The following is a 55,662-nucleotide window of genomic DNA, read 5'->3' as shown; positions in this document are numbered from 1 at the left end:
CTTGGTCTGGGCTTCCGTCGTGCGCCGGCCGCCTTCGATCGCAGAGCTTGCGAGCGGCGAGCGGTAATTCGGATTGTCCGAATTCGCGTCGGCTTCCGAAACGAGACGAGCACGCGTCTCCTCCGGCGATTCAAGCCATTGCGGATTGTCCTTGTTGGCGACCGTCTGCTGCGGCGCAACGAGGGTCTCTTTCTGCGCCTGCGCGGGCAGCACCAGCGTCGGGCGTGGCGTGTACTTGACGCCCTTGTTCTTCGGGTCCGGACCGGTCAACGACACGGACTGGCCGAGATCGTCGGTCAACTGTTCCATGGCGGTCTTGTCGGTGCCGTAGGTCGGGCTGCTGGCGCAACCGGACACCAGGGAACATCCCGCCACTACAACAGACAGGCAGGCGCCCATACGGAACCAATGCGTTGCTAACATGAAAACCCTTCCAGCCCTGCCGGTGCAATCGTCGCCCAACCGGACAACCGTCCCCCTGACGCAAAAATCCGGCCATTTTCAGGCAGCTTTTACCGGATGAACCGCGAAAACGCAATTCATCCGGCAATATTCTTCACTTAAGCGCCGCAAGTTCGCGAAGGGCAGCGGCGTCGCGGGCCGAAACATCTGGATATTCCGGATCGGAACCGACATCCCTGGTGATGCGCCAGGAGCGGGCGCATTTCTCGCCCTCTGCAAGCTTCGGGACGACGCTGACCTCCGGCACCTCGGCAAGGCGGAATGCATCCATCGGTCCTTCGCCGGCCTTGATCTCGATTGCCGAGGTGATGCAGACTTCGGTGAAGTCCTGGCCTTCCAGCGCCTTCAGCAGTTCCGGATCGGCGATATGAACGACAGGAGCCGCTTCCAGCGAGGAGCCGATGCGCTTGTCCTTGCGCTCGATTTCCAGGGCGCCGGTCACGACCGAACGCACGGTACGAATCTTCTTCCACTTCTCGGCCAGGACGTCGTTGCGCCATTCCTTTGCGACCGGAGCAAACTGCTCCAGATGCACGGAAACGGCGGACGGGTTGCGCGACAGCCAGGCCTCCTCGGTGGTGAAGGGCAACATCGGGGCGAGCCAGGTCACCATGCAATCGAAGATCTGACGGATGACATGCAGGCTGGCGCGCCGGCGCAGACTCGACGGCGCGTCGCAATAGAGCGCATCCTTGCGGACATCGAAATAGAAGGCCGACAGCTCTACATTGGCGAAATCGATCAGCGCGCGGGCGATCTTCTTGAAGTCGAAGGCATCGTAGTTCTCGCGCACCAGCTCGTCGAGCTCGGCCAGCCGGTGCAGCATCAGCTGCTCCAGCTCCGGCAGATCGGCAAACGCGATCTCCTCGCCCTTGTCGTGGGCGAGTGTGCCGAGCATCCAGCGGATGGTGTTGCGCAGCTTGCGATAGGCATCGACATTGGTCTGGATGATCGTCTTGCCGACGCGCAGGTCGTCGGCATAATCCGAGGTCATCACCCAGAGGCGCAGGATATCGGCACCGGCATCCTTCATCACTTCCTGCGGTGCTGTGACGTTGCCCTTCGACTTCGACATCTTCTCGCCCTTCTCGTCCATGGTGAAACCATGGGTGAGGACGGCGTTGTAAGGCGCACGGCCGCGGGTAGCCGCCGATTCCAGCAGCGACGAATGGAACCAGCCGCGATGCTGGTCGGAACCTTCGAGATAAAGATCGGCCGGCCACTTCAGGTCCGGGCGGTCTTCGAGCGTGAAGGTGTGCGTCGAGCCAGAGTCGAACCAGACGTCGAGGATATCCATGACCTGGGTCCAGCGGGAATGGTCGTGGTCATTGCCGAGGAAACGCTCCTTGGCGCCTTCGGCAAACCAGGCGTCGGCGCCCTCATGTTCGAAGGCTTCGAGGATGCGGCCGTTGACGGCTTCGTCGACCAGGACCTCGCCCTCATCGTCGGCAAAGACGGCGATCGGCACGCCCCAGGCGCGCTGGCGCGAGAGCACCCAGTCCGGGCGGCCCTCGATCATGGCGCGCAGGCGGTTCTGGCCGGCGGCAGGCACGAAGCGCGTCTCGTCGATCGCACTCAGCGCGCGCGAACGCAGCGTCGTGCCGTCGGCAAGGGTCTTGTCCATATAGACGAACCATTGCGGCGTGTTGCGGAAGATGACCGGCTTCTTCGAGCGCCAGGAATGCGGATACTGGTGCTTCAGCCGGCCGCGGGCAAAGAGCGCGCCACGGGCGATCAGCTCCCTGATGACACGGTCGTTGGCATCGCCCTTCTTGCCGTTGTCGTCGATGACGCGGGCGCCCTCGAAGCCGGGGGCGTCGGCGGTATAGAAGCCGCCGTCGTCGACCGGGAACGGGATTTTGGTGTCGATGCCGCGGGCCTCAAGCGTGCGGGCAGCCGACATCCAGGCGTCGAAGTCTTCGCGACCGTGGCTGGGCGCGGTGTGGACGAAACCGGTACCCGCATCATCGGTGACGTGGTCGCCATCGAGCAGCGGCACGAGGAATTCATAACCGCCGTCGAGACCCTTGAAGGGATGCGCGCAGGTCATCGTTGCGAAGTCGGCCGCAGAGACATCGCTCAAGCGCTTGTACTGCAGCTTGGCCTTGGCGAAGGATTCCTCGGCCAGCTTATCGGCAAAGATCAGCTTTTCGCCGGGACGCGGACCAAAATCGTTCTCGGCGGCCGTCACTTCATAGAGGCCGTAGGAGATGCGCGGCGAAAAGGAGACCGCGCGGTTGCCGGGGATCGTCCAGGGCGTGGTCGTCCAGATGACCACGAACGCATCCTTGAGCGCGACCGGACCTTCGACGACCGGGAATTTCACCCAGATCGTGTCGCTCTCATAATCCTGGTATTCGACCTCGGCCTCGGCCAGCGCCGTGCGCTCGACGACCGACCACATGATCGGCTTGGAGCCGCGATAAAGCTGGCCGCTCGCAGCGATCTTCAAGAGTTCACCCGCGATGCGCGATTCCGCGTGAAAATTCATCGTCGTATAGGGATTGTCGAAGTCGCCCTCGATGCCGAGGCGCTTGAACTCTTCCGCCTGGACCTTGATCCAGCCGGCGGCGAATTCACGGCATTCCCGGCGGAATTCGTTGACCGGGACCTCATCCTTGTTCTTGCCCTTCTCGCGGTATTTTTCTTCGATCTTCCATTCGATCGGCAGGCCGTGGCAATCCCAGCCGGGCACGTAATTGGCGTCGTAGCCGCGCATCTGGAACGAACGGTTGATGACGTCCTTGAGGATCTTGTTCAGCGCGTGGCCGATATGGATGTTGCCGTTGGCATAGGGCGGACCATCGTGGAGGACGAATTTCTCGCGGCCGGCGGCGGAAGCGCGCAGTTTCTTGTAGAGACCCATCTCCTGCCAGCGCTTGACGAGTTCCGGTTCCTTCTGCGGCAGGCCGGCGCGCATAGGGAAATCGGTCTCGGGCAAATAGAGGGTCTTCGAATAGTCGATCTTTTCGGCTGTGTCGGTCATGTCTGACAATCGTTTTCTGGCGGCCCAGGAAGGGGCGCAACGGGCGTGAAATAGCTGGTGACGGAAGCGCTCGTATCCAAGCGCCAAAAACCCGGACCTTCCGGCCGCTCAGCGCGCGCGGAAGGCCGGGCCGATAATTCGCATCATCATTGCCAGCCGATATTTCTTCATCGCGCCGGTTCATAGGCGTTTTTGCCGGGAAAAGGAAGAGAAGAATTCGCGGCCCGCAATCGGCATAAGCGGCTGGAATCGCCGGTAGCCGCATCGTTCCGGAAAGCCTAAGGCTGGAAACTCTGTGCGGCTTGCGGTATATATCTGACTATCTGACCAGATTAGATCGAGAGCCAGAGGCATGAAAAAGATCACGAAGCAAAGCTGGAAGCTCGAGGACGCGAAAGCGCGCTTCAGCGAGGTGGTCCGCCGCGCACACAGCGAAGGACCGCAGCGCGTTACCGTTCGCGGCCGGGACAGCGTCGTCGTCATCAGCGCCGAAGAGCTCGACCAACTGACCAAAGTCGAACCGAAAAAGCCTTTCGTCGCCTTCATGGAAAGCCTCGATCTCAAAGCGCTAGACCTCGAGCGAGAGGCAGATTACGGGCGGGATGCCGAGCTGTGATCGGCTGGCTGCTCGATACCAACGTCATTGCCGCGCTGATCAATCCGAACGGTGCACCCTCCGTCAAATCCTGGGCTGCGGCTCAAGACGAGAAGAAGATGTTCATCAGCATCCTCACACTGGCGGAATACGACAAAGGCATAGAAAACCTGCCGGAGGACGATCAAAACCGCTATCGTTATGCCGCCTCCCGCGATGCGCTGGAGGAAAGGTTTTCGCAACGCGTTCTTTCGCTGAGCGACGCAGCCGTCAGACATTGGGGCGTCATTTCGGGGCGGGTGAAACTCAAGACCGGACATGCGCCGTCGGTTGTCGACACGTTGCTCGCTGCCACCGCAATCGAGCACAATCTCTATCTGGTGACGCGAAACGTCAGGGATACACGCTTCTCCGGCGCGGCGATCTTCGATCCATGGACGAACGATCCCGGTCAGTTTCCGCTGAGCCGGAGATGACCCGCCCGCACTCGAAGCTACTCAGGGAAGCACAATCTCCCGTCAAGAGCGCTGATCGGCGCAACACCCGCAAGCAGCGCCCTCGCCTCCTCCTCATCGCGGTTGATCTGGGCGACGAGCGCGTCGAGACCGGCTCACCCCAACCGAAGCAATTGAAGATCGCGCCAAATGCGCATATATATTGGGGCAAATGGCAGAAGGGTCATTCAATGCTCAGTTCTCTTCAGACCTCCGAATCGATGACCATACGCGAGCGCCTCGAGATCGCTTCGCACGGCTCCGTCCAGGTTTATGACGGAGCGATGGCATTGAAATTGACAGAGCTCGGCTTTTCCGTGGAGGAAATATATCGTTTCGTCGCACCGCGCCGAACTCTGGCGAGACGCAATGCGAACGGCGAGCCGCTGACGGTCGAGGAAAACGACGGCGCATTGCGTATCGTGCGGATTGCGGAGATGGCTAAGCGCATTTTCGGCGACGGAGCCGTTGCGTTCGATTGGCTGCGCAAGCCCAATCGCGGCATGGACGGCATCGCGCCGATCGATCTACTGGAATCGGAAACCGGCGCCCGCCTTGTCGAGCAGGCCCTGCACCAGATCGACCACGGGATTTACGTCTAGAGCGGTTCAACTTTTCATGGAAACGCAGAACTGCTCTAACCTTCTGTTTTTACGCAATTCCCGGCAAGCGTTTCGCGCTTTGCCTGGGAAAACCGCTTCGCACTTTTCCTGGAATTGCTTTAAGCGATGATCTTATGGCGAATCTCGAATTATGCCGATCTTTCCGGCCGCGGCGGGCTGCTTGCACCGGGACGATGGCATCATCAGGGAATTCCCGTCATCTATTGCTGTGATCACCCGTCGACTGCGCTCCTCGAAATTCTGGTACAGGTCGATCTGAATCAAATTCCGAGAGATTTTCAGCTCCTGAAAATCCATTGCCCGGACAATATCGAAGCCTTCGATATCGGGATCGATCCTGCTGCGATCAACCAGACCAGCCGGACGCGCGACCGTGGCAGCATATTACTGGAAGACAATGATTTCTGTCTCCTGCGCGTCCCATCGGCAATCATGCCAGAGGCGGCGAATATTCTTATCAATCCGCGTCATCCGGACGCGTCGCGCCTGACAATCGAAAAAACGATCCGCTATCCTTTCGACAGCCGGCTATTGCGCTGAGGAAAAGCATAGTCTCCGATCAAGAGCGCCGAGCGGCTTAACACCCGCAAGCAGCGCCCTCGCCTCTTCCTCATCGCGCTTGATCTGGGCGACGAGCGGGTCGAGGCCGTCGAATTTCAGTTCAGGGCGGAGATAGCCGAAGAACGAGACGGAGCAGAGCTGGCCGTAGAGATCGCCGCTGAAATCGAAAAGATAGGTTTCGAGCAGCGGCGCGCCGTTTTCCGTCACCGTCGGGCGGCGGCCATAACTTGCGACGGCATCGTGGAGCGTGCCGTCCTGGCGGCGGAAGCGGACGGCGTAGATGCCGGCGGCAAGATCGACCTCCGGCGGCAGGCGCATGTTGGCTGTCGGGAAACCCAGCTGCCGGCCGAGCTTTTCGCCATCGATCACCTCGGCTTCCACCGTATAGCGGTAACCGAGCATGCCGGCGACTTCGCTGACATTGCCCTCCTTCAGCAGCGCGCGGATATGGCTCGAAGAGACGACATCGGCGTTTTCGTCGCGGAAGGCATCGATCAGGGTAACGCCGAAGCCATAGGTATGGCCGGCATTCATCAGGAAGGCGGGACCGCCCTCGCGGCCGCGGCCGAAATGGAAATCGAAGCCGGTGACGACTTCGGAAGCGCCGAGCCAATCCTTCAGGATCGAATGGATGAAATCATCGGCCGAGCGCTGCGAGAACTCGTAGTCGAAGGGATATTCGATGACGGCGCTAAAACCCAGCGTTTCCAGGATGCGGGCCTTCAGCGGCGCCGGCGTCAGCCGGAAGACCGGTGCCTGCGGCCGGAAGACCGTGCGCGGATGCGGCTCGAAGGTCAGCACCAAAGCGGGGATACCGCGCGCCTTGGAGATCTCGAGCGCCCGGCTCAGCACCGATTGATGGCCGCGGTGCACGCCATCGAAATTGCCGATGGCAATGACCCCGCCCTTCAGATGGGCGGGCAGGGGTTCGCGGGTTTCATTGCGGTGGAAGACGGTCATCGGCTGGCTTCTCTTCATGCAAGGCGTGTCTTCATGCAAGGCGGGGCATCCACCACTTCGGCGCGGCGTTTTCCCGTTCGAGATAGGTGTTGAGGATCGCCTCGTCGGTCTCGCCGTTGAGAGTATATTCCTTAGCGTGGATACCACCGCTGATGTAGAGGAGGTCGAGGCCGTAATTCAAGGCGCCGCGCACATCGGTCGGCATGCCGTCGCCGATCGCCAGCACGCGCTCGACCGGGAAATCGCCGCGAAGCTCGCGGGCAGCCGCTAGCGTCGCCTCGTAGATCGGCCGGTGCGGCTTGCCGGCGATGCGGGTTTTGCCGCCAAGCTGCTGGTAATAGGCCGCCATCGCGCCGGCGCAGGGGATGATGCGATGGCCGCGCTCGACAACGAGGTCGGGATTGGCGCAGATCATCGGCACGTCGCGGGCTTTGAAATCGAGAAGCATATCGGTGTAATCCTCCGGCTTCTCCGTCTCGTCGTCGAAAAAGCCGGTGCAGACCAACGATTGCGCTTCGCCCGCCGGCCGGCGCTCGACGCCAATGCCTTCGAGCAGCGCCTTGTCGCGCTCGGGGCCGAGCAGAAAGACGGTCTTCGGCCCTTCGGCGATCAAACCGCGCGTGACGTCGCCAGAGGTGACGATCCTGTCATAGGCGCTGTCGGGAACGCCGATCTGGCGCAGCTGCTCGACCACCTGCCAGGAAAGGCGCGGCGAATTGGTGATGAGGACGACGGCGAGGCCGCTGCCGCGTGCCGCTTCAAGGGCTGCGGCCGCCTTCGGGAACGGATCGACGCCATTGTGAACGACGCCCCAGACATCGCAGAGCACCACATCATAGCGATCTGATATCTCCGAGAAGTTTTCTATCCGCTTGGCCATTCCGATTTCCCGATTTGCTTCAGTCACCGGTGACATTGCAAAGGCGCAAGGCGATGGCAAGGCATTTTCTTCGCTGCCCGGCCAATTGCGAAGAGCTCGAACGACGGTCCGGCGGAGCGGATGAGCTAAGGGTTTTGACGATTATCGCCAAGCAGCAGATCGCCGCCGGCAGACGAGTTCGGCAAAGTTCGCCTGCGCGCGGGTTTCGGCCGCAATCTCCGACTATTCTCCGGCCTCTTCACAATTCCGGCACAAAAATTCGTGATTGCTCTCATTGACTCCTCTCGGAGCCATCCCTAAATGCTCGTCGCTAGCACTCACCGCAAGGGAGTGCTAACATCTATCCATGTGGGCCACTCCGGTCCGCGAATGTCATTCGATCGAGGGATTAGACAATGGCAAGCACCAACTTCCGCCCCCTTCACGACCGCGTCGTTGTTCGCCGCGTTGAGTCCGAAGCCAAGACCAAGGGCGGCATCATCATTCCCGATACCGCCAAGGAAAAGCCGCAGGAAGGCGAAATCGTCGCCGTCGGCTCCGGCGCGCGCGATGAGTCCGGCAAGGTCGTCGCACTCGACGTCAAGGCTGGCGACCGCATCCTGTTCGGCAAGTGGTCCGGCACCGAAGTCAAGATCGACGGCGAAGACCTTCTGATCATGAAGGAAGCCGACATCATGGGCATCATCGGCTGATCGGCCGACCTGCTTTCCCGAAATGGCTGACGGGCCTTTTGCCCGAACAACTCGAATTCAGGAGTTAAGAATATGGCATCTAAAGAAATCAAGTTTGGCCGCACCGCGCGCGAAAAGATGCTGCGCGGCGTCGACATTCTCGCCGATGCAGTGAAGGTCACGCTCGGCCCGAAGGGCCGTAACGTCATCATCGACAAGTCCTTCGGCGCGCCGCGCATCACCAAGGACGGCGTTTCCGTCGCCAAGGAAATCGAACTCGAAGACAAGTTCGAAAACATGGGCGCCCAGATGGTCCGCGAAGTTGCTTCGAAGACCAACGACATCGCCGGCGACGGCACCACGACGGCTACCGTTCTTGCCCAGGCGATCGTTCGCGAAGGCAACAAGGCCGTTGCAGCCGGCATGAACCCGATGGACCTGAAGCGCGGCATCGACCTCGCTGTCGCCGACGTCGTGAAGGATCTCCAGGCCAAGGCCAAGAAGATCTCGACTTCGGAAGAAGTTGCACAGGTCGGCACGATTTCGGCAAATGGCGACAAGCAGGTCGGTCTCGACATTGCTGAAGCCATGCAGAAGGTCGGCAACGAAGGCGTCATCACGGTTGAAGAAGCCAAGACCGCCGAAACCGAACTCGAAGTCGTCGAAGGCATGCAGTTCGACCGTGGCTACCTCAGCCCCTACTTCGTGACCAACCCGGAAAAGATGATCGCCGACCTCGAAGACGTCTTCATTCTCCTTCACGAGAAGAAGCTCTCGAACCTGCAGTCGATGCTCCCGGTTCTCGAAGCCGTCGTTCAGACCGGCAAGCCGCTCCTCATCGTCGCTGAAGACGTCGAAGGCGAAGCGCTGGCGACGCTCGTCGTCAACAAGCTGCGCGGCGGCCTGAAGATTGCTGCCGTCAAGGCTCCTGGCTTCGGCGACCGCCGCAAGGCCATGCTCGAAGACATCGCCATCCTGACGGGCGGCACTGTCATCTCCGAAGACCTCGGCATCAAGCTCGAATCTGTCACGCTCGACATGCTCGGCCGTGCCAAGAAGGTTTCGATCTCCAAGGAAAACACCACGATCGTCGACGGTTCGGGCGCCAAGACCGACATCGAAGGCCGTGTTGCCCAGATCAAGGCGCAGATCGAAGAAACCACTTCGGACTACGACCGCGAGAAGCTGCAGGAACGCCTTGCCAAGCTCGCTGGCGGCGTTGCCGTCATCCGCGTCGGCGGCTCGACGGAAGTCGAAGTGAAGGAAAAGAAGGACCGCATCGACGACGCGCTCAACGCGACGCGCGCTGCCGTTCAGGAAGGTATCGTCCCCGGCGGCGGTATCGCTCTGCTCCGCTCCTCCACGAAGATCACCGTCAAGGGTGCAAACGACGACCAGGAAGCCGGCATCAACATCGTTCGCCGCGCCCTGCAGTCGCTCGTTCGTCAGATCGCTGAAAACGCAGGCGACGAAGCCTCGATCGTTGTCGGCAAGGTCCTCGACAAGAACGAAGACAACTTCGGCTACAACGCCCAGACATCCGAATATGGCGACATGATCGCCATGGGTATCGTCGACCCGCTCAAGGTCGTTCGCACGGCGCTGCAGAACGCTGCTTCTGTCGCATCGCTGCTGATCACCACCGAAGCCATGATTGCCGAACTGCCGAAGAAAGAATCGGCTGGCGGCGGCATGCCGGGCGGCATGGGCGGCATGGGCGGAATGGACATGATGTGATAGGCCAACGGCCTTTCACAGCATCGTTCATAAATCCGCCCATCATCTAAGATGGTTCAGCGCGTCAAGCGCGCTGAACTGGCAGAATGGACATGATGTGATAGGCGAAAGCCATCACTGACCACCATTCCGGCATCCGGAACAGGAAGGGCGGCTCTCGGGTCGCCCTTTTCTTTTGCCCAAAGCGATTCGATGTACGGCACAGTGATTTGCATAGCCGACGAACGCCTGCGCAGTTCCCTCTTGCGGGCTCCGGGCACGAAGCTTGCGCCAGGCTTGCGCTGCCTGCGTATTTCTCAGCCCGCCGACATGCGAGAGATCGCAGTGCTGCCGCAACATTTCCGGCCTGACGTTGAGTGAAAACGTTTGCAAAGCTCTCAAAGATGATCTTCCCGTGCCAATTCTCGCGAAATAGGCCGAAGATGCTGGCACCCCAAGAAATGAGGCCGATCCGAATACCCCTTAAAAAGCCGTTGCCGTTTGTCCAAAAGCCCCTATAAATCCGCGCTGCAATTAAAGCGCGCCCGGCGATAATTTTTCGCCAATAGACGAGGCCGGAGCGCGAAAGGCGATACGTGAACGTTCGGCTTCGAAGGGCTCCGGTTACGGAGGCCAGATGGCCGTGGCAATAATCGCCGGATGAAGCGCGGGCATCATGCCCGCTGCTGCGTGATCCTGTTTCTTTGTGTTTGCCGAGCGTGCGGCCGGAGCCGCATCCGAACGGGGGAACGCCTTGTTTAAGATCGCCAGAGCCAATGCAGCCGTACCTTTGACGCCCGGCTCGTTTGATGACGCCAATCAAAATCACGAGATGTTGGCGCAGTTTTCCGTTTCCGAAGCCTGGACTGGAGATTTTTCGAGCGGCATGCTCCGTCTCGGCGAGTGGAGCGCGATGCTGCACGGCCTCGCCGCACAGGAATGCGGACTGCTCAGCCTGATCCGTTGCTATGATGCCAAGGACCGCAGCCACATATTGGAGCTGTTCGAGCAGGCGGCGGCGCGCTGCTCCTCCTTCTGTTTTTCGACGACGATCATCGTGCCGAACGGCTTTCGCCAGCCGCTCTTCTGCATGGGCGAGTCCAACGGTCTGGAAGAAAAATTCAGCGGCAGCATGGTCGGCGTCTTCGTCTTTCCGCGCTTCAAGCTGGAAGGCGCAAAGCAGATATCAAGCCGGCGATAGGCCGGAAATTAAGATAAAAGGCCGCATCGGGCGGCCTTCGTGCTTTCCGGCGATCTGTTCGTTACTCCGGCTTGACCGGTATGTTGAGACCCCTGGCACTTGCCGGACGAGCGATGCAGCGCTCCAGCCAATCCGAGACGGCGGGGAATTTCGCGTATTCGAGCACCTCGCGGCCACCATAGAAAATATCGGCACCGCGAACCCAGGTGAAGGTGGTGATGTCGGCGATCGTGTACTGATCGCCCATGATCCACTGACGGCCCTTCAACCGGTCTTCAAGCACCCCGAGCAGGCGCTTGGATTCGTCGCGATAACGTTCCACCGGGTAGGCGTTGTTGGCGACCTTGTCGGCGGCGAATTTGTAGAAATGGCCGAACTGGCCGAACATCGGACCGATGCCCGCCATCTGGAAAAACACCCACTGGATGGTTTCATATCGGCCGGCGGCATCGGCAGGGATGAGCTTGCCGGTTTTTTCGGCGAGGTAAAGCAGAATGGCGCCGGATTCGAAAAGGCCGATCGGCTTCCCATCCGGCCCGTTCGGATCGATGATCGCAGGAATGCGGCCGTTCGGGTTCAGAGATTCGAATTCCGGCGACTTCTGCTCGTTGGCGGCGAAGGAAATATAATGCGGCTCATAGGCGAGCCCGAGCTCTTCGAGGGCGACGGATACCTTCACCCCATTCGGGGTCTGCAGGGAATAGAGCTGGATGATGTCGGAATTCTTAGCCGGCCAGCGCGTCGTGATCGGAAATGCGGACAGATCTGCCATCGGATTCTCCATGTTATCAGCCGACCATAAGAGATCGGCTTCGTGAAAGGCAAGCGACGACGGCAGGACATCGTTTCATATTATTGAACGAACTGTCCCCTTTCGTTTATCTTTCCATAAAGGAAGAAAAAGGCGACATAGGTGGCATACGAGGTCCAACAGGTGCCGGGGCACCCAGATCTCCAGAGCCCTTCAAACGGAGACCATCCATGTCGAACGCCATCATCCTGACTGCCCGCATTCTTCTTTCCTTCATGTTCATCCTTTCCGGCTTCATGAAGCTGACCGATCCTGCCGGTACTGCGGGCATGATCGCTGGTGCCGGGCTGCCCGCAGCAAGCCTGCTGGCCTATGCCGCAGGCCTTTTTGAATTGCTGGCCGGCCTTGCGGTTCTCACAGGCTTCCAGGTCCGCATCGCCGGCTGGCTGCTCGCCGCCTTCTGTGTCTTCACGGGTGTTGCCTTCCACCTGCCCTACGCAAGCGGCACGGAACTCGTGAATATTCTCAACCAGATCATGGTCATGAAGAACGTCACGCTGGCCGGTGCGTACATCCTGCTCGCCACCGTTGGTGCCGGTGCCTATTCGATCGACGCACGCCGCGGCGCCTACGTGGCCGCCTGATACCAGCAGACATCCTCCCGCAAATACGAAACCCGCCGTCATCCGACGGCGGGTTTTCTTGTGCCTGAATGGCCGGGATCAGAGGGCCGCGCGCACCGCCTCGATGATCGCCTGCACGGCGGGCTCGCCGGCGTGGCTTTCCTTTCGGGCGCGCACCAGGCAGGCCTGCGAATGCAGGATGACACCGTCCTGGAGCACCTTCAGATGGTTGGCGCGCAGCGTCGAGCCGGTGGAGGTGATATCGACGATGATATCGGCCGAGCCCGCGGCGGGAGCGCCCTCGGTGGCGCCCAGGCTTTCGACGATGCGATAAAGCTGGATGCCGTGCTGGCTCGAAAAGAACTGCTGGGTCAGCCGCCAGTATTTGGTGGCGATGGCAAGGCGCCGGCCGTGGCGGGCGCGAAAATCGGCGGCGACATCGACGAGATCGGCCATGGTCTCGACATCGAGCCAGATCTCCGGCACAGCAACGACGACATCGGCATGGCCGAAGCCGAGGCGGGCGCAGAATTCGACGCGCTTGTCGACTTCGGCAAAACCTTCCCGCATCAGATCCTCGCCGGTGACGCCGAAATCGACGGTGCCGTTGCCGATTTCACGGGAGATTTCGGAAGCCGAGAGGAAGGCGATCTCCACATCGTCCCAGCCTTCGACGCGGCCGCGATAGGAGCGATCGTTACCGACCGCCGAGATCGTCATGCCGGCACGCTCGAAGATCGCCGACGCGTCTTCCTTCATCCGGCCCTTGGAGGGAAGCGCGATGGTGATGGTCATGCGGCTGTCCTCTCGGTTTCGATGCGGTCGAGCCAGAAGGAGAAGCCGACGGCCGGGATGCGGTCCGTCGCACCGAGGAAAGTCAGGAGCCGGTCGAAACGGCCGCCGCCGGCCAGAACTGCGGTCGAGCCTTCGACTGTCACCTCGAAGACGAGGCCGGTGTAATAGTCGAGCGGCCGTCCGAAGGCGGCGCGGTAGTCGAGGCAGGAAAGATCGACGCCGGCATTGGAAAGTGCTGCGACGCGGCCATTGAAGCGGGCGAGCGCGTTGCCGAGTTTCAGGCCGGCGGCATCAGCGAAACCGGAAAGGGCTGCGGACGCATTGACGAGCGGCACGTCGAGCGACAGGAACTCTTCCAGCACATGGAAGGCGGCATCGTCGAGGCGCGTTTCGGACAGGATGAGCTTTTCCTTGAGCCGTCGGGCGATCTCGAGAGGCGAGCGGCCGGCATTCGTCGAATAGCCGGTCTTCTGCATTTCGCGCTCGAGATGGGCGACGAGCGCCTGCTCGTCGCCTGATGCGACAAGCCTGGCGATATCATCGTCCAGCCCGGTGACGAATTGCGTGCTGACCAGGCTGGCAAGTAGTGCCTCCAGCTGCGTCATATTGCCGAAGGCGTGGATCAGGCGCTTCTGCCAGCCGAGCGGCAGACCGAGCGCCTGGACGACGGCCTCGAACACCGCCTGGTCGCCTAATGTCACGGCTAAGCGCCGGCCCGGCAGCAGTCGGGCGAGAATGCCGGTGGCATCGCCGATGGCGCGGGCGTCGGCGTTTGACAGGTCGATATCGCCAAGATCCTCGATGCCGGCCTGATAGAATTCGTTGGCGCCGTCGCGACGCTGGCGGAAAACCTCGCCGAGATAGGCATAACGCTTCGGCGTGCCGGTCGCCGTCTCGATGTGGCGCAGACAGACGGGGATGGTGAATTCGGGACGCAGGCAGAGGCTGGCGCCGGTTTCGCTCTCCGTCATGAAGATGCGGCGGCGCAGATCCTCGCCGGCGATATCAAGGAAGGGTTCGGCCGGCTGAATGACAGGCGTATCGATGCGCTCGGCATTGCGCTCGATGAATTCGGCAATGAGGTCGTTGGCGAATTCGGGGAGATTGATCAGGGGCATTGTGTCGCTCCTGGGAAAAGTCCCCTCCCCAACCCCTCCCCACAGGGGGGAGGGACTAACTCGCGGCGATCGCTGAAATAAATTGAGAGCGCCCTCGATGAAGCAAACGTCGAGTTGGGCACAGCCGCGCCACTTGAAGCCCCTCCCCCTTGTGGGGAGGGGTTGGGGAGGGGTCTATTACGCATCCGCCGCTCGCTTCCGATCCTCGGCCTGCGCAGCAAGGATCTCCTTCACCTTGGCGACAAGGCCGGCTTCCGGCGCCGTCTCCTGCGCTACGCGCGCTTCGCGCCAGCTGGCATTGTCTTCGATCTCGCCGGACAGCCGCTTGCCTTCGATCAGATCCTTGATCTGCACGACGCCTTCGGCGCGTTCGTCGCCGCCCTGGATGATGGCGACGGGGCAGCCGCGGCGATCGGCATATTTCAGCTGATTGCCGAACTTCTTCCAGTTGCCCTGGAACATCTCGGCGCGGATGCCAGCGGCGCGCAGTTCCTGCGTCATCTTCTGATAACGGCCCATCGCCTCGACATCGCCGTCCATGACGGTCACCAGCACCGGCTCGATGACCTCGCTGGCGCCGAGCTTGCCGAGGTTCTTCAGCGCCGTCATCAGCCGCGAGACGCCGATCGAAAAGCCCGTCGCCGGAACCGGCTGGCCCATGAAGCGGGAGACGAGGCCGTCATAACGGCCGCCGCCGCCGACCGAACCGAAGACGACCTTCTCGCCCTTTTCGTTGGTGACGTCGAAGGTCAGTTCGGCCTCATAGACCGGACCCGTATAATATTCGAGGCCGCGGACGACGGAGGGGTCGATCTTGATGCGGTCAGGGCCATAGGCGGCGCTGGTAACCAGCGCACCGATGAAATTCAGCTCCTCGACGCCTTCGCCACCCCTAGCGGTTCCCGCAACCAGCTCGGCGAGACGGACAGCGCTTTCGGCATAGTCCTTGATGCCGACAAAGAACAGCACCTTGTCGATCTGCTCCTTGTCGAGACCGGCGCCCTTGGTGAAGTCGCCGGATTCATCCTTGCGGCCGGGACCGAGCAGCAGGGCCACGCCCTCCGGGCCGAACTTGTCGAGCTTGTCGATGGCGCGCAGCACGTTGAGCCGCTGGCCGGCCTTGTCGTCGCCGCCAAGACCGATCGCCTCGAGCACGCCATCCAGAACCTTGCGGTTATTGACGCGGATGAGGTAATCGCCACGCTTGATGCCGAGGGCTTCCAGCGTATCGGCCATCATCATGCACATTTCGGCATCGGCCTGCACACCAGGCGCGCCGACGGTATCGGCGTCGAACTGCATGAACTGGCGGAACCGGCCGGGGCCCGGCTTCTCGTTGCGGAAGACGTAGCCGGCGCGATAGGTGCGGTAAGGCAGCTGGATCTCGTTGAAATTCTCGGCGACATGGCGGGCGAGCGGCGCCGTCAGGTCGTAACGCAGCGACATCCATTGCTCGTCATCGTCCTGCAGCGAGAACACGCCTTCGTTCGGCCGGTCGCTGTCGGGCAGGAATTTGCCGAGCGCATCGGTATATTCGAACAGCGGCGTTTCGAGCGGATCGAAACCATAATGCTCATAGACTTCCCGGATCTTTGCCGTCATCTCGTTGACGGCGCGGATATCGCCGGTCGTCCGGTCGACGAAGCCGCGCGGCAGGCGGGCCTTGAGCTTTTGCGGTTTCTTCTGCTTGTCGTTCATTTCCGGGAATTCCACTGACTGTGACAGTGGCGGTTTCCTAGCGGATTGGGCGGGGAGCGGCAAGGGCGAAGGCCCTTGATCTCAAGACCGAAATCGATTGATCGAAGAGGCATCCATCAGAAATGCGGATATGCTCATGATCACAGAGGCGCTTCTCTATGCCGCGACCTTGCCGCTGACCGGCAAGCCGTATCGAAAATTCATCCGCTATTCCGTCAATCTCTGGTCGCGGGCCGGGCGCTGTGCGGCGGATTGGGCCGAACATGAGGAGATGAGCCGGAAGGCGATCCTGGCGGCGACGGCCGATCTCAGGCAGAAGCGGACCGCCGTCGTCCTCGGCTCCGGCCTGTTGCGCGACGTGCCGATCGAGGTGCTGGCGCGGGATTTCGACACCGTCGTTCTGGTCGATCTCGTTCATCTCGCCTCGGTGCGCCTGTGGGTGTCGGCCAAATTCTATCGCAATGTCCGGCTGATCGAGCGCGATCTCTCCGGCTATGACGACCTCGCCGCCGGCCGCGAGCCCGAACCACTCGGCTTCCTGCGCGGCGTGCCCTATCTCGATTTCGTGGTATCGGCCAACCTCTTGTCGCAGATCGGCCGCGGGGTGAAACGGCGCCACGAGGCAGAGACCGACCGGATGCCCGAAGACACGGTGGAAAGGCTGATCGCCGCACACCTGGCTGGGCTCTCCGGCCTTCCCTGCCGCGGCTGCCTGGTGACCGACATCGCCTATGCCGTCATCGACCGCAATGGCAAGACGCATGAAGAGGCCGACCTGCTGCACGGCGTTTTACCGCCGCCGGCAAAAGCGGCCTGGACATGGCCGGTCGCGCCGCTTGGCGAAGAGAGCAAGGATTATAGGATCGAGCACAAGGTCATTGCCGGTTGGTGATCAGGATGTGACCGCCGGCAGTATTTGGTTGCAGCCGGCATTCACAGCGAGCCGAGATCGCCGAGGTGAACGCCTGGCTCAGGGCCCACGGCAAGTAGTCGATCGTTGCTGAAGAGGAACGCCTGATGACAGGCGTTCCCTGGACCTCACGGTGGTGACGTCAGTCCTTCGGCTCGAAATCGGCTGGGCGACGGCCGGCGCCCTGTCGCGCCAGCATCCAGCCCGGATATTCGGGCGCAAGCGCGCTCACCTCGTCGAGCTTCTTGATATCGTCTTCATCGAGCTTCAGCTTGACGGCGGCAAGGTTCTGGTCGAGCTGGTCGACCCGCTTGGCGCCGATGATGACTGTCGTGACGAAAGGTTTGGCGAGGATATAGGCGAGTGCCACGGTGGCGACGCTGACGCCGTGTTTTTCGGCGATTTCGCGCATGACGGCGACGCAGGCCCAGGCCTTGTCCTTGTCGACGGGCGGGAAATCGAAACTGGCGCGTCGGCCTTCACCATTGCCGGGTGCGCCGGGACCATATTTACCGGAGAGCAGACCGCCGGCGAGCGGCGACCAGACCATCAGGCCGAGCTTTTCCTCCTGCATCATCGGCACGATGTCGCGTTCGAGATCGCGGCCGGCGATGGAATAATAGGCCTGCACGGTTTCGAAACGGGCAAAGCCCCGGCGTTCCGACAGGCCGAGCGCCTTGGAAATGCGCCAGGCCTGCCAGTTGGAGACGCCGATATAGCGCACGAGACCACGGGACACGAGATCGTCAAAAGCGCGTAGCGTCTCCTCGATCGGCGTCACCGTATCGGTCGCGTGGATCTGATAGAGATCGATATGATCGGTCTGCAGCCGCTTGAGGCTCTCCTCGACCGAATCCATGATGTGGCCGCGCGAGGCGCCGCGGTCGTTCGGCTTGTCGCCCATGACGCCGTAGACCTTGGTGGCGATGACGACGTCCTTGCGCGGCACGTCGAGGTTCTTCAGCGCCTGGCCGAGCAACCTTTCGGATTCGCCGGTTGAATAGACATCGGCCGTGTCGATGAAATTGACGCCCGATGCAAGCGAGCGCTCGACGATCCGGTCGGCAGCATTCTGGTCGACGTCGGCGATAGCGCCCCAGGCGCTGCCTTGCTTGGCTTCGCCGAAGGTCATCGTGCCAAGGCAGATTTCCGAGACGAAAAGTCCGGTATTTCCGAGTTGATTGTAACGCATGATAAAAAATTCCTTTGTGTCTGCCGCAAGAGGGGCTTGCGAACCACCGAACTTCATTTTTTGATTATTGGCCTGCACATGACAGGCACAGCCGTGGCTGGCTGCAAGGTGAGGCGATTTTCATGTAGTGCGGCGGCGGCGCTTTTCAACGCCGTAGCTTGGCTCTGCGGAGGCGGATGCCCTTGTCTCGACACAGGCAGCCGATAGATTGCCGGCCATATTTCCAGAACTGGACGATTTTAGGCCGGGTCGGCCTAAAATCTCAATCCTGTTCTAATTTAAAGAGTTAGAGCATGATGTCGTCCGAAAACCGCTTCACACTTTTCGGCATCATGCTCTAGAGGTACGCATATGACGACGCGACCACTGACGACGATCGGCTTCGATGCCGATGATACACTCTGGCAGAACGAACAATATTACCGGCTGACGGAAGCGCATTTCACCGAGCTTCTTGCCGATTTCGCCGAAGGACCGAAGATTTCCGAACGGCTGCTGGAGGCCGAAAAACGCAACCTTCGCCATTACGGCTTCGGCATCAAGGGCTTCACGCTGTCGATGGTCGAAACCGCGATCGAGATCACCGAGGGCAAGATTCCCTCAAGCGTCATCGCCAAGATCCTCGATACCGGCCGCGATCTTCTCAACCATCCGGTCGAGACCATGCCGCATGTGCGCGAGACGCTGGAAGCGCTTGCCGGCAAATACCTGCTTGTCATGATCACCAAGGGCGATCTCTTCGACCAGGAGCGCAAGCTTGCCCAATCCGGGCTCGGTGACTTCTTCGATGCCGTCGAGATCGTCTCCGACAAGACGGCCGTCACCTATCGCCGCATCTTCGCCAAGGTCGGCGACGGGCCGGAACGGGCGATGATGGTCGGCAATTCGCTGAAATCGGACATCGTGCCGGCAATCGCCGCCGGCAGCTACGGCGTCTTCGTGCCGCACGAACTGACCTGGGTGCTGGAACATGTGGACGAGCCGAAAGAGGCGCCGCGTTTCCGCAAGATCGACCACCTCGGCGAATTGCGCGAGCTGATCGACCGGCTCGGCTAAGGCGGCGCGACAGCATGCCTCATTGCCGCTTCGGCGGCGCCTTCGGGAACAGCGACGGGCGCTCCGGCTCGGCCGGCAGTTCCGGCTGCCGCGGAGCAGCCGCCAGCGGCTCGATCAGGATACTGAACGGAGCGCCGAGGCCGCGGCGCGGCGAGACCTTGGAATAATAGGGACGCAGCAGCCAGGTGGCGTTTTCCTTGATCGTCGTCTCGAAGCTCATGCCGTCCTCGTCGGTGCCGAAGAAGGCCTCGTCATCGGGTTTCGACAGGTCGAAAATCGCCAGGAAGGCAAATTTGCTCTTGGTGGAAAAACTGATCCTCAGGTGCTGGCCGGCGCGCACCGGCAGCGTATAGACATGGCCATTGCCGAACTTCGTCCAGCCCTTCAACTGCATGGTGACGGCCGGGAATTGCAGCTTCTCCAGCTTCTCGCCGGGATCGAGCTGCGTCTGCGCCATGGCGGAGACGGTCAGGAGGAAAAGGGCAGCGGCTGCGATCAGTGTTCTCACGGAGTGATCTTTCATGGGCGAACCAGAGCGGTGCGCATCGCCTCCACCTCGGGCCGGCAGAAGCAGCCTTCCAGATGATCGTTGACGAGACCCATCGCCTGCATGAAAGCATAAACTGTGGTCGGGCCGACAAAGGTCCAGCCGCGTTTCTTCAGATCCTTCGAAATGACCACGGATGTCGGCGTCGTCGGATTGGCGACGATGTGATCACGATCGACCACTGCCGGCCGCTCGTTATGGCCGGGTTCGTAGCGCCAGAAATAATGGGCGAGCGAGCCGAATTCGTCCCTGAGCTCGATTGCGCGTTTGGCATTGTTGATGGTCGAGACGATCTTGCCGCGATGGCGGATGATGCCGGCATCGGCAAGGCAGCGAGCGACATCCCCTTCGCCGAAGAGGGCGACCTTCTCAAAATCGAAATTGGCAAAGGCGGCGCGGAAATTCTCGCGTTTGCGCAGGATCGTCAGCCAGGAAAGACCGGACTGGAAGCCTTCGAGGCAGATCTTCTCGAAGAGGCGGATATCATCGGTAACAGGGCGGCCCCATTCCTCGTCATGGTACCGGAGATAATCAGGCAGATTGGCATGCCAGTGGCAGCGGCTCCTGCCATCCTCGCCGATGATGATGCCTGTCGCGCTCATGATCCTTCATTCTGCGGGGATCCGCTTCGTTCTCTGCTCATGATTCCGGCTTTACCATTTGCAAACCGTCTTTCCAAACCGAACGGTAACCCTGACGAAAAGTTTATCCGGTCGGTCGGCTTTTCATGAATCGATCTTTACCATTCGCTGGCGGATAGGGTGGCAGCGTCTTTCCCGGGCGGAACATCTCCGCCCGGGCGGACATGTCCCGCCAGCCGCATTTTCGGTCATTTGTAGAGAGTTCGTCCGATGATGAAACAGCTTGTTCTTGCCGCAGCCCTCTTCGGCATTTTCTCCACGGCCGCCATTGCAGACGACCGCTACGCCACCCGCCCGCCCGTCGTGCTCAGCCCCGATCTGACCGCGCCTTGGATCAACCAGCTGGGCGGCGGCAGGGTTCGTCCCATCGTCTATCAGCGACCGGTCGTCCGCCAGCAGCAGCGTGGCCTTTTCCAGCGCCGCGTTCTGCGCCAGGCGCCGCAGGCCGCACCGCAGACCGTTTCGGCGATCAATCCCGGCATCCCGTCGATTCGCCGTCCGATCGAACCACAATACCTGCCGCAGATGGTCGATTACGACACCACGGAAAAGCCCGGCACGATCGTCATCGATACCAACAACCGCTTCCTTTATCTGGTCATGCAAGGCGGCAAGGCGCGGCGCTATGGCGTCGGCGTCGGCAAGCCGGGCTTCGAATGGGCAGGCGCCCACAAGATCACCCGCAAGACCGAATGGCCGGACTGGACGCCGCCTTCCGAGATGGTCCGCCGCGAAGCCGCCAAGGGCCATTATCTGCCGGCGCGCATGGACGGCGGGGCGGAAAACCCGCTCGGCGCGCGCGCCATGTATCTCGGCTCGACGCTTTACCGCATCCACGGCACCAACGCGCCTTGGTCGATCGGCAGCGCCGTTTCCTCCGGTTGTATCCGCCTGCGCAACGAAGACGTCGTCGACCTCTACGACCGCGTCAATGTCGGGACCCGCGTCATCGTCATGTAACGGCGGCGCAATACTTACAGCGCCGCGCGTCTTTTCTGATCCGCAAACAGCGCTGCAACCCTCTAAATTGCTGCACAATTTCTCCTTACGTCGATTCCGATTTGAGGATAAATTATGCAGTGGGAGCCGCAAGAACATCCGGCTCCCCTTCTCCAAAAATGCTTTATCCGGCCACACCGATCTTGAATCGGGCAGAAGTTCATGTAGCTTCGAGCGGATTTGCTTGAGGGGAATCGATCATGATCAAACTAATGCCGGGTCTGGCTGCTGCCGGACTTGTCCTGTCCTTGATGTCCACATCCGCCTTTGCTGCACCCGCCGGCTCCGCGTCCGACAACGCACAGCGCCCGGCGCAGATCGTGCGCGTGGCGCAGATGCCGAAATATGTGAAGCCGCAGTTCAAGCGCAAGAAAGTGCGCCTGGTAACAACGGAGGCCGCCGGCACCGTCATCATCGATACCAACAACAAGTATCTCTACCTCGTCGAAGGCAACAATCGCGCCACCCGCTACGGTATCGGCGTCGGCCGCGACGGCTTCGGCTGGTCGGGGGTCGTCAAGATCGGCCGCAAGGCCGAATGGCCGAGCTGGACGCCGCCGGCCGAAATGCGCCGCCGCGAGGCCGCCAAGGGCCATATCATTCCTGCCTTCCAGGAAGGCGGCGAGGACAATCCGCTCGGCGCCCGCGCCATGTATCTCTACCAGGGCGGCCGCGATACGATCTTCCGCATCCACGGCACCAACCAGCCCTGGACGATCGGCCTCAACATGTCTTCCGGCTGCATCCGCATGATGAACGCCGACGTCATGCATCTTTACGATCGCGCCTCCGTCGGCACCAAGGTGATCGTCATCGGGCCTGGCAACAAGCAGGGCAAGGTGGCGTTCGAGGACAGGGGTATCGACGTGCTGCGCACGATGTTTGGCGGCTGAGCAACACTTACCAAAAAAACGAAAGGCGCATTTTGACGCGCCTTTTATTTTGCTTAGACTTTGCGGCCAAAAGCTGGCAAACCTGCCTAAGAGTCGACATATTTATATCGGGGCTATTCAATGACATATGCGCTGCGTTCCTCCGCTTCCCTACTTGCGGGCATCGCGTTTTTGACCATCTGTTCGGCAGTTTCCGCCTCGGCGGAAGATCTGCAATTCTCCATCTACGGCGGCTATCAGACCGCCCCGCACAGCGGCGTCGACCTTTCCGACGGCACGAGTTTCACCGCCGGCTGGGAAGGCAAGTCCTTCGGCAGCCCGCCTTATTACGGCGCCCGCGTCACCTGGTGGCTCGAGGACTTCAACAAGCCGAATTGGGGCGTCTCGCTCGATTTTACCCATGACAAGGTCTATGCGGACGACGATACGCTCGCCAAGGCCGGCTGGTCGCATTTCGAATTCACCGACGGCCTGAACCTCATCACGGTGAACGGTCTCTACCGTTTCCAGGATCCGACCCGCCGCTGGACGCCGTATCTCGGCGCCGGCATCGGCGTGAACATTCCGCATGTCGAAGTGATTCGCCCTGAGGGCAAGACCTGGGCCTATGAATTCGGCGGCGTGACGCTGCAGGCCCAGGCCGGCGTCGACTTCAAGGTGACCGAACGCTGGTCAACGTTCGTCGAATACAAGGGAACCTATTCGCGCATCGACGTTCCGATCGACAGCGGCGTGGACCTGAAGACCAACATCTTCACGAATGCCGTCAACGTCGGCGTATCGTTCCACTGGTAACAAATTTCAGCTGCGGCGTTAGAGCGGTTCAGCGCATAGAAGCGCAGAACCGCTCTAACCTTTTATTGTTACGCAATTCCCGGCAAAACCGCTTCGCGCTTTGCCTGAAATTGCTCTATTTGGTGCCGCAGCTGACCTTGCCCTCGACGGCATAGGGTTTTTCACCGCCTTCGATCGTCAGGGAATAGCTGCCGCTGAAATTTGCGGCGGGCTTGCCGCGCGCGCCGGCGACGACCACCAGATCCAGCGTTGCTCCACCGGTGTCATCTTCGCCGCCGTCGAAGACTTCCATGAGCAGTTCGCCGGCACGTGACCAATGGTTGGTCAGGTGCTGCGATTCGAAAACACGCTTTCCGAACACAGCCTCCTGAGCCGGATCTTTGACGATCAGCGCGCCGCGGAAATGGTTGAGCTTGTGGCCGGCAGCGCTTTCGAAACCGCTTTCGACCGTGAAACGCGCTTCCTTGTCATCGGCGGAACAGAAAAAACGACTGTCGGCATGGGCAGTACCTGCCGCACCGAGCAGTCCCGCAAATACGATCATTCCACGCCACATCGCCCAACCTCCCGAGACAGCGTCCTTTGCGGCTCTCGAAAAGATGCGCGGCGCTGCAATGGGTCTCAGCCTAACGGCAAACCTGTTAATTTTTCCGGCACAGCGCCGCCATAAGCCCAATCGAGAAGCTCGACCGTATGCAGGATCGGCATGCCGGTGCCGGTGGCGATCTGGGTGATGCAGCCGATATTGCCGGTGGCGATGATATCGGCCTTGGTGGCCTCGATGTTCTTGACCTTGCGCGCTTTCAGCACAACCGAGATCTCCGGCTGCATGATATTGTAGGTGCCGGCGGAACCGCAGCAGAGATGACCTTCCGCCGGATCGCGCACCGTAAAGCCCGCCGCTTTCAGCAATTGCTTCGGCGCGAGCGTGATGCGCTGGCCGTGCTGCATGGAGCAGGCGGAATGATAGGCGACCGTGATGCCCTTCGGCGTGTGCGCCGGCAGGTCGAGGGTTGCCAGATATTCGGTGACGTCCTTGGCCAGCGCCGAGACCCTGGCCGCCTTTGCGGCATAGGCGGGATCGAGGCGCAGCATGTGGCCGTAATCCTTGATCGTCGTGCCGCAGCCCGAAGCGGTGATGATGATCGCGTCGAGGCCCTGCCCGTCGATCTCGCGCGTCCAGATATCGACATTGGCGCGCGCGCTTTCGAGCGCCTGTTCGGCGCGGCCCATGTGATGCACCAGCGAGCCGCAGCAGACCTCGCCTTCCGGCATCACGACCTCGACGCCGAAGCGCGTCAGCAGGCCGATCGCCGCCGCGTTGATGCCGGGATCGAGCACCGGCTGGGCGCAGCCGGAAAGGATCGCCACCCGGGCGCGCCGTTCCGTCTCGGGCCTGTACGTGCCGGGCTTTGCGAAGTCCGAAGCGGCCGGGATCCGCCGCGGCGCCAGCGCCAGCATGGCAGCAAAGGGTTGGAATGCGCCACCGCGCATCAGGCCGGCGAAGGGCCGGCCGAGGCGGGCGAGGTTGAGCGCCAGACGGAAACGGCCGGGATAGGGCAGCACGGCGGCAAGGATGGCGCGCGTCAGCCGGTTCATGAACGGGCGTCTGTAGGTCTTTTCAATATGGGCGCGGGCGTGATCGACCAGATGCATGTAATCGACGCCGGAGGGACAGGTGGTGACGCAGGCAAGACAGGAGAGACAGCGGTCGATATGGGTGACGACCTCGGCATCGGCGGGCCGGCCGTTTTCCAGCATGTCCTTTATCAGGTAGATGCGGCCGCGGGGGCTGTCGAGCTCGTTGCCGAGCGTCACATAGGTGGGACAGGTGGCGGTGCAGAAACCGCAATGGACACATTTGCGCAGGATCTGCTCGGATTCGGCGACATCGGGGTCGAGCAGCTGGCTCGGGGTGAAGTTGGTTTGCATCTAGCGGGACCTCCGCTTTGGGAGGATGTCGGGCGTTGTGCCTGGAATACCCCCCTCTGTCCTGCCGGACATCTCCCCCACAAGGGGGGAGATTGGCTGGGGGCTATGACTTCCCCAAACAATTCGGGCTCTGCGACTCCGACACGGCAGATAGGAAGCGATGGTCCAACCTCTTGCCGATCTCCCCCCTTGTGGGGGAGATGTCCGGCAGGACAAAGGGGGGTACCCAGCGCGCAGACTCATCTTATCCCTCACCCCATCTTCCCCGGATTGAATATGCCGGCCGGATCGAATTTTTCCTTCACCCGCCGTGACAGCATCGCTACCGCCTCGGGCTCGGGATGGAAGGCCGATGTAGCCGCCCTCGCCTCGCCGGATGCACGGATCAGCGTTGCGTGGCCGCCGCCGAGCACCTTGATGTAGCGACGGACCAGCTCCGCTTCCGGGCCTGCCTCCATGCGCATCCAGACGAGGCCGCCCTGCCAGTCGTAGAAGGCGTCGACGCCGGCCTCAAGGCGGAGGGCTGCAACCAGCTGATGGCCCATGCCGGGGGCGACCGAGACGCGCCAGACCGGTCGCGCGGTGCCGTCGGCATAGGGCAGCACGTCGCGGATTTCCTGCCAGAGGCTGAAGCTTTCCGGCTGTTCCAGGCGCGTGACCGTGGCGAAGGCCGACATTGCCGCGGCAAGCTTTTCGATGCGTACGTCGACCGAGCCCGGCAGGCCTTCGATGCGCAGAACCGTCGCCTCGCCCTCGGGCAATCTGCCGGCGAGGAATTTCCACGTCACCGTCAGCGGCAGATGGGCGGCACCGGAGACTTCCACCGGCAGGGCCATCGCCGCCGCCATGGCGTTTGCCGCCTCGGCGTCGTTGAGACCTGATAGCACCACCGTCCGCTCCGTCTTCGGGCGCGGCGGCACACGGAAGGTGACTTCGGTGAGGAAACCCAGCGTGCCATGCGAGCCGGCGATCAGCTTGGCGAGGTCGAGGCCGGTGACATTCTTCATCACCCGGCCGCCGGCCTTAATGATCTCGCCCCTGCCGTTGACGAAGCGCACGCCGAGCAGGCTGTCGCGGGCGGCACCTGCGATCAGGCGGCGCGGACCGGAGACATTGGCAGCGAAGACGCCGCCGATGGTCGGCTCGCCCGATGTGCCCATCACAGGGCGATGATCCATCGGCTCGAAGGCGAGCATCTGGCCGCTGCCCTGAAGTGCGGCCTCGACCTCGGCGAGCGGCGTGCCGGATCGGACGGTCATGACCATCTCGCCGGGATTATAGGCGACGATGCCGGCAAGGCCTGTCGAACGCAGCCGGTCTTCGGCGGCAACCGCATTACCAAAGCCCGACCGGCTATCGCCGCCGCAGATTGCGAGCGGCCGGCCGGCTTCCGCATGGGCGCGGACAATCGCCACAGCCTCTTCCTCGGTCTTCGGCATCAGATCGATCATGCGGCAGGACGCCCTTCGAGCGGGAAGACCTTCGACGGATTGAGGATCCAGCCGGGATCGAAGGCGGCGCGCGCCGCCATTTGCTGGGCGAGATCCACCTCGGAATATTGGTGCCGCATCAGGTCGCGCTTCTCGATACCGACGCCGTGTTCGCCGGTGAGGCAGCCGCCGGCATCGACGCAGAGCCTCAGGATATCGTTGCCGGCCGCCTCGGCGCGGGCGGCATCCTCCGGATCATTGGCGTTGAAGAGTATCAGCGGGTGCATGTTGCCGTCGCCGGCATGGAAGACGTTGGCGACGCGCAGGCCGTAATGATCGACGATCTCAGCGGTTCTTTTCAGCACGTGGGAGAGCTGGCTGAGCGGCACTGTGCCATCCATGCAGATATAGTCGGCGATGCGACCGGTGGCGCCGAAGGCGGATTTGCGGCCTTTCCAGATCAGCGCCGCCTCGGTCGCCGACTGGCATTCGCGCACGGTCTTGACAGCGTGCCGGCGGGCGATCTCGACGATGTCCTTCAGCGCGGCGTCCATCTCCGCTTCCGATCCCTCGACCTCGACGATCAAAAGCGCGCCGACATCGAGGGGGTATCCGGCATGGGCGAAGGCCTCGCAGATTTCGATTGCCGGCTTGTCCATGAATTCGATCGCCACCGGGATGATGCCGGCGGCGATGACATCGGCAACGCAGGCGCCCGCCTCTTCCGAACTCTCAAAGCCGAAGAGCACGGGGCGCGCGCCTTCCGGCTTGGCGATCAACCGCACCGTCGCCTCGGTGACGATGCCGAGCTGGCCCTCGTGGCCGCAGACGAGGCCGAGCAGGTCGTAGCCGGCCGAATCCAGCGCCTTGCCGCCAAGCTCGATCACCGTGCCATCGACCAGCACCATCCTGACGCCGAGCAGATTATTGGTAGTGACGCCATATTTCAGGCAGTGGGCGCCGCCGGAATTCATGCCGATATTGCCGCCGATGGTGCAGGCAAGCTGCGAGCTCGGATCAGGCGCATAGAAGAAGCCGTCCGCGGAGACGGATTCGGAGATATTGAGATTGGTGACGCCGGCCTGGACCACGGCGACGCGGTTCGGCAGATCGATTTCGAGGATGCTGTTCATCTTCGACAGGCCGAGCACGACGGCATCTTCCTGCGGAATGGCGCCGCCGGAGAGCGAAGTGCCGGCGCCGCGCGGCACGACGGGAATGCCGTAGCGGTGGCAATAGCGCATGACGGCGGAAACCTCGGCCGTGGTGCGCGGCAGGGCGACTGCGAGCGGCAGGCGGCGGTAGGACACGAAGGCGTCGGTCTCGAACGGCACCAACTCGCGCGCCTCATGCACCAGGCATTCCGCCGGCAGAAGATCGGTCAGATCGGCGACGATCTGGGCGCGGCGCGCCAGCACGTCGGCGCGGGGCTCGAGAAACGAAATGGCGTCGGACATGGCGTTCTCCCTGGCCCTGACGAGGGGGAATGACGGCGGGAAGATGGCAGCGGAAACCGGCCGCGAACCTCCCTGCCGCCGATAGACCGGCTTAGCACTTTCCCGAAAGTGGCGCAAATGCTAAGCACTTATGCCAAAAGGGGAAAAGTCGCGAAAACCTTATGACCAATCTGGGTGATCTCGAAATCTTTGCCAAGGTCGTTTCGACCGGAAGCATGTCGCTCGCCGGGCGGGCGCTCGGCTTTTCGCCGGCTGTCGTCTCCAAACGCATCAAGCGGCTGGAGGACCGGCTCGGCACCCGGCTTCTGCAGCGCACGACGCGGCAGATCTCGCTGACGGAGGCCGGACAGGGCTTCTACGACCGCGTTCTCGGTATTCTCGCCGGGCTCGAAGAGGCGGAGTTCTATATTTCCGGCCGCTCGGCGCAGATGCACGGCACGCTGAAGATCTCGGCCCCGACCTCCTTCGGGCGCATGCATATCGCGCCGCATCTGAAGGATTTCATGGAGGCGCATCCGGAGCTTGCGATCAACCTGGTGCTGACCGACGAATTCAGCGACATCGTCGGCGGCGGCTTCGATCTGGCGATCCGCATCGCCGAACTCACCGATTCGAGCCTCGTTGCCCGAAGGCTGGCGCCGGTGCGCCGGCTGCTCTGCGCCTCGCCGGATTACCTTGCGGCGCATGGCGAACCGAAGCACATCGACGAGCTGAAACACCACCGCTGCCTGCCGGCCCATAATAACGACACCTGGCGGCTGAAGGGGCCGGACGGGGCGCTCAGCCTCAGGCCGGAAGGCTTGCTGATTACCAATTCCAGCGAGGTGATCCGCGAGGCTGTCATCGCCGGTCTCGGGATCGCGCTGCGCTCCACCTGGGATATCGGCGAAGAGCTCAAGAGTGGCCGCCTGGTGCAGGTGCTGCCGGCCTATGAGAGCTCGCACAATGTCGCGCTGTCGGCGGTCTATCCCAGCCGGCAGTTCCTGCCGGCCAAGGTGCGGCTGTTCATCGACTATCTGGCGGAACTTTATGGGCCCGTCCCCTATTGGGAGCGCTGATGGCAGCGCCGGTTCAGCGCGCCAATCTCTCGATGACGAGATCCAGCAGGGCGCGCAGCCGCGCCAGGCGCTTCATGTCGCGGTGATAGCCGACCCAGGTGTCGCGGCCGGGCGGCGGTTCACCGAGATCGACCAGTTCGATGGCCGCAAAGGAATCGCCGAGCGGCCGCGGCAGGACGGCGAGCCCGGCTCCGCTGGCACAGAGCGCCGCCTGCACGTCGCGGCTGTTGCTGCGCATGACGATGTCGGCCCGCGGCAACAGGCGCCGCAGCCAGCCGACGTCAGGCATGTCGCCGAAAGCTTCGTCCATGGTGACAAGGCGGGTGCCCGCGCCGTCGCAGGCTTCGGGGTGCGGCGCGCCGCGGCTGATGTAAACGCCGTATTCGATATGAATGAGCTTGCGCGATATGACCTCCGCCTCCGTGAAAGGCTGGATACGGAAGACGAGGTCGGCTTCACGTCGCGACAGACTGAGAAGCCGGCTGTCGGTCAACAATTCGACCTCCACCTTCGGATGGACTTGCGAGAATTCCGCCAGCACCGGCGAAAGCACATGCGCGCCGAACCAGTCGGATGAGGACAGCCTGAGAAAGCCATCGAGCTGACGGCTGCCGCCGGCAAGGACACGCTCGACGGCGAGCGCCTCCTCCTCGATCCGTTCGGCGCCGGCGAACACGGCCGCGCCTTCATCCGTTAGGACGAAGCCATCGGTCGTGCGCTGAAAGAGCGTCTGGCCGAGAGAGGTTTCAAGGGCACGCAGCCGCCTGCCCATCGTCGGCTGCGTCAGTCCGAGGCTGCGGGCTGCTGCCCCCAGCGTACCGAACCGTGCGATCGCCAGAAACAGCTTGAGGTCGCTCCATTCCATTGTTCGCATCCGTCAAACAAAAATGCATGGCTTTTAGTCATTATCTTTCATTTTCATTCGCGTTTCAATGAACCATCTTAATTCCACGCCAATTGCGGTGTCGCTGCAGACGCCGCAGAGCGAACAAAGGAGCGTTCGATGTCTGTACAATCAACGATGAAAGCGTTGCTGGCGGAAGCGCCGAATTCGCCGTTGCGCATCGCCGATATTGCAAAACCGGTGCCCGGCGAAGGCCAGGTTCTGGTGCGCATCAAGGCAAGCGGCGTCAATCCGCTCGACCTCAAGATCCGGGCCGGCAACGCGGCGCATGCCCGCCATCCGCTTCCCGCCATTGTCGGTATCGATATGGCCGGCATCGTCGAAGAGATCGGGGCCGGCGTCAGCGGTTTCCGCCAGGGCGACGCGGTCTACGGCATGACCGGCGGGGTCGGCGGCATTCAGGGATCGCTTGCCGAATTTGCAGCCGTCGACGCCGCGCTGCTGGCGCCAAAGCCGCACAATCTGTCGATGCGCGAGGCAGCCGCCCTGCCGCTGATCTCGATCACCGCCTGGGAGGGGCTTGTCGACCGCGCCGGGGTCAAGCACTGCCAGAAGGTTCTCGTGCTCGGCGGCGGCGGTGTCGGCCATATCGTCGTGCAGATCGCCAAGGCTGCCGGAGCCGAGGTCTACGTGGTCGACGGCGCTTCGAAAGCCGACTATCTCGCCGGCCTTGGCGCAACACCGATCGATCGTGGCGCGGAAACGATGGAAGGCTACGTCGCAAGACACACCGGCGGCAAGGGTTTCGAACTGGTCTACGACACGGTCGGCGGCCAGGGGCTCGATACGGCGTTCCGAGCCGTCAGCCAGTTCGGCCACGTCGTCAGCTGCCTTGGCTGGGGAAGCCACGCGCTGGCGCCGCTCTCCTTGAAGGCCGCCACCTATTCCGGCGTCTTCACGCTGCTGCCGCTTCTGACCGGCGAAGGACGCGCCCATCACGGTGAGATCATGCGGGAGATGACGAAGCTTGCCGAAGCCGGCAAGGTGATGCCGAAGCTCGACCCGCACCGCTTCACCCTTGCCGATACAGACGAGGCGCATCGGCTGATCGAAGACCGGCAGGCGGACGGGAAGCTCGTCATCGAGATCGACTGATCTTAATCCGTCCGCGGAATTGGAGCAATTCCAGGAAAAGTGCGAAGCGGTTTTCCGTCCGGAATTGCGCAAAAACAAAAGGTTAGAGCGGTTCTGCGCTTCCTTGAAAAGCTGAACCGCTCGAGCGCGCCAGATCGAGGTAGGCGCTCGCCACCATCGCGTCGATATCGAAGGGCACAGGCACGATGCAGGATTGGGCGTCGGCCTCGCCCCTGGCGATGCGTTCCAGGCAGCGGGCCTGAAGAGTGAAGCCGAGATCCATCGACTCGACAGTATTGCCGAGCGGCCGCGGGCCGGCGAGATTGGCCATGTGGCCGCCGCCGAGCACATGGAAGGAGCGGCCGTCACTCAATTGAAAGGTCTCGATATGATCGGTCTCATAACGATCGATGCCGACGACATCGGGATGGCGGCGGAAGGCTTCGACATCGATCTCATGCGGGAAATGGCCGCCATTCATCAGGATCGCGCCGTCCTTGACGAACGGCAGGTCGGCCGCCGTCACGATAGCGGCAAAACCCGTGACGGTGACGATGATATCCGCCGAGCGGATCGCCGCGTCGCGCAGCGGCGTGACGAAGCCGTCGAGATGAGCCTCGAGCGTCGTTACCGGATCGATATCGACGACGCTGACGGTGGAAAAGGCATTACGGAAGCAGGCAGCCGTGCCCTTGCCGCAGGCGCCGTAGCCGAAGACCGTCACGCGTTTGCCGTTGGTGGAGCGGTTGGTGAAGCGCAGGTAACTTTCGAACAGGCTCTGGCCGACGGCATGCCTGTTTTCGGCGAACTGCTTGATCGGGCTGTCGTTGATGACGAGGATCGGCATGTTCAGGCGCTCGCGCAGCGGCAGCAGCCGGGTGCGGCCGGAGGTGGTTTCCTCGGTGCCGCCGCGGAGATTGGCGTAGGGTTTTTCCGCCGCGATGGCGAAAAGATCGCCGCCATTATCGAGCAGCAGATCCGGCTTTTCGGCGATCACTGCTTCGAGGCTCTGATGATGAGCGGCGGGATCGGTCGTCTGCGTGGCAAAAACCGTGATGCCTTCCGAACGCAGGAACTCGACCGTCGAAGGCTGGGTACTGTTGAGATTGCCGGTGCAGACGAGACGCGCGCCGCCGGCGCGAAGCGTCATCAGCAGCGCCACCGTCTTCGGCTCCAGGTGAATGCCGGTGCCGATCGAAAGGCCCTCGAACGGATGCGTCCGCTCGAATTCGGCCGCCGTCGCCTTAAGCAGCCGGCAACTGCTGCCGATCCAGTCGATGCGGGTTGCGCTCTTTTCCATCATCTCTTTCCTATTTGCGTGTTGATGCTGTTTTTAGCGGAGCAACAGGGCTGCGAATATGGAAGTAATTCTGGCGAAGGGGCAGAAAATCTGCCCTTTCGGGCCGGTGTCCGGTGCCACATCCGCCTGCCGGCACCGACCGGGGTCGAGCCACAGGTCTCGACCCGTCCTTCGGACCCCAGCTTACGGGGCGAATGGACATTCCGCGCCCTCTCCGTTCCCCGTCCACCTTTGCGAAAGTCCCCTCCCCAATCCCTCCCCACAAGGGGGAGGGACTAACCCGGAACGGCCGCCTCTTTCCACTCGAAACGTCGCAGATCTGGAAAACGGGTGCGGCAGGTTAAGCCCCTCCCCCTTGTGGGGAGGGGTTGGGGAGGGGTCTTTGCCGGGTCCGAACCGCCACGCCCCTTCAACCCGACATCCCGCAATGAAGCAACCAGCTGGACAAGGCCGCAAAGGATGGCCGTTTCGCATCCGGCGTACGGCAGCAGAGGCTGTAACCCGACGGCCGGGAGATGAAACCGTAGGGCGCGACCAGATGCCCGCGCCGAAGATCGTCTTCGATCGACGCGCGCGGGGCAAGTGCGATCCCAAGCCCGGAGCGGGCAGCAGCCAGCGCCAGCAGCAGATCCTCGAATTCCTGGGCGCGGAAAAAGACGACCGGCGGCGTGCCGCTTTCGGCAAACCATTCGTCCCAGAGCTTCGGAACGCTGCGGCTGACAAGCATCGTCAGCGCACCCATCGCCGCCGGGTCGCTCGATAGTGTCGCGGCAAGCGAAGGCGTCGCGACCGGGCCGAACTCGTCCTCCATGAACCGCAGGGCGGTAATGCATGCGGCCGGCCGGTATTCGCCGCCCATGATCACGGCGTCCAATTTGGGGTGCATCTGCAGCGGTTCGACCACGGTCATCGGCACGATGTCGACGGTATCGCCGAGGCACGCCTGCATGTCTGCTGCGCGCGGCATCAGCCACCAGACCGCAAAGGCGGAGGGTACGCCGAGCCGCATGCGGCCCGGCACGGCGCCTTCGAGTTCAGAAGCGGCGCGCTGCAGAATGTCGAAAGCCGCACTCGCGGCGGCCGCAAAAGCGCTTGCTTGCAAGGTCGGGACCAGCCTGCGGCCGTCACGCAGGAAGAGCTTGCGGCCGAAGTGATTCTCCAGCGTGTCGATCTGCTGGCGCACGGCGCCGCGCACCACATTCAGCTCTTCGGCAGCCTTCAGAATGCTGCCGCGACGGCAGACGGCCTCGAAGGCGCGGATGGCATTGAGCGGGGGAAGACGCATGAGGACGACATTCGCAAAATCAATAGTGGATCACTAGATCTCGCCATTGAACGAAAGGCAAGATCACGCCATATTGTACAGCTGTGCAATGTGACGCATTCGAGACAGGATGTGGCGGATTTTCCGAACCTGTCCCACCTCGATTTCCCTATGAACGACGATCAAATCGCGTTTCGAATTGTCCTGTGGCCTTTTGGATTGCGTAAGCTTTCCGTGATATACGTATATGAGTGATTCCTAACAACGACTGCGAAGGTGACCCGACAATTGACTCTTCTCGCCCGACTGGCCTCCGATGTGCAACTGATGTTCCGGCGTCCGCCGCGACAGCAATATGGCGCGCTCTGCTATCGGGTAAAGAAGAAGAGCGGCGCCGTCGAAGTGTTGCTGCTGACGAGCCGCGACACCGGTCGCTGGGTCATTCCCAAGGGCTGGCCGATGACTGGAAAACGCGCCCATGAGGTTGCGGTGCAGGAAGCCCTTGAGGAAGCCGGCGTCCGCGGGGTGGTCGAAACGGAGACGCTTGGTGCCTACACGTATCCCAAGGTGTTGCGCGACGGAGTGCAGGTGGTCTGCAAGGTGCAGGTCTATGCGCTCGAAGTCACCAACATGGCAAAGAGCTTCAAGGAAAAGGGCGAGCGCACCATCGAATGGGTCTCGTTCGACGAGGCGGTCCGGCGCGTACGCGAACCCGAACTCCGCAATCTTTTCCTCGCCTTCCAGCAGACGATAACCGACAGGCTTTCGGCCAGAGCGCCACAGCAAATTCGGGCGGCAAAGCAAATTCCGGCGGAATGAATCCTGCCATCTTGCGCTGCTAGGAAAGCAGCGTAGAAGCAGCTTTATCCGCAGGAAAAAGAATGCCGCCACGCCCCGTAGTTCTCACGAAACGCACGCTCGACAAGGACCTCGACAAGATCACTCATGTCGAGGACGCGGCGAAGCATGTGTTGCGGCGGCTGGTGACGCCCGGTCTCGGATTGATCTTCGTCGGTCTGGCCATGCTCTTTGCCGGCGTCTACGTGTTCGACCGGTCGGGAGCGATGCTCGTCATCGCGGCGGCAGCCCTTGCCGGTTATATGGCGATGAACATCGGCGCCAATGATGTGACCAACAATGTCGGCGCCGCCGTCGGTGCGCGCGCCATGACGATGGGCCAGGCACTGGTCATTGCCGCGATTTTCGAACTTCTTGGCGCCACGGTCGGCGGCGGCGAGGTCGTCAAGACGATTTCCACAAACATTGTCGACGCCGTCCAGGTGCCGCCAGCGATGCTCGGCTGGATCATGATGGCGGCACTGACGGCGGCTGCCCTCTGGATCAACCTTGCAACCTGGATGAACGCGCCGGTCTCCACCACCCATGCGATCGTCGGGGCGGTGATCGGAGCCGGCATCTCGGCCGTCGGGCCCGAACCGGTGAACTGGCGGGTGATGCTGGAGATCACCGCGAGTTGGATCACCTCACCGCTGATCGGCGGGCTGATCGCCGCCGGGCTGCTTTATCTCGTCAAGACCCTGATCGTCTATCGCGACGACAAGGTCGCAGCCGCGCGGCACTGGGTGCCGGTGCTGGTGGCGGTGATGGCCGGCGTTTTCATGGCCTATATGGTGCTGCAGCTGTCGCCTATCGGTCGATTTCAGCCTTTCACCATCATACTCATCGGGATCGGCATCGGGCTGGTGAGCTGGCTTGTCGCCCGGCCGCTCGTTCTCGCACAAGCGCGGGATCTCGAAAACCGCAACAGCTCGCTGCGGACGCTGTTCCGATTGCCGCTCATTGGCTCTGCGGCACTGCTGTCCTTCGCGCATGGCGCCAACGACGTTTCGAACGCGGTCGGGCCGCTTTCGGCGATCGTCCATTCTGTCGGCGTCGGCGTCGGCGACGGCATCGGGCACCCGCCGCTCTGGGTGATGCTGATCGGCGCCTTCGGTATCTCCGTCGGCCTGCTGCTGTTCGGGCCGCGCCTCATCCGCCTGGTCGGCGAGGAGATCACCAAGCTCAATCCGATGCGGGCCTATTGCGTCGCGCTGTCGACTGCCTTCACCGTCATCGTCGCCTCCTGGCTCGGCCTGCCGGTCAGCACCACCCATATCGCCGTCGGCGCCGTCTTCGGCGTGGGATTCTTCCGCGAATGGTACACCAGACATTCGAAGACCCGCATCGCCTATATCAGACGCAAGGCCGAGAGCTTCGATATCGACGAGCCGGAAGAGCCGAATATCCACGAGACACGGCGGCGCTATCTCGTGCGCCGTTCGCATTTCATGACGATCATCGCCGCCTGGATCGTCACCGTGCCGGTTTCGGCAGCGCTTGCGGCAATGATTTATTGGGTTATGTTCGCGCTCTTCGTCTGAAACCCCGAGTTTTCGAATGCGCGCCAATTTCCGTATGCAACGGCTTTTCGTCGACGCGCCGCTTTCCAGCGGCGCCGTCGTGGAGGCGAATGCCGATCAGTTCAACTATCTCGCCAATGTGCTGCGGATGGAGGAAGGTGCGGAGATCCTGCTCTTCAACGGCCGCGACGGCGAGTGGAAGGCGACACTTACCTTCCCCACGCGCAAACGCATCCTTTTGACGGCAACCGAAGAGACGCGGCCGCAGCCGCTGCCTTGCGACCTGCACTATCTCTTTGCGCCGCTCAAGGTCGGCCGCATGGACTACCTCGTGCAGAAGGCGGTCGAAATGGGAGCCGGCCTGCTGCAGCCGGTCATGACCCAACACGTCCAGGGCAAGATCACCAATCTCGACAAGCTGCGCGCCAACGTCGTCGAAGCGGCGGAGCAATGCGGCATCCTCGGCATCCCCGATGTGGCCGAGCCGGTCAGGCTTCTCGAGCTGCTCGACCGCTGGCCGCGCGAGCGCCGCATCATCTATTGCGACGAGGGCGATGCCGGACAAAACCCGCTGCCGGTGCTGTCGGCGATCAGGGAAAGACATCTCGCTTTGCTCGTTGGGCCGGAAGGCGGCTTTTCGGAAGAAGAACGGGCGCGGTTGCGAAGCCTTGATTTCGTTACCGCCATTCCGCTCGGACCGCGCATCCTGCGAGCCGATACGGCAGCTGTTGCGGCCCTGGCGGTGGTGCAGGCAGCGATCGGCGACTGGAACTGACCTCGAAAACGGGTTGACATGGAAATCGGCGCTATTTTTTTGATGCGTCGTTGAAAGAATTTCACTTGCAACATAGGTGGCTTGGGTCCAAATCACCCTTCCAATTGCCCGGCCCCCTGGGCGCCTTTCCGAATACAGGTATCCCGCATGGCCCGCGACACTACCGACCAGACACCGCTCTCTTCGGTCCAGGATCTGACCGATTATATCGCCGCGGGCAACAAGCCGCGGGAGCGCTTCCGGATCGGCACCGAACACGAGAAATTCGCCTTCTTTCGCGCCGACAACAGCCCTGTTCCCTATTTCGGCGATGCCAGCATTTCGGCCCTCCTGACCGGCCTGCAGAAGAAAAGCGGCTGGGAGCCGATCACCGACGGCGGCAACATCATCGGGCTTGCCGAGCAGAACGGTATGGGCGCGATCTCGATCGAGCCAGGCGGCCAGTTCGAACTCTCCGGCGCACCGCTCGAGACGATCCATGAGACCTGTCGGGAATCGAACCAGCATCTGGCGACGCTGCGCGAAATCGCCGAGCCGATGGGCATCCGCTTCCTTGGCATCGGCGGCAGTCCGAAATGGACCTATGCGGAAACCCCGCAGATGCCGAAGTCACGCTACGAGATCATGACCCGCTATATGCCGAAGGTCGGTACCCAGGGTCTCGACATGATGTACCGCACCTGCACGATCCAGGTGAATCTCGACTTCTCCTCGGAAGCCGACATGCGCAAGAAGATGCGTGTCTCGATGAAGCTGCAATCGCTGGCGACCGCGCTTTTCGCATCCTCGCCCTTTACCGAGGGCAAGCCGAACGGGCTGCTCTCCTGGCGCGGCGATATCTGGCGCGATGTCGACAACCGGCGCGCCGGCCTGCTCGATTTCACCTTCCGCGACGATTTCGGCTTCCGCGACTATGCCGAATGGGCGCTCGACGCGCCGATGTATTTCATCGTCCGCGACGGCCGCTATCACGACTGCACCCATGTCACCTTCCGCCAGTTCATGAACGGCGCATTGAAGGGCGAGGTCGCCGATCCGGCGCCGACGATGGGCGACTGGACGAACCATCTTTCGACACTTTTCCCCGACGTGCGGCTGAAGCGTTTCCTCGAAATGCGCGGCGCCGACGGCGGCCCATGGCGCCGCATCTGTGCCTTGCCGGCCTTCTGGGTCGGCCTGCTCTACGACGATGCCGCACTCGAGACCGCCGACGAACTGACCAAAGATTGGAGCTTTGCCGAGATAGGTGCGCTGCGCAACGCCGTTCCCGCCGAAGGGTTGACGGCGCAATTCCGCGGACATCCGCTCTTCGACATGGCGCGCGAGGTGATCGGCATATCAAGGGCCGGCCTCAAGGCGCGGGGCAGGCTCAACCGGGAAGGCCAGGACGAGAGCATCTTCCTGGCGCCGCTCGAAGAGGTGCTCGCCAAAAAGGCGACGCTCGCCGAGGATCTGCTGTCGCTCTATCACGGCCGCTGGCAGGGCACGGTCGAACCGGTCTTCGAGGACTATCAGTACTGAACTGAGCCCCTGAATTCCCTAAATCGGAATCGATTCAAGGAATATGCAGTGACAAGCTGCGGTCACGGCGCCATCGCGCGCTTCCTGGCTTCGCGCGATCTGGCCGTGCGACGGGCCGGCCTCAGTTCCTCGATCGTCGGCAGCCACCACTCGGCATCCTGCACCGGAGGCATTTTCGCAGGCCAGGTGCGGACGAGTTCTTCCAACGTAGGCACCCGCCAATATCCCCAGACGTGATCCTCGGTCACGCCGCGATAGAAGTCCGCAACGACGCGCGGGTCGACCAGTTCGCCGGTGATCTCGGTAAACACGACGATTCCATAGGCGGTGACCACAGGCCGGCCTATCGGCGGCAAGTCGTCGCTCTGAAGCGGGTAGCGATGACGCTTTCGTTCTGCAGAGCGGAGCTTGCTGCGCACATCCTGTTCTGTTCCCTTCCGCTCCTCGGCTCGACGTCGTCTCTCCTCCGGCTCATTTCTGCGCGCCGCCGCCTCGATCTCCGGCCACCGGCGTCTGAGTTCCTCATAGGACCGGAAGGGAACGTGCCATAGCTTGAGATCGCCGTCCCATTGCGAGAATGGCACTTCGCGCAATTCGTCGACGACGGTCTTTGAATAGGGCGTGCGGATTCGAAAGCCCGTCTTGCCGAGTTCAAGGTAGGGACTGTCGATGGGATCGAAGGCGAAGGCGTCGCGGCCCTTCGCATCCGCATGGGCGTCGGCTTCGGCCTCCATCTCGGCAAGCCATCGTCCGATACGACGCGACGCCGTCCGCCCGGGAACGAACCAGGCCTTGCGGGCATCACTCCAGCGGGCACGGGGGAAGCGTCTTCGGAATTGTTCGACAGTCATCCTGTCATAGGGGAAGGAAATGTCGGCGCCCGGCTTCGCACCGTCTTCACTCGGCGGCGCCTCGTCGTGACCAGTGAAGGATTTGGTTTCGGTCATGGAAGAAAAACGCCGGCGCGCAGGGATCGGTTTCCAGTGAGGATACCATATAGGCCGATGGAGGGTGACGGCCGGCCGTCATTATCGCCGCTTTCGCCTCATCAGGCTAAGTTCTTATGGCAAAAAGCCGTTTGCGCATTGCCATTTCCGGTTATAGTGGCGTTACAACACGTCACGACCGGGGGAAAGGGACTTCCATGCTGCCACTCTTCGACATGATGATGCAGGCGCAGAACGGCGCGGCGATGGAGGCGATCGCCCGGCAGTTCAACCTTGCGCAGGAACAGGCGACGAAGGCGATGGCTGCGCTGATGCCGGCCTTTTCCGCCGGGCTGAAACGCAGCACCAGCAACCCCTATGATTTCGTCGGGCTGATGCAGGCGGTCTCCTCCGGCAATTACGCGCGATATTTCGAAGATATGAACCGGGCCTTCACGCCGGAGGGTATTTCCGACGGCAACAACATCCTTGCCCAACTCTTCGGCTCGAAGGAGGTTTCGCGCGCGGTCGCCGCCCAGGCGGCGCAGATGACCGGGATCGGCCAGGACATTTACAAGCGGATGCTGCCGGTGCTGGCCGATACGCTGATGGGCGGGCTCTTCAAGCAGACGACCGGCCAGATGGCCTCGCCGGTCAACCCCTTCGTCAACACGGCGATGGGCGAGACGATCCAGAAATGGCTGGAGAGTACCGGCTTCGCGCCGAAGCCGGCCCCGGAGTCCAGTGTCTTCGACAATCCCTTTACGCAGGCGATGCAGCAGATGTTTTCGGTGCCGAAGCCTGCGCCAACGCAGACGCCGAACCCCTTTCTCGACAATCCCTTCGCCAAGGCCTTCCAGGAGATGATGGGCGGGCTCGGCCAGCAGCCGGTGGCCCCGACCAAGGCCAAGACGCCGGAGGCGCCCAAGGAGGAGACGAAGGTCAATGCCGACAGCTATACCGAGATGCTGAACGCCATGTTCGACAGCGGACTGGAAGTGCAGAAGAACTACCAGCGGAACCTGGAAGCGATCTTCGAAACCTATCGGCCGAAACCCTCCTCGGAAAAGAGCGAATAGCGCTCTGAAGCGCCTCGCGATCTTTCCGATTCGCTTGCCACGCTTTAGGTCCTTGGTGTCTCGCATATCGTTGCCGCAAAACCGCGGCACAGTTTGCGCGACATGCTTTCGATTTTTTGCGCATGTCGTTATCGCAAAACCGCGGCACACTTTTGCGCGACATGCTTTAGCGCATAAAAAAAACCCGGAGATGGCTTGGGAAAGCCGATCACCGGGTCAAGCGGCAGGGCTATTGGCTATCACCCTGCGGGGAAACTCGACGCTCCTACTCTTCGTGGGAGCGGAAGAACGACAGGCGATTGCGCGCTGAGCGCGTCAGATGCTCCGACGGGTCCTCGAAGAAGGTCGACGCCAGGAACGCGGAGGTCAGGTCGGCCCTGCTAAGGCCGATATCCCTCAGCTGAGCGTCGCTCAGATCGTGCAGCGTGTTGATCTCCATGCGATTGCGGAACCCGCGAAAGAGGGAGGTCAACGGTGCGAGGCCTGCTGCCAGACGCTGGGGAAACGTCGGGGTGAGCTTGCCGCAGTCGAGTTCTATTGTTCTGTCTGTCATCCGCATGGGACTCTCCTTTCTTTCGATTTCATTCAGAGCATGATGCCGAAAAGTGTGCGCGGTTTTCGGACGACATCATGCTCTAACTCTTTAATTTAGAACAGGATTCAGAGTTTAGGCCGATCCGGCCTAAAATCATCCTGTTCTAGGCCGCGCAACAACCCACCCCTCCCGCGAGGTCGCACGGGAAGGAGCAAGGCTGAATTGGCTCGGACAGGCAGGGTGCCTGTCCTTCACTTTGCTTGATTTGCATCCCGAAGATGCCAAAGACCTATTGATCAGTCCAACGAATGTTTCTAATGATTATCATCAGCTATCTTTATGGGTGAAAACATGTCCGCGCCTCTTGATCTCGACCAATTGCAGACTTTCATCGCCATCGTCGATTCCGGCAGCTTCACCAAGGCCGCCGACAGGGTCTATAAAACCCAATCGGCCGTCTCCATGCAGATGCGCCGTCTCGAGGAGCGCATCGGCAAGCAGCTTTTCATCAAAGACGGACGCGGCAACCGGCTGACGGTCGAAGGCGAAAAGCTGCTCAACTATGCCCGGCGCATCATCCGCCTCAACAATGAGGCGATCGCCGCCTTCGACGACAACAGGCTGGAAGGGATGCTGCGCATCGGCACGCCAGACGATTATGCCGACCGCTACATGCCTGAGATCATCGGCCGCTTCGCCAAGACGCATCCGAATGTCGAGCTCTATATCGTCTGCGAGCCCTCGGTGGATCTTGCCGAGCGCATGCACAAGGGCGAGCTCGACATCGCGCTTGTCACCCACAATCCGCGCGAGCGTATGTCGGATGTGGTGAGAACCGAGCCGCTCTGCTGGGTGGGCTCGGCCAACCATCCGATCCGCGACGACGCCCCGGTGCCGCTTGCCGTCGGCCGGCGCGACTGCCAGTGGCGCCAGCTCGCCTGCTCGGCGCTCGATGCTGTGGGACGCGAGCACCAGATCCTGTTCACCAGCTGGTCCTGCACTGTCGTTGCCGCTGCCGTGCTTGCCGGCATGGCGGTATCGGTGATGCCGGAATCGGCGCTGCGGACGGGCATGAAGGTGCTGAGCCAGGCGGACGGCTTCCCGGCGCTGCCGCCGGTGCAGATCGGCATCATGAAGCGGCCGGGCGTTTCGCTCTCGCTGATGAATGCGATCACCGCGCATATCACCGCCTGCCTCGACAATATCACGCCTGCCGGCGTCGACGACAGCCTCGAGGCGGACGTCAAATCCGCCCAGGCGCGCCTTTACCCGCGGCTGAAGGCGGCCAATATGGTCCCAAGCTGGTAAGAGATCAGGCGGCGCGCGGCACGGTCGTGGCAAAAAGGGAGGCGCGGATGACGCGCTTCCACTCATCGAGCATACGCCGCGCCAAGGCCTCCTCGCTGACGGCGGCAAGCCGGATGACGGCGCCGATCAGGTGGCTGAACAGGTAAGTGCGCGCATACATTTCTTCGTCGCAAAGGTCGGGAGCCAGCTGACGCACGGCGTCATGGAAGATGCCGGCGACGTGACCGCTATGCTCGATATTCAGCTGCAGCAGATCCTGATCGGTCTCCGTTCCCATCCAGACGCCGAGATAGACGGGATCGTTGTGGTAGGACTCGTAATACCAGTCGATGGTGGCGCAGACGACGTCCAGCGCCTGGTCGAGTGACTGTACGTCGGCAAACATCGCCGCCATCTTCGCCTGGATCGCCGAGGCGTGCTGGTCGAACAGGGCTTTGACGATCGCCGCCTTTTCCGGGAAATACTGGTAGACCGAACCGATCGGCACTTTGGCGGCGATTGCGAGTTCCGTCATCCGCATGGCGCTGACGCCCTTTTCGGCGATGATCTTGGCGGCGGCGGCGAGAATGAGGTCCAGCCTCTGGATGCTGCGCTCCTGCTTCGGCTTCCTGCGCAAGCCGATCCGATCCATGCTTTCCGCGCCCATGTCGTTCCCATTCTTTTTGTTCGCGGCGGAAGGCATGCGCCAAACCACCGCGTCGGGCCGATATGACATGCAGGTCTTCATCCGCAGTAAATGGAAACGTTCGCATTTTAACGGCCGGCAAAAGCGTGTGAAAACGGTGCGCTACCGTACAATTCAAAGTGCTACAGCGTCCTGTGTACGCCTGAAAAAGGCACACGGCGCCGTCAAGCATATCGTGTCAGAATTTCACCGACAGCGCCGCTTTGACCCCATTCTGCTGCGCGTTGCCTGCGATCTTGGGGATGGCCCAACGTCCGGCGGCCATCTTGCCGCCGATGCCGACATGTTCCGTCGTCGGCCTGCAGCATTTCAGTTGCTGCAGATCCTGTCCTTAGATCGATCCGGATTTAAGGAATTATGTAGCAGGTGGCGGGCAAATGATGGGGCGGTAGCGCGCGCCGCCTCAGCTCATCAGCATCCATGCGGCAAGCCAGATCCACATGGCGACAAGCACCAGGTAACCGGCGGCGAAGATCGGGCTGCGATAACGCAGGTCGTTGCTGGTGACATGGATGGCGGCGTGGGCGTAGCGCAGGACAACGAAAGCCCAGGCGAGGCCGAGGGAGACGAGATTGTCGGCCTCGGTGATATAGAGAAGGACGCAACAGGCGTAGAAGAGCACGGGCAGTTCGAACTGGTTGGCGAGGCAGTTCTTGACAATAAGGCTTTCGGCCGGCTCGCCACGGTTTTCGCGATAATCCGATTTCGCGATGCTGCCGGCGCGGACCATCTTGGCGCGCCGCATGCCTAGAAGCGCGTAAAGACCATAGACCAGGGCCACATGGGCGAGCAGTGGCCAGAAGATTTGATAGCCGGTCATATGTGGCCGTTTCCTTTCCGCTTCCGATTTCGACGCGAGGATTAGCTGAAAGGAAAGCCGGATGCCAGCGCAAGGCACCCCCTTCGGCACCAGCATTGCCAGTGCATGCCGCCCAGGTGTACCCGGTTTTGCAATCCGTCACGGTGGTGGATGGATTACACGGCGCTTCAATCCTGGCGCGGCGAGAGCCAGCGCATGACGGCGAGCCGGGCGATGAGGATGAAGCAGATGGCGAGGCTTGCGAATTTCAATCGCGTCATCCAGGGCAGCAGGTGCGTTGCAAGACCTGCAGACGCGCCGTTGCCGAAGGCGATCAGGCTCGATATGTTCTCGCCATAGTCGGCGATGCCGTAGACGAACGGCAGCAGGTAGACTGCCTTGCCAACGAGCGGATGCGCCGATCGGCCGAACCATGCGCCGCCGGGACCGAGCTTGAGGAAGGCGAGGAACAGCAGCGCCGTCAGCAATGCCGGAAAGATCAGCTCCGGCCCGAAATACATGGCGCGCAGCAGCCTGGTCGCCGCCTCGTTCTCATCGAGCAGCTTCTGCATGTGGAAGACCGCCGACTCGTCGTAACCGGCGAAATAGGTGTCGAGCACCGCCTGGCCGGTTTCGTGCTTGAAGGGAACGACGAAGCCGAAGGTGGTCCAGGCGAGCACGGCGAGGCAGAGGGCTGCGAGCAGCGCGACGATCCAGAGAGGAATCCCGCTGCCCGCCTTCATGATCAGAGGCCGGCGCCCGGATAGTTCGGGCTCTCGCGGGTGATCGTCACGTCATGGGCGTGGCTTTCGCGAAGACCGGCACCGGAGATGCGCACGAACGTGGCCCGTTCCTGGAAATCCTTGAGGTCTTTGCCCCCGACGTAACCCATGGCTGCCTTAAGACCGCCGGCGAGCTGATGGATGACGCCCGAGACCGGGCCCTTGTACGGCACCTGACCTTCGATGCCCTCAGGCACGAGCTTCAGCGTGTCTCTCACCTCGGCCTGGAAGTAACGGTCGGCTGAGCCGCGGGCCATAGCGCCGACGGAGCCCATGCCGCGATAGGCCTTGAAGGAGCGTCCCTGGTAGAGATAGACCTCGCCCGGGCTCTCATCGGTACCGGCAAGCAGCGAGCCGATCATGACGGCGGAAGCGCCGGCGGCGATCGCCTTGGCAAGATCGCCGGAGAACTTGATGCCGCCATCGGCGATGACGGGCACGTCCTGGTCATTCGCGGCCTGCACCGCCGACATGATGGCGGCGAGCTGGGGAACGCCGACGCCGGCAACGATGCGCGTCGTGCAGATCGAACCCGGACCGATGCCGACCTTGACGGCGTCCGCGCCGGCATCGATCAGCGCCCTGGTGCCGTCGTAGGTGGCGACATTGCCGGCCATGATGCGCACCGAGTTGGAAAGCTTCTTGACGCGGGCGACGGCATCGAGGACGCGCTGCGAATGGCCGTGGGCGGTATCGACGACCAGAAGGTCGACGCCGGCCTCGATCAGCCGCTCGGCGCGCTCGAAGCCGTCGTCACCGACGCTGATGGCGGCGGCAGCACGAAGCCTGCCCTGCGCATCCTTGGAAGCATTCGGGTTCAGCTGCGACTTCTCGATGTCCTTGACGGTGATCAGGCCGACGCAACGGCCTTCGGTATCGACCACCAGCAGCTTCTCGATGCGATGCGAATGCAGCAGGCGCTTGGCCTCCTGCTGATCGACGTTTTCCTTGACCGTGACCAGATTGTCCCTGGTCATCAATTCATGGATCTTCTGTTCCGGATCGGAAGCGAAGCGGACGTCGCGGTTGGTCAGGATGCCGACGAGGCGGCCAGACTTCTCGACGACAGGGATGCCGGAAATGCTGAAGGACTTCATGAGCCCGAGCGCATCGGCAAGCGTCGCATCGGGGCCGATCGTCACCGGATTGACGACCATGCCGCTTTCAAACTTCTTCACTTGCCGGACCTGCTCAGCCTGCTCGATCGGCGTCAGGTTGCGATGAATGACGCCGAGCCCGCCGGCCTGGGCCATGGCGATCGCCAGGCGGCTCTCGGTGACGGTATCCATGGCTGATGAGATGATCGGGATGTTGAGTTCGAAATCCCGGGCGATGCGAGTGGAGATATTCGTCTGGCCGGGCATGACCTCGGAATGTCCCGGCTGCAGCAGCACGTCGTCGAAGGTAAGCGCGTCTGCGCCGGTTGCCGTTTCAATGATGCGTGCCATGGCCAAATTCCTTCGTTTAATAAAAATGCGACCCTGTCCGGAAACGAATCGTCCGCCCCGGCGGTCTGCATGGGTTGCTTGGAAGTTGGCGAGGGCTGGTAACACGTCTATGACAGGAAGGAAATAGCAAAAAGCCCGGCATGCCCGCCGGGCTCGTCATGGGTGCCATGCGCCAGGAGCATTTCAGGAAAAACGCTAGGCGTTTTTCGGTCAGTAATTCTGTAAAAACAATATATTATAGCGGTTCAGCGCTTCCGTGAAGGCTGAACCGCTTTGGATCAGATGTCGAACTGATAGGTCTTCGGTACGAAGCGATAACCGCCATCCTGCCTCTCGACGAAGCCGACTGCCGGGAATGGCATGTGATAACCAAGGAAGGCGATCTTTTCGGTGGCGATCATCTCGAAAACCTTGCGGCGGGTGGCGGCTGCCTGCGTCTTGTCCATGTCGAAGCGCACCTCCCAATCCGGCCGCAGCAGCGACAGGATATAATGGTTGGCGGTATCGCCTGTGAGCACAAGGCGCTTGCCCTCGGATTCGACGTGGAACACCGTATGGCCCGGTGAGTGGCCGGCCGCCAGCATCGCCGTTATGCCGGGTGCGACGCTATCACCGTCCTTAATAAAAGTGGTCTTCTCGGCGAGCGGCACGACATTGGCGAGCACCGCCTTGTGGCCGCCCTCCGCAGGTGTGCCCTCACGTGCCTTGTCCGACCAGAAATCATATTCCGCCTGGCCGACGATATAGCGGGCATTCTTGAAGGCAGCCGCGCCGTCTTCCATCAGACCGCCGATATGATCGCCGTGCAGATGGGTGAGCGCCACCAGCGTGACATCGTCGGCCGAATAACCCGCCGCTTTCAGGCCTTCGGCAAGCTGGCCGGCGCCGCGTGCGCGACCGCTCGCTCCGAAGCCGGTATCGATGAGGATGACATCGGAACCGGTATCGATGATAGCCGGCGCATAGCCGTTCAGGAATTTGTCGGCCGGCAGGAAATTTGCGGAGAGCAACGCCTTGACCGTTTCGGGATCCTGATTGGTGCCGAAGGTTTCGTAGGGTTTTTCTGAGATGTTGATGCCGTCGCGGACGACGGTGAACTTATAGGAACCGAGCTTGAATTGATTGATCTCAGGCAAAGGCGTGCCATCCATACTTCTATTTTCTCCAGTCGCGGCCGCTTCGGCCTTGTCTCTAAAAATTGCCGGAGCCGCAGCCAAGCCAAGGCCTGCGGCAAAAAGCGTGCGCCGCTTCATTCGGGTCGAAATTGCCATATATCCATTCTCCCATGACGTGCGGTGTGCCGCCGCACGGCCCCGATGACGTGTCCGGCCGGATTTGTTGCCCCGGCCGGGTAAACATATGTCAATGTTGATAGGCGACGTTGTCGGGCAAGCCGTCTCACGCAGACGTGAAGCTAACGTGTCATCGACCCGAATTGGGACCCGGATTGGGGGATTGGCAGAACCCGAAACTGGGACTAAACAGCACGGGCCTTCCCACCTCCCATCCGCGCCCCTCAAGGCTCCCGCCTATGAATCGCATCGTCCCGCTGATCCTCGCCGTCGCCCTCTTCATGGAACAGATGGACTCGACCGTGATTGCGACGGCGCTGCCGGCGATCGCTAGGGATCTCAATGTCGGGCCGATCACGCTGAAGCTGGCGCTGACCTCCTACATGGTGGCGCTGGCGGTGTTCATCCCCGTCAGTGGCTGGATGGCCGACAGGTTCGGCGCCAAGAAGATCTTCCGCCTTGCCATCTCGGTCTTCGTCATCGGCTCGATCTTCTGCGCGATTTCGTCCAACCTCGTCGAATTCGTGTTTGCCCGCTTCCTGCAGGGCATGGGCGGCGCGATGATGACGCCGGTCGGCCGCCTCGTGCTGGTGCGCACGACGCAACGCAGCGACCTGGTCTCGGCCATGGCGCTGCTCACCATCCCCGCGCTTGTCGGCCCGCTCACCGGCCCGCCGCTCGGCGGCTTCATCACCACCTATTTCAGCTGGCACTGGATCTTCCTGATCAACGTGCCGGTCGGCATCATCGGCATCTGGCTTGCGACGATTTTTCTGCCGGAGGTGGAAGCGACGGCGCCGCCGCGGCTCGATGTCACCGGTTTCGTGCTGACCTCGCTTTCGGCTGCGGGCGTCGTCTTCGGCCTGTCGGTGGTCAGTCTGCCGGCCCTGCCCCCGATCATCGGCGTCACCGCCACCTTGATCGGCCTCATCTGCGGTCTCCTTTACGTGCGCCACGCCAAGCGGCATCCGGCGCCGATCCTCAACCTCAACCTGTTCAAGAACCCGACCTTCCGGGCCTCCACGTTGGGCGGCATGCTGTTTCGCATTTGCGTCGGCGCCATGCCCTTCCTGACGCCGCTGATGCTGCAGCTCGGCTTCGGGCTGACGCCGTTTCAATCCGGCCTCATCACCTTTGCAGGCGCGATCGGTGCGATCACTACCAAGTTCATGGCGAAGCGCGTCTTCGCCGCCGCCGGCTTCCGCACGACGCTGCTCGGCGCCGCCATGGTGACGACCCTGGTGACTGTCGTCACCGGCCTGTTCACGCCGTCGACGCCGCATCTCGTCATCATCGGCGTGCTGCTGCTCGGCGGCTTCTCCCGCTCCTTCATGTTCACCGGCGTCAATGCGCTTGCCTTCGCCGATATCGAAGATGCGGAAGCCAGCCAAGCAACATCGATGAGCTCGGTGATGCAGCAGGTCAGCCTGGCGCTCGGCGTTGCGGTCGCCGCCGCGATCCTGGAAAGCTCGATCTATTTCCGCGGCGAAGCGCTGCAAGTGGCCGATTTCCACCTCGCCTTCTATATCATCGCCGGACTGACTGTCATTGCGACCATTCCCTTCATCCGGATGGACCGCAATGCCGGCGCAATCGTTTCCGGCCACCGCTCGAAGGCAATAAAGGCGGCAACGGTTGAAGCCGAACAGCAGGCGGTGAAATAGCCAGCCGCTACTCCGGGCTTTCGCAGACGGCAGAGAGCTTGTTGCCGTCGAGATCACGGATATAGGCGGCATAGAAATGGGCATGGTAGGAGCGCAGGCCGGGCTCGCCCTCATCCACGGCGCCTGCCGCGATCACCGCCGCATGGAAAGCATCGACATCCGCTCGCGTTTCGGCCGCCAGCGCGACCATGGCGCCATTGCCCGAGGTCGCCCGGCGGTGATTGAACGGCGTCACCACCCAGAAGCGGCAGCGCGTATCGCCCTCGGCGGAATAGCCTATTTCCTCTTCGGAAGAGCGCTGGCGGCGATAGCCGAGGGGAGACAGCACGGCATCGTAAAAATGCCCTGCGCGATAAAGGTCGTTGGTTCCGAGCGTGACGTAAAGAAGCATGGGATCAGCGGCTCAAATCGTTAGAGCGCCGCGCGTCCTTTCGGACGCGCAAAGGACGCGGCAACGCATTCCATTGCTGCCTATCTTATCCTCAATTCGATCCCGATTTAAGGAATTATGCAGTCGATCGCCATCATCCGTCAGGACCGGCCCGAAGATCAAGCTTCTTCTGCTTCGCCTTCGGCCTTGCGCCCCTTGAACCCCTTGGCCAGCAGGAACATCTCGACCGATTCGGCGCGCGACGAGTTCGGCTTGACATGGACGACCTGGCGGAAGTTCTGCTTGAGCATGGCGAGCAGCTCACGCTCGGTACCGCCCTGAAAAGTCTTGGTGAGGAAGTGCCCGCCTTCCCCCAGCACTTCGACGGCGAAATGCGCCGCCACCTCACAGAGATGCATGGTGCGCAGATGGTCGGTGCGGTGGTGGCCGGTGGTGGGCGCCGCCATGTCCGAGATGACGAGATCCGGTGTGCCGCCGACGGCCTCCAGCAGCTTTTCCGGCGCACTCGGATCGAGGAAATCGAGCTGCAGGATCTTGACCCCCGGCAACTGGGTCATTTCAAGGAAATCGATCGCAGCCACACGAATATCCTCATCTGTCGAGCCGGTGACCTTGGCAGCGATCTGCGACCAGCTGCCGGGGGCAGCCCCGAGATCGATGATGCGCCTGGCGCCGCGCAGGATATGATGTTTCTCGTCGATCTCCAGCAGCTTGAAGGCAGCCCGGGCGCGATAGCCTTCGAGCTGGGCGCGCTGCACATAGGGATCGTTGATGTGGCGCTCCAGCCATTGGCGGGAGGAGGCCTTCATCTTCTTGTTCTTGACGCGCTGGCCGAGCTTGCGGCCGGTGCGGTTTCCCGCGATCGGTGCCTTGGTCATGCCTATTCCTTATCTCACGATCTCACGCGCTGGCTGCGGCGGTTGCGGTTGCGCCGCCACACGCCGTCATCGGCCATCATGTCGGTGAGCAGGCCTTCCCTCAAGCCGCGATCGGCAACCCGCATGCGCGGGCTCGGCCAGCGGCGGCGGATCGCCTCGAGGATGGCGCAGCCGGCCAGCACCAGATCGGCCCGGTCGGGCCCGATGCAGGGATTGGCGGCACGGCTTGCGAAATCCCAGGAGAGAAGCTTTGCCTGCATGGCGGAGACCTCATCGTCGGACAGCCAGATGCCGTCGACCTTGCGCCGGTCATAACGCGGCAGGTCGAGATGCACACCGGCAAGCGTCGTCACCGTGCCCGATGTGCCGATCAGGTGAAAGTCGCCGGTCTGGGCGACCTCGATCTCCGGGCAATCGAAGCTTCCAAGCATGCCTTCGACCTCACGCACCATGCCTTCGAAGGCCTCCGGCGTGACGTCGTGCCCGCCATGGCGCTCCGACAGCGTCACGACGCCAACCGGCAACGAGGTCCAGTGGGTGATGTGATTGGCAAGGCGGCTGAAGCGATTGTCGCCGATGCGGATGACCGCGATCTCCGACGAGCCGCCGCCGATATCGAAGAGCACGACGGAGCGCGTTTCGCGACCGACCAGCGAGGAGCAGCCGGAGACTGCAAGCCGCGCCTCTGTCTCCCGATCGATGATCTCGAGCTCGAGGCCGGTTTCGGCAACGACCCGGCTGAGGAAGTCCTCGCCATTGACGGCCTGGCGGCAGGCTTCGGTGGCGATCAGCCGCATGCGGCGGATCTGCCGGTTCCTGAGCTTGGAGGCGCAGATCCTCAGCGCCTCGATCGCCCTCTCCATCGCCTCGTCCGACAGACGGCCGCTGGCCGCAAGGCCTTCGCCGAGGCGCACGATGCGGGAAAAAGCGTCGACGACGCGGAATTGACCCGGACGAGTCGGCTGGGCAATGAGGAGACGGCAATTGTTGGTGCCGAGATCGAGGGCGGCGTAGAGCTCCTCCGGCCACGCGTGTTCGCCGGCCTGACGATCCCCCTGATGCCCGGAATGGGAATGGCTTTCCGGGCGGGTCCTGCGGTTGGCGCTTGCGCCATTCAGTGTTTCACGCAGTTCGACCCTGAGCACCGCTTCTTCTGCGCGGCGTTCCTGCTGCGGGGCACCTGATGGTTTTGCCGGTGTCAGCGGCCGGCCCTGCAGACCGCGCTTGCCGCGGTGTTTGCGGCGGTTGCGACGACTCGGCGCTGAATCGCTATCGGCGCGGACGGCATTGCCTGCCGCTGCCGTCTGTTCCATTGCCTGGGGGAGAGGTGAACCGTCCTGCACGGCACCATGGCCGCCTCGACGGCGACGCTTGCGCTTGCGGGCCGGATTCCCGGCTGCATCTTCCATCGGGCGCGCAGGCTGTCCGGCACCGCCGGAAGGCTCATGCGAAGCGGGATGAGCCGCGTTGCGGGATTGCCCGCCACGCTTGCCCTTGCGGCGCCTGGACTTTTTGCCGTCCTTGCGCCCTGCCGCCGACGCCCCGTCAAATTGCGGCTTTGCGCCGCCTTCGGGGTCTTCCACGTTATTTTTCCACCGCGCCGCGCAAGTCCTGGGATATGCAGCAGGCGCTCATTCGATTTTTGCGTTGCCGCAAGAATATCAGCGCCCGCCGAAATCGCCAAATTCTTTTTTGGACCAAGGGATTTGCAGCGGTTTCACCTTTCCGCGGCAGCACCGATTTTTTTCAAAACAGCTATTTGCAATTCCCCGGCTTTTGGTTATAAGCGCCGCACACCAGCCGACCGCCCGCCGGTTCGCTTATGCTGGGGAATAGTTCAATGGTAGAACGACGGACTCTGACTCCGTTAATCTTGGTTCGAATCCAGGTTCCCCAGCCAAATTCTTCTTTAAATTTTCATCGTAGCCTTTGTTCCCAGGCGACGCAGCGACAGTCGACCTGCTATTCATAGAGAATAACGCTTGCCGGAGTTGGTGGCATCGATTTGACCGTGACGCCGGCAAGGCCGGCAAGTCTTGCCATCTCGGTCAACTCACTTTGCGTATAAGCCTGGCCAGCCGGCGTGCTGGCGAGCATCTCCCAGGAGAACGCTGCGGGAAAAGGCGGCGACACGCCATCTTCGTTCGGCACGAAATCGACCGCGACGATCCGACCATGCTCTGCAAGGCTGGCGATGATCTTTCGCAACAGTTGGGCACATGTCGGCAAATCGAAGTGGTGCAGAAAATTCGGAAGCAGGACAAGGTCATAACCCGTGCCCCACTCAACATCGAAAGCACTGCCGGCTATCGTCTGGTACCGGTCAACCACGCCGGCTTTTTCCGCATTCTGCCTCGACAGCGCTAATACGGCGGCCCAGTCGACGGCGACGATCTCCGCCGTTGGAAAGGCCTTCGCAATTTCGATCCCGAAAACGCCTGGACCTGCAGCGATGTCCAAAACCTTTTTGGGAGGCCTCGGCCAGCCGGAGATTTCGCCAGCCAGCATTTTGGCGCTGAGCCCGGTAAAGGAGCTCATGCCGCGCGCAAACTTCAACCAGACGGGGTTGTCTGCCGACACGTTCGCAAGCCCGGCCGAACCGCCGTTTCGCACGACGGCGGCCGGATCGCGCAGAAAATTATCCAGTATTTCGGGTGCGGCCGTGAACTCGACGGCCGCGCCCATATAGGCCGGCGAATTGCGATCGAGGAACATTCTGGTCGAGGCCGTCATTCGGTACTGTCCGCTCTCCTTTGTCAGAAAGCCATGTACCGCAAGGTAGTCGCACAGGATGCGCACCCCACGCTCCGACGCGCTTGTTGCCGCAGCCAGCAATGCGGCCGTTTTGCCCTCGCCGATATGAGTAAAGAGATCAAGTTCGATGGCTGCCGTCTTTCGGCATGCAAACAGCGCATCGACCACGAGGTCGGGCGACACGACGCCAGCATGGGCGTCCTCGACGGTAGTTTCCATGGAATCCAGACCCCTCGCCTGATAGCGCCTGGCAGCGCCCGTCGCAGAACTATGCGTATATCCGCATATTCTACAATACCAACCGCTAATCTAATCGGGTGTTCCGCCTCCATGGCCGATCTGCCAGCCGCCGCCGACGGCGGCAACACCTCCACACGAATATCGGTGTGGGAATGGAGAGAGCCCGGTCCTCAGCGATTGGTGTCAGACCGCCGGATCAGGTCTATTTTCGAACTCAAGAAACCAAGCGTAAGTGGCGCGGATGCCATCCTCAAGCGAAATACCCGGTTTCCAGCCCATGTCCTGAAGCTTCTTGTTGCTCATCAGCTTTCGGGGCGTGCCATCGGGCTTGGAAAGATCATGAATGATCTCACCCTCGTAACCGACAATGCGGCAGACCAAACGCGTCAACTCGATAATTTCGAGGTCTGTACCCGAGCCGACATTCACGTGCTGCGAGCCCGAATATGTTTTGAGCAGAAACACCAAGGCGTCGGCACAGTCATCGACGTGAAGAAACTCTCGGCGCGGGGTTCCTGTACCCCAGACCACCATATGCGGATCTTTGCGAAGTTTCGCAGCATGCGCCTTGCGGACAAGCGCCGGCAGTACATGGCTGGAATTCAGGTCGAAGTTATCGCCGGGGCCGTATAAATTGGTCGGCATGGCCGAAATGTAATCCCGGCCGTATTGCTTGCGATAGGCCTCGGCGAGCTTGATGCCGGCGATCTTGGCAATCGCGTACCATTCATTGGTCGGCTCAAGCGGACCGGTCAGCAAAGCCTCTTCGGAAATCGGCTGTGGCGCGAGCTTGGGATAAATGCAGCTTGAACCCAGGAATAGAAGCCGGTCCACCCTCGCGCGGTGGGCGGCTTCGAAGATGTTCGCTTCAATAATCAGATTGTCATAGACAAATTCTGCGGGATAGCTGTCGTTCGCAAGAATACCGCCAACCTTGGCAGCGGCGAGAATGATCGCATCAGGTCGCGTGGCTTCAACAAATTTCTCAACCTCGTCCTGGCGCTTTAAATCGACCTCGCGGCGCGTTGCCGTAATCACGCTGCAATCTTCCGAGTGAAGCCTGCGCACAAGAGCGCTGCCTACCATGCCCCGATGGCCGGCAACCCAGATTTTCTTGTTGGACAGGTCGTACACTCAGATCTCTTTTCTGCTGTTGATGGCTTTCCCGTGCTTGATATCTTCACGCACCATTTCAGCGGCGAGTTCACGAACCGGAATCTTGTGCTGCCAGCCCAGCTTTTGACGTGCCTTGGTCGGATCACCAAGCAAAAGGTCGACTTCCGTCGGGCGAAAATACCGAGGATCGATTTCGACCAGGCAAACGCCGGACGCGGCGTCATACCCCTTTTCATCGACGCCGGACCCTTTCCATTCCAAAGTAATGCCGACATCGGCAAACGCCCACTCGACAAACTGGCGGACACTGGTCGTCTCACCGGTGGCCAAGACGTAGTCATCAGGCTTGTCCTGCTGCAGCATGCGCCACATGCCCTCGACGTATTCACGCGCGTGGCCCCAGTCACGCTTTGCGTCGAGATTGCCGAGGAAAAGCTTATCCTGCCGCCCCAGATGGATAGCAGCCACCGCCATGGTGATCTTGCGCGTGACGAACGTCTCTCCACGAAGCGGGCTTTCATGGTTGAAAAGAATACCGTTCGACGCATGCATGCCATAGGCCTCGCGATAATTCACGACGATCCAGTAGGCATAAAGCTTGGCTGCGGCATAGGGAGAACGCGGGTAAAAAGGCGTCTTCTCGTTCTGCGGCACTTCCTGCACAAGACCGTAGAGTTCCGAGGTCGATGCCTGGTAGAACCGGGTCTTTTCCTCGAGACGCAGGATTCGGATCGCTTCGAGCAATCTCAGCGTTCCAACACCATCGGCGTCTGCTGTATATTCAGGGGTTTCGAAACTGACACCGACATGGCTTTGTGCAGCAAGATTATAGATTTCGTCGGGCTGTGTCTGCTGCACGATCCGAAGGAGATTGGTCGAGTCGATCATATCTCCATAATGCAGAATGAAGCGCGGATGGGCTTCATGCGGATCCTGGTAGATATGCTCGATACGGCCGGTGTTAAAAGACGAGGATCGCCGCTTGATACCGTGCACCGTATAGCCTTTGCTCAGAAGCAATTCGGCCAGATAGGCACCATCCTGACCAGTGACCCCAGTGATAAGCGCGGTTTTTGTCATTTTCTACGTCGTCTCTCAATGCAATCTTCGGGATGTGTTTATGGAAACGACCGAACGAGCGCAACCCCCATATGACTGAGCCCAATCCACCGACATGAGCATGATGGAGCTCTGTGGTTGACGCGGGTCAGGCGCAGTCGGACTGAAGCGTGAAAAATCACCTGCCGTACCGGCGGCAAGGTAATGGGCGGACGGGCAGATGGCCATTGTATAGCCTACTTCTGATAGATAAGTCGGTGCGGAAGACCTTGATTTCCGATTATTTCAGTTGCGCTCGTTGCAGAAAATGACAAGAAGGTGGTTGTCTGATTGATCTGCGAGACGCTGGTAAGCAATGCCCGAAAATACCCCCACTGAGACGCCGCGCTCAGGATGGTTCTTAATGCCGATGCAAGCGCTCGTCGCCCCTCTGCTGGCGATGCCGCGGGTTGCCAAACGCGCTC

53 protein-coding genes, 1 tRNA gene and 1 pseudogene (1 of these 55 only partly in view) are annotated in these 55,662 nt (G+C 61.5%); 23 read left to right on the top strand and 32 right to left on the bottom strand.

Translation table 11 applies throughout. The features are described from left to right. Both GFM02_RS30375 and ileS read right to left on the bottom strand, forming a co-directional pair. A protein-coding gene (locus GFM02_RS30375; RefSeq protein WP_168268799.1) for a hypothetical protein crosses the window boundary here: on the bottom strand, positions 1-423 show its 5' portion. The gene continues 207 nt to the left of window position 1, outside the view; only the first 423 of its 630 coding nucleotides appear in the window; its start codon is at positions 421-423; its stop codon lies beyond the left edge, outside the window. 133 nt (positions 424-556) lie between these two features. Continuing rightward, positions 557-3,448 carry an isoleucine--tRNA ligase gene (ileS, locus tag GFM02_RS30370; protein WP_168269180.1) on the bottom strand — a complete coding sequence of 964 codons (2,892 nt, stop codon included), beginning with the start codon at positions 3,446-3,448 and terminating at the stop codon, positions 557-559. A 352-nt stretch (positions 3,449-3,800) separates the two neighbouring features. Here ileS and GFM02_RS30360 point away from each other — a divergent pair, with 352 nt between their 5' ends. Together GFM02_RS30360 and GFM02_RS30355 are read left to right on the top strand one after the other, a co-directional pair. Beyond that, on the top strand, positions 3,801-4,064 hold the full coding sequence (locus GFM02_RS30360) for a type II toxin-antitoxin system Phd/YefM family antitoxin (RefSeq protein ID WP_168268801.1): 264 nt from the start codon (positions 3,801-3,803) through the stop codon (positions 4,062-4,064). Then, complete coding sequence (locus GFM02_RS30355; protein ID WP_168268803.1) at positions 4,061-4,519, top strand: type II toxin-antitoxin system VapC family toxin; 459 nt, start codon at positions 4,061-4,063, stop codon at positions 4,517-4,519. The genes GFM02_RS30360 and GFM02_RS30355 overlap by 4 nt, the downstream gene beginning before the upstream one ends. Before the next feature lie 17 nt (positions 4,520-4,536). On the opposite strand, the pseudogene GFM02_RS30350 reads toward GFM02_RS30355, so the two are convergent. Continuing rightward, positions 4,537-4,650 (bottom strand): annotated as a pseudogene (locus GFM02_RS30350) (bifunctional riboflavin kinase/FAD synthetase); the annotation flags it as partial. Positions 4,651-4,728: 78 nt separating this feature from the next. On the opposite strand from GFM02_RS30350, the gene GFM02_RS30345 reads away from it, so the two are divergent. Together GFM02_RS30345 and GFM02_RS30340 are read left to right on the top strand one after the other, a co-directional pair. Beyond that, positions 4,729-5,139, top strand: a complete 411-nt coding sequence (locus GFM02_RS30345; RefSeq protein WP_168269182.1) for an antitoxin Xre/MbcA/ParS toxin-binding domain-containing protein — start codon at positions 4,729-4,731, stop codon at positions 5,137-5,139. Between the two features lie 126 nt (positions 5,140-5,265). Continuing rightward, on the top strand, positions 5,266-5,700 hold the full coding sequence (locus tag GFM02_RS30340) for an RES family NAD+ phosphorylase (RefSeq protein ID WP_168323710.1): 435 nt from the start codon (positions 5,266-5,268) through the stop codon (positions 5,698-5,700). Here the strand turns inward: GFM02_RS30340 and GFM02_RS30335 are convergent. After that, on the bottom strand, positions 5,689-6,681 hold the full coding sequence (locus tag GFM02_RS30335; RefSeq protein ID WP_168269184.1) for a bifunctional riboflavin kinase/FAD synthetase: 993 nt from the start codon (positions 6,679-6,681) through the stop codon (positions 5,689-5,691). The two genes, GFM02_RS30340 and GFM02_RS30335, sit on opposite strands and share 12 nt — an antisense overlap. Before the next feature lie 31 nt (positions 6,682-6,712). Then, on the bottom strand, positions 6,713-7,561 hold the full coding sequence (locus GFM02_RS30330) for a TIGR01459 family HAD-type hydrolase (protein ID WP_168268808.1): 849 nt from the start codon (positions 7,559-7,561) through the stop codon (positions 6,713-6,715). A gap of 395 nt (positions 7,562-7,956) precedes the next feature. Between GFM02_RS30330 and groES the strand changes: the two genes are divergently transcribed. From groES to GFM02_RS30315, 3 genes are all read left to right on the top strand, one after another. After that, entirely contained in the window at positions 7,957-8,253 is a 297-nt protein-coding gene (groES, locus tag GFM02_RS30325) for a co-chaperone GroES (RefSeq protein ID WP_003545797.1), read from the top strand. A gap of 72 nt (positions 8,254-8,325) precedes the next feature. Next, positions 8,326-9,969 carry a chaperonin GroEL gene (groL, locus tag GFM02_RS30320; RefSeq protein ID WP_003545786.1) on the top strand — a complete coding sequence of 548 codons (1,644 nt, stop codon included), beginning with the start codon at positions 8,326-8,328 and terminating at the stop codon, positions 9,967-9,969. A gap of 733 nt (positions 9,970-10,702) precedes the next feature. Then, positions 10,703-11,149 (top strand): hypothetical protein, encoded by a 447-nt coding sequence (locus GFM02_RS30315; protein ID WP_168268810.1) that lies wholly within the window; start codon positions 10,703-10,705, stop codon positions 11,147-11,149. A 61-nt stretch (positions 11,150-11,210) separates the two neighbouring features. Here the strand turns inward: GFM02_RS30315 and GFM02_RS30310 are convergent, their stop codons facing one another. After that, positions 11,211-11,921, bottom strand: a complete 711-nt coding sequence (locus GFM02_RS30310; protein WP_026264952.1) for a glutathione binding-like protein — start codon at positions 11,919-11,921, stop codon at positions 11,211-11,213. A 209-nt stretch (positions 11,922-12,130) separates the two neighbouring features. Here GFM02_RS30310 and GFM02_RS30305 point away from each other — a divergent pair, with 209 nt between their 5' ends. Next, complete coding sequence (locus GFM02_RS30305; protein WP_168268812.1) at positions 12,131-12,544, top strand: DoxX family protein; 414 nt, start codon at positions 12,131-12,133, stop codon at positions 12,542-12,544. Between the two features lie 78 nt (positions 12,545-12,622). Here GFM02_RS30305 and hisG read toward each other — a convergent pair whose 3' ends face one another. From hisG to hisS, 3 genes are all read right to left on the bottom strand, one after another. Next, positions 12,623-13,318 (bottom strand): ATP phosphoribosyltransferase, encoded by a 696-nt coding sequence (gene hisG, locus GFM02_RS30300; RefSeq protein ID WP_020048629.1) that lies wholly within the window; start codon positions 13,316-13,318, stop codon positions 12,623-12,625. Continuing rightward, on the bottom strand, positions 13,315-14,436 hold the full coding sequence (locus GFM02_RS30295; RefSeq protein WP_168323709.1) for an ATP phosphoribosyltransferase regulatory subunit: 1,122 nt from the start codon (positions 14,434-14,436) through the stop codon (positions 13,315-13,317). The genes hisG and GFM02_RS30295 overlap by 4 nt, the downstream gene beginning before the upstream one ends. A 177-nt stretch (positions 14,437-14,613) precedes the next feature. Continuing rightward, the gene (gene hisS, locus GFM02_RS30290) at positions 14,614-16,134 is read right to left on the bottom strand and encodes a histidine--tRNA ligase (RefSeq protein WP_168323708.1); all 1,521 of its coding nucleotides are present in this window, start codon (positions 16,132-16,134) and stop codon (positions 14,614-14,616) included. Between the two features lie 130 nt (positions 16,135-16,264). Here hisS and GFM02_RS30285 point away from each other — a divergent pair, with 130 nt between their 5' ends. Then, positions 16,265-17,026, top strand: coding sequence for a hypothetical protein (locus tag GFM02_RS30285; RefSeq protein ID WP_205930529.1), 762 nt, complete (start codon positions 16,265-16,267; stop codon positions 17,024-17,026). Between the two features lie 160 nt (positions 17,027-17,186). On the opposite strand, the gene GFM02_RS30280 is transcribed toward GFM02_RS30285, so the two are convergent. After that, positions 17,187-18,236, bottom strand: a complete 1,050-nt coding sequence (locus tag GFM02_RS30280; protein ID WP_168323706.1) for an aldo/keto reductase — start codon at positions 18,234-18,236, stop codon at positions 17,187-17,189. A gap of 351 nt (positions 18,237-18,587) precedes the next feature. On the opposite strand from GFM02_RS30280, the gene GFM02_RS30275 reads away from it, so the two are divergent. Then, on the top strand, positions 18,588-19,292 hold the full coding sequence (locus tag GFM02_RS30275) for an HAD family hydrolase (protein ID WP_168323705.1): 705 nt from the start codon (positions 18,588-18,590) through the stop codon (positions 19,290-19,292). Between the two features lie 19 nt (positions 19,293-19,311). Here GFM02_RS30275 and GFM02_RS30270 read toward each other — a convergent pair whose 3' ends face one another. Together GFM02_RS30270 and GFM02_RS30265 are read right to left on the bottom strand one after the other, a co-directional pair. Beyond that, positions 19,312-19,815, bottom strand: a complete 504-nt coding sequence (locus GFM02_RS30270) for a hypothetical protein (protein WP_168323704.1) — start codon at positions 19,813-19,815, stop codon at positions 19,312-19,314. Continuing rightward, positions 19,812-20,441: a DNA-3-methyladenine glycosylase I gene (locus GFM02_RS30265; protein ID WP_168323703.1), complete on the bottom strand. Its 630-nt coding sequence runs from the start codon at positions 20,439-20,441 to the stop codon at positions 19,812-19,814. Before GFM02_RS30265 ends, GFM02_RS30270 begins: the two co-directional genes overlap by 4 nt. Positions 20,442-20,690: 249 nt before the next feature. Between GFM02_RS30265 and GFM02_RS30260 the strand changes: the two genes are divergently transcribed. The 3 genes from GFM02_RS30260 (at position 20,691) to GFM02_RS30250 (ending at position 23,167) form a co-directional block, all read left to right on the top strand. Further along, positions 20,691-21,440 carry a L,D-transpeptidase gene (locus GFM02_RS30260; RefSeq protein ID WP_168323702.1) on the top strand — a complete coding sequence of 250 codons (750 nt, stop codon included), beginning with the start codon at positions 20,691-20,693 and terminating at the stop codon, positions 21,438-21,440. A 239-nt stretch (positions 21,441-21,679) separates the two neighbouring features. Further along, positions 21,680-22,372: a L,D-transpeptidase gene (locus GFM02_RS30255; RefSeq protein ID WP_168268829.1), complete on the top strand. Its 693-nt coding sequence runs from the start codon at positions 21,680-21,682 to the stop codon at positions 22,370-22,372. Between the two features lie 120 nt (positions 22,373-22,492). Next, positions 22,493-23,167, top strand: a complete 675-nt coding sequence (locus GFM02_RS30250) for an outer membrane protein (RefSeq protein WP_020048619.1) — start codon at positions 22,493-22,495, stop codon at positions 23,165-23,167. Positions 23,168-23,282: 115 nt separating this feature from the next. Here GFM02_RS30250 and GFM02_RS30245 read toward each other — a convergent pair whose 3' ends face one another. The 4 genes from GFM02_RS30245 to GFM02_RS30230 all read right to left on the bottom strand — a co-directional run bounded on the left by GFM02_RS30245 (position 23,283) and on the right by GFM02_RS30230 (position 27,986). Next, positions 23,283-23,723: a hypothetical protein gene (locus tag GFM02_RS30245; protein ID WP_020048618.1), complete on the bottom strand. Its 441-nt coding sequence runs from the start codon at positions 23,721-23,723 to the stop codon at positions 23,283-23,285. Between the two features lie 65 nt (positions 23,724-23,788). After that, complete coding sequence (gene glcF / locus GFM02_RS30240; protein ID WP_168323701.1) at positions 23,789-25,099, bottom strand: glycolate oxidase subunit GlcF; 1,311 nt, start codon at positions 25,097-25,099, stop codon at positions 23,789-23,791. Between the two features lie 251 nt (positions 25,100-25,350). After that, on the bottom strand, positions 25,351-26,550 hold the full coding sequence (locus GFM02_RS30235; protein ID WP_168268833.1) for an FAD-binding protein: 1,200 nt from the start codon (positions 26,548-26,550) through the stop codon (positions 25,351-25,353). Further along, positions 26,547-27,986 (bottom strand): FAD-linked oxidase C-terminal domain-containing protein, encoded by a 1,440-nt coding sequence (locus GFM02_RS30230; protein WP_168323700.1) that lies wholly within the window; start codon positions 27,984-27,986, stop codon positions 26,547-26,549. The genes GFM02_RS30235 and GFM02_RS30230 overlap by 4 nt, the downstream gene beginning before the upstream one ends. Before the next feature lie 161 nt (positions 27,987-28,147). Between GFM02_RS30230 and GFM02_RS30225 the strand changes: the two genes are divergently transcribed. Next, on the top strand, positions 28,148-29,044 hold the full coding sequence (locus tag GFM02_RS30225) for a LysR family transcriptional regulator (RefSeq protein ID WP_025393312.1): 897 nt from the start codon (positions 28,148-28,150) through the stop codon (positions 29,042-29,044). 13 nt (positions 29,045-29,057) lie between these two features. Here the strand turns inward: GFM02_RS30225 and GFM02_RS30220 are convergent, their stop codons facing one another. Continuing rightward, a complete protein-coding gene (locus GFM02_RS30220) occupies positions 29,058-29,909 on the bottom strand; it encodes a LysR family transcriptional regulator (RefSeq protein WP_168323699.1) in 852 nt (283 codons plus the stop codon). A 138-nt stretch (positions 29,910-30,047) separates the two neighbouring features. Here GFM02_RS30220 and GFM02_RS30215 point away from each other — a divergent pair, with 138 nt between their 5' ends. Further along, positions 30,048-31,043: a zinc-dependent alcohol dehydrogenase family protein gene (locus GFM02_RS30215; protein ID WP_168323698.1), complete on the top strand. Its 996-nt coding sequence runs from the start codon at positions 30,048-30,050 to the stop codon at positions 31,041-31,043. 82 nt (positions 31,044-31,125) lie between these two features. On the opposite strand, the gene GFM02_RS30210 is transcribed toward GFM02_RS30215, so the two are convergent. Next, a complete protein-coding gene (locus GFM02_RS30210) occupies positions 31,126-32,322 on the bottom strand; it encodes an adenosylhomocysteinase (RefSeq protein WP_168323697.1) in 1,197 nt (398 codons plus the stop codon). Positions 32,323-32,731: 409 nt separating this feature from the next. Then, positions 32,732-33,607, bottom strand: a complete 876-nt coding sequence (locus tag GFM02_RS30205) for a LysR substrate-binding domain-containing protein (protein WP_168323696.1) — start codon at positions 33,605-33,607, stop codon at positions 32,732-32,734. A gap of 267 nt (positions 33,608-33,874) precedes the next feature. Here GFM02_RS30205 and GFM02_RS30200 point away from each other — a divergent pair, with 267 nt between their 5' ends. The 4 genes from GFM02_RS30200 (at position 33,875) to GFM02_RS30185 (ending at position 38,242) form a co-directional block, all read left to right on the top strand. After that, positions 33,875-34,405 carry an NUDIX hydrolase gene (locus tag GFM02_RS30200; protein WP_168323695.1) on the top strand — a complete coding sequence of 177 codons (531 nt, stop codon included), beginning with the start codon at positions 33,875-33,877 and terminating at the stop codon, positions 34,403-34,405. A 62-nt stretch (positions 34,406-34,467) separates the two neighbouring features. Continuing rightward, entirely contained in the window at positions 34,468-35,967 is a 1,500-nt protein-coding gene (locus GFM02_RS30195; RefSeq protein WP_168323694.1) for an inorganic phosphate transporter, read from the top strand. 16 nt (positions 35,968-35,983) lie between these two features. Beyond that, on the top strand, positions 35,984-36,721 hold the full coding sequence (locus GFM02_RS30190) for a 16S rRNA (uracil(1498)-N(3))-methyltransferase (RefSeq protein WP_168323693.1): 738 nt from the start codon (positions 35,984-35,986) through the stop codon (positions 36,719-36,721). 147 nt (positions 36,722-36,868) lie between these two features. Next, entirely contained in the window at positions 36,869-38,242 is a 1,374-nt protein-coding gene (locus GFM02_RS30185; RefSeq protein ID WP_168323692.1) for a glutamate--cysteine ligase, read from the top strand. Between the two features lie 62 nt (positions 38,243-38,304). Here the strand turns inward: GFM02_RS30185 and GFM02_RS30180 are convergent, their stop codons facing one another. Beyond that, positions 38,305-39,189, bottom strand: a complete 885-nt coding sequence (locus GFM02_RS30180) for a hypothetical protein (protein ID WP_168323691.1) — start codon at positions 39,187-39,189, stop codon at positions 38,305-38,307. A 197-nt stretch (positions 39,190-39,386) separates the two neighbouring features. On the opposite strand from GFM02_RS30180, the gene GFM02_RS30175 reads away from it, so the two are divergent. Further along, positions 39,387-40,247 carry a DUF937 domain-containing protein gene (locus tag GFM02_RS30175; protein WP_168323690.1) on the top strand — a complete coding sequence of 287 codons (861 nt, stop codon included), beginning with the start codon at positions 39,387-39,389 and terminating at the stop codon, positions 40,245-40,247. 265 nt (positions 40,248-40,512) lie between these two features. Here the strand turns inward: GFM02_RS30175 and GFM02_RS30170 are convergent, their stop codons facing one another. After that, positions 40,513-40,806, bottom strand: a complete 294-nt coding sequence (locus GFM02_RS30170; protein ID WP_163875017.1) for a DUF1127 domain-containing protein — start codon at positions 40,804-40,806, stop codon at positions 40,513-40,515. Positions 40,807-41,133: 327 nt separating this feature from the next. On the opposite strand from GFM02_RS30170, the gene GFM02_RS30165 reads away from it, so the two are divergent. Then, the gene (locus GFM02_RS30165; protein ID WP_168323689.1) at positions 41,134-42,090 is read left to right on the top strand and encodes a LysR substrate-binding domain-containing protein; all 957 of its coding nucleotides are present in this window, start codon (positions 41,134-41,136) and stop codon (positions 42,088-42,090) included. A gap of 4 nt (positions 42,091-42,094) precedes the next feature. On the opposite strand, the gene GFM02_RS30160 is transcribed toward GFM02_RS30165, so the two are convergent. The 5 genes from GFM02_RS30160 to GFM02_RS30140 form a co-directional block, all read right to left on the bottom strand. Further along, the gene (locus tag GFM02_RS30160) at positions 42,095-42,736 is read right to left on the bottom strand and encodes a TetR family transcriptional regulator (RefSeq protein WP_168323688.1); all 642 of its coding nucleotides are present in this window, start codon (positions 42,734-42,736) and stop codon (positions 42,095-42,097) included. Between the two features lie 442 nt (positions 42,737-43,178). Beyond that, complete coding sequence (locus GFM02_RS30155) at positions 43,179-43,595, bottom strand: MAPEG family protein (protein ID WP_168323687.1); 417 nt, start codon at positions 43,593-43,595, stop codon at positions 43,179-43,181. 167 nt (positions 43,596-43,762) lie between these two features. Beyond that, positions 43,763-44,317 carry a hypothetical protein gene (locus tag GFM02_RS30150; protein WP_168323686.1) on the bottom strand — a complete coding sequence of 185 codons (555 nt, stop codon included), beginning with the start codon at positions 44,315-44,317 and terminating at the stop codon, positions 43,763-43,765. Between the two features lie 2 nt (positions 44,318-44,319). Beyond that, positions 44,320-45,804 carry an IMP dehydrogenase gene (gene guaB / locus GFM02_RS30145; protein ID WP_020048597.1) on the bottom strand — a complete coding sequence of 495 codons (1,485 nt, stop codon included), beginning with the start codon at positions 45,802-45,804 and terminating at the stop codon, positions 44,320-44,322. A gap of 278 nt (positions 45,805-46,082) precedes the next feature. Further along, positions 46,083-47,075, bottom strand: coding sequence for an MBL fold metallo-hydrolase (locus tag GFM02_RS30140; protein ID WP_168323685.1), 993 nt, complete (start codon positions 47,073-47,075; stop codon positions 46,083-46,085). Between the two features lie 260 nt (positions 47,076-47,335). Between GFM02_RS30140 and GFM02_RS30135 the strand changes: the two genes are divergently transcribed. Next, positions 47,336-48,760: a DHA2 family efflux MFS transporter permease subunit gene (locus GFM02_RS30135; RefSeq protein WP_168323684.1), complete on the top strand. Its 1,425-nt coding sequence runs from the start codon at positions 47,336-47,338 to the stop codon at positions 48,758-48,760. A gap of 7 nt (positions 48,761-48,767) precedes the next feature. On the opposite strand, the gene GFM02_RS30130 is transcribed toward GFM02_RS30135, so the two are convergent. The 3 genes from GFM02_RS30130 to GFM02_RS30120 all read right to left on the bottom strand — a co-directional run bounded on the left by GFM02_RS30130 (position 48,768) and on the right by GFM02_RS30120 (position 51,612). Next, positions 48,768-49,151, bottom strand: a complete 384-nt coding sequence (locus tag GFM02_RS30130) for a VOC family protein (RefSeq protein WP_168323683.1) — start codon at positions 49,149-49,151, stop codon at positions 48,768-48,770. 158 nt (positions 49,152-49,309) lie between these two features. Further along, complete coding sequence (locus GFM02_RS30125; protein ID WP_168323682.1) at positions 49,310-50,029, bottom strand: RlmE family RNA methyltransferase; 720 nt, start codon at positions 50,027-50,029, stop codon at positions 49,310-49,312. Between the two features lie 14 nt (positions 50,030-50,043). Then, a complete protein-coding gene (locus GFM02_RS30120; RefSeq protein WP_168323681.1) occupies positions 50,044-51,612 on the bottom strand; it encodes a Ppx/GppA phosphatase family protein in 1,569 nt (522 codons plus the stop codon). A gap of 243 nt (positions 51,613-51,855) precedes the next feature. On the opposite strand from GFM02_RS30120, the gene GFM02_RS30115 reads away from it, so the two are divergent. Continuing rightward, positions 51,856-51,929 (top strand) — tRNA-Gln (locus tag GFM02_RS30115). Between the two features lie 62 nt (positions 51,930-51,991). Here the strand turns inward: GFM02_RS30115 and GFM02_RS30110 are convergent. The 3 genes from GFM02_RS30110 to gmd all read right to left on the bottom strand — a co-directional run bounded on the left by GFM02_RS30110 (position 51,992) and on the right by gmd (position 55,219). After that, positions 51,992-53,002 (bottom strand): methyltransferase, encoded by a 1,011-nt coding sequence (locus GFM02_RS30110; RefSeq protein ID WP_168323680.1) that lies wholly within the window; start codon positions 53,000-53,002, stop codon positions 51,992-51,994. Between the two features lie 204 nt (positions 53,003-53,206). Continuing rightward, positions 53,207-54,157 (bottom strand): GDP-L-fucose synthase, encoded by a 951-nt coding sequence (gene fcl, locus GFM02_RS30105; protein ID WP_168323679.1) that lies wholly within the window; start codon positions 54,155-54,157, stop codon positions 53,207-53,209. Then, a complete protein-coding gene (gene gmd / locus GFM02_RS30100) occupies positions 54,158-55,219 on the bottom strand; it encodes a GDP-mannose 4,6-dehydratase (protein ID WP_168323678.1) in 1,062 nt (353 codons plus the stop codon). Positions 55,220-55,662: the final 443 nt, after the last annotated feature.

Source organism: Rhizobium leguminosarum bv. viciae (assembly GCF_012276115.1).
GTDB lineage: Bacteria > Pseudomonadota > Alphaproteobacteria > Rhizobiales > Rhizobiaceae > Rhizobium > Rhizobium leguminosarum_T.
The sequence above is the reverse complement of the archived record's forward strand: the minus strand, read 5'-3'. Positions and strand labels throughout refer to the sequence as shown.

Excerpts from the sequence above, each read along its gene's own strand:
- ileS (WP_168269180.1), bottom strand. The coding sequence starts at position 3,448 with ATGACCGACACAGCCGAAAAGATCGACTATTCGAAGACCCTCTATTTG.
- GFM02_RS30360 (WP_168268801.1), top strand. The coding sequence starts at position 3,801 with ATGAAAAAGATCACGAAGCAAAGCTGGAAGCTCGAGGACGCGAAAGCG.
- GFM02_RS30345 (WP_168269182.1), top strand. The coding sequence starts at position 4,729 with ATGCTCAGTTCTCTTCAGACCTCCGAATCGATGACCATACGCGAGCGC.
- GFM02_RS30340 (WP_168323710.1), top strand. The coding sequence starts at position 5,266 with ATGATCTTATGGCGAATCTCGAATTATGCCGATCTTTCCGGCCGCGGC.
- GFM02_RS30335 (WP_168269184.1), bottom strand. The coding sequence starts at position 6,681 with ATGACCGTCTTCCACCGCAATGAAACCCGCGAACCCCTGCCCGCCCAT.
- GFM02_RS30330 (WP_168268808.1), bottom strand. The coding sequence starts at position 7,561 with ATGGCCAAGCGGATAGAAAACTTCTCGGAGATATCAGATCGCTATGAT.
- groES (WP_003545797.1), top strand. The coding sequence starts at position 7,957 with ATGGCAAGCACCAACTTCCGCCCCCTTCACGACCGCGTCGTTGTTCGC.
- groL (WP_003545786.1), top strand. The coding sequence starts at position 8,326 with ATGGCATCTAAAGAAATCAAGTTTGGCCGCACCGCGCGCGAAAAGATG.
- GFM02_RS30310 (WP_026264952.1), bottom strand. The coding sequence starts at position 11,921 with ATGGCAGATCTGTCCGCATTTCCGATCACGACGCGCTGGCCGGCTAAG.
- GFM02_RS30305 (WP_168268812.1), top strand. The coding sequence starts at position 12,131 with ATGTCGAACGCCATCATCCTGACTGCCCGCATTCTTCTTTCCTTCATG.
- hisG (WP_020048629.1), bottom strand. The coding sequence starts at position 13,318 with ATGACCATCACCATCGCGCTTCCCTCCAAGGGCCGGATGAAGGAAGAC.
- GFM02_RS30295 (WP_168323709.1), bottom strand. The coding sequence starts at position 14,436 with ATGCCCCTGATCAATCTCCCCGAATTCGCCAACGACCTCATTGCCGAA.
- hisS (WP_168323708.1), bottom strand. The coding sequence starts at position 16,134 with ATGAACGACAAGCAGAAGAAACCGCAAAAGCTCAAGGCCCGCCTGCCG.
- GFM02_RS30285 (WP_205930529.1), top strand. The coding sequence starts at position 16,265 with ATGCTCATGATCACAGAGGCGCTTCTCTATGCCGCGACCTTGCCGCTG.
- GFM02_RS30280 (WP_168323706.1), bottom strand. The coding sequence starts at position 18,236 with ATGCGTTACAATCAACTCGGAAATACCGGACTTTTCGTCTCGGAAATC.
- GFM02_RS30275 (WP_168323705.1), top strand. The coding sequence starts at position 18,588 with ATGACGACGCGACCACTGACGACGATCGGCTTCGATGCCGATGATACA.
- GFM02_RS30270 (WP_168323704.1), bottom strand. The coding sequence starts at position 19,815 with ATGAAAGATCACTCCGTGAGAACACTGATCGCAGCCGCTGCCCTTTTC.
- GFM02_RS30265 (WP_168323703.1), bottom strand. The coding sequence starts at position 20,441 with ATGAGCGCGACAGGCATCATCATCGGCGAGGATGGCAGGAGCCGCTGC.
- GFM02_RS30260 (WP_168323702.1), top strand. The coding sequence starts at position 20,691 with ATGATGAAACAGCTTGTTCTTGCCGCAGCCCTCTTCGGCATTTTCTCC.
- GFM02_RS30255 (WP_168268829.1), top strand. The coding sequence starts at position 21,680 with ATGATCAAACTAATGCCGGGTCTGGCTGCTGCCGGACTTGTCCTGTCC.
- GFM02_RS30250 (WP_020048619.1), top strand. The coding sequence starts at position 22,493 with ATGACATATGCGCTGCGTTCCTCCGCTTCCCTACTTGCGGGCATCGCG.
- GFM02_RS30245 (WP_020048618.1), bottom strand. The coding sequence starts at position 23,723 with ATGTGGCGTGGAATGATCGTATTTGCGGGACTGCTCGGTGCGGCAGGT.
- glcF (WP_168323701.1), bottom strand. The coding sequence starts at position 25,099 with ATGCAAACCAACTTCACCCCGAGCCAGCTGCTCGACCCCGATGTCGCC.
- GFM02_RS30235 (WP_168268833.1), bottom strand. The coding sequence starts at position 26,550 with ATGATCGATCTGATGCCGAAGACCGAGGAAGAGGCTGTGGCGATTGTC.
- GFM02_RS30230 (WP_168323700.1), bottom strand. The coding sequence starts at position 27,986 with ATGTCCGACGCCATTTCGTTTCTCGAGCCCCGCGCCGACGTGCTGGCG.
- GFM02_RS30225 (WP_025393312.1), top strand. The coding sequence starts at position 28,148 with ATGACCAATCTGGGTGATCTCGAAATCTTTGCCAAGGTCGTTTCGACC.
- GFM02_RS30220 (WP_168323699.1), bottom strand. The coding sequence starts at position 29,909 with ATGGAATGGAGCGACCTCAAGCTGTTTCTGGCGATCGCACGGTTCGGT.
- GFM02_RS30215 (WP_168323698.1), top strand. The coding sequence starts at position 30,048 with ATGTCTGTACAATCAACGATGAAAGCGTTGCTGGCGGAAGCGCCGAAT.
- GFM02_RS30210 (WP_168323697.1), bottom strand. The coding sequence starts at position 32,322 with ATGGAAAAGAGCGCAACCCGCATCGACTGGATCGGCAGCAGTTGCCGG.
- GFM02_RS30205 (WP_168323696.1), bottom strand. The coding sequence starts at position 33,607 with ATGCGTCTTCCCCCGCTCAATGCCATCCGCGCCTTCGAGGCCGTCTGC.
- GFM02_RS30195 (WP_168323694.1), top strand. The coding sequence starts at position 34,468 with ATGCCGCCACGCCCCGTAGTTCTCACGAAACGCACGCTCGACAAGGAC.
- GFM02_RS30190 (WP_168323693.1), top strand. The coding sequence starts at position 35,984 with ATGCGCGCCAATTTCCGTATGCAACGGCTTTTCGTCGACGCGCCGCTT.
- GFM02_RS30185 (WP_168323692.1), top strand. The coding sequence starts at position 36,869 with ATGGCCCGCGACACTACCGACCAGACACCGCTCTCTTCGGTCCAGGAT.
- GFM02_RS30180 (WP_168323691.1), bottom strand. The coding sequence starts at position 39,189 with ATGACCGAAACCAAATCCTTCACTGGTCACGACGAGGCGCCGCCGAGT.
- GFM02_RS30175 (WP_168323690.1), top strand. The coding sequence starts at position 39,387 with ATGCTGCCACTCTTCGACATGATGATGCAGGCGCAGAACGGCGCGGCG.
- GFM02_RS30170 (WP_163875017.1), bottom strand. The coding sequence starts at position 40,806 with ATGCGGATGACAGACAGAACAATAGAACTCGACTGCGGCAAGCTCACC.
- GFM02_RS30165 (WP_168323689.1), top strand. The coding sequence starts at position 41,134 with ATGTCCGCGCCTCTTGATCTCGACCAATTGCAGACTTTCATCGCCATC.
- GFM02_RS30160 (WP_168323688.1), bottom strand. The coding sequence starts at position 42,736 with ATGGGCGCGGAAAGCATGGATCGGATCGGCTTGCGCAGGAAGCCGAAG.
- GFM02_RS30155 (WP_168323687.1), bottom strand. The coding sequence starts at position 43,595 with ATGACCGGCTATCAAATCTTCTGGCCACTGCTCGCCCATGTGGCCCTG.
- GFM02_RS30150 (WP_168323686.1), bottom strand. The coding sequence starts at position 44,317 with ATGAAGGCGGGCAGCGGGATTCCTCTCTGGATCGTCGCGCTGCTCGCA.
- guaB (WP_020048597.1), bottom strand. The coding sequence starts at position 45,804 with ATGGCACGCATCATTGAAACGGCAACCGGCGCAGACGCGCTTACCTTC.
- GFM02_RS30140 (WP_168323685.1), bottom strand. The coding sequence starts at position 47,075 with ATGGCAATTTCGACCCGAATGAAGCGGCGCACGCTTTTTGCCGCAGGC.
- GFM02_RS30135 (WP_168323684.1), top strand. The coding sequence starts at position 47,336 with ATGAATCGCATCGTCCCGCTGATCCTCGCCGTCGCCCTCTTCATGGAA.
- GFM02_RS30130 (WP_168323683.1), bottom strand. The coding sequence starts at position 49,151 with ATGCTTCTTTACGTCACGCTCGGAACCAACGACCTTTATCGCGCAGGG.
- GFM02_RS30125 (WP_168323682.1), bottom strand. The coding sequence starts at position 50,029 with ATGACCAAGGCACCGATCGCGGGAAACCGCACCGGCCGCAAGCTCGGC.
- GFM02_RS30110 (WP_168323680.1), bottom strand. The coding sequence starts at position 53,002 with ATGGAAACTACCGTCGAGGACGCCCATGCTGGCGTCGTGTCGCCCGAC.
- gmd (WP_168323678.1), bottom strand. The coding sequence starts at position 55,219 with ATGACAAAAACCGCGCTTATCACTGGGGTCACTGGTCAGGATGGTGCC.